Source organism: Romboutsia weinsteinii (genome assembly GCF_002250835.2).
In the GTDB taxonomy this organism is placed as follows: domain Bacteria; phylum Bacillota; class Clostridia; order Peptostreptococcales; family Peptostreptococcaceae; genus Romboutsia_A; species Romboutsia_A weinsteinii.
The window spans coordinates 1-57,671 of record NZ_NOJY02000012.1 but is presented as its reverse complement, the minus strand read 5'-3'; the positions used below and the strand labels follow the sequence as shown (position 1 = coordinate 57,671).

The following is a 57,671-nucleotide window of genomic DNA, read 5'->3' as shown; positions in this document are numbered from 1 at the left end:
GATGCTTTTGCTGAATTGAAAACTAGACAAATAAACGATTTACTGTCAATGTCTGATGATACTAAGCATGTTCAAATAAAAGACGCAACACATCAAGTACATACAGATAAACCAGAGGAAACATTGGCTCATATAACAGAATTTATAAATTATTGTGTAGGAAAAAATTAAATTAATTAATAAATAAAAAATAGAGGTTTAGTATTATCAATTCTAAACCTCTATTTTAATATTAAGGGGAAATAGAGTAATAAAATTAAACTTATTATTTTTTATATTCTAAATTGGAAAATGAATATTACAAAAACTGCGATAAGAAGAATAAAATTGTTTAACTAAAAATAAAATTATGCTAAAATATGAATAGTCAGTTACAATATATCATATATTTGTAGCTAACAACTTCATTATAAATAAGGCTATTAAGCCATAAAATCTAGATAGAAATTAGATATGCACATGTGATAGGAGTTATAATGTATCTCAAAACATTACTAAACATAATTATCACACAACTATCTAGTACTTGTTCGAGAACCTCCAAGTATAAAAAACTAAGGTATTTATATAGTGGCAGTATATAAGATATACCCTTAGCTATGACTTTTCATAGTGAAAAGTTGTAAGGTTCTCCTTATTGATAATTTTTAAGGAGGCATTTGTTATGCAAAAAAAGAAAGTAATAATTGATTGTGATCCAGGGATAGACGACTCTCTGGCGATTCTTCTAGCATTAAACTCACCAGAGCTAGAAGTAATAGGGATTACTACATGTAGTGGTAATGTACCTGCAAAATTAGGAGCAATAAACGCTCTAAAAGCACTTCAAATGTGTTCTTCACTTAACGTACCAGTGTACTATGGGGAAGAAGAACCACTAAAAAGAGAACTTGTAACAGCACAAGATACCCACGGAGAAGACGGTATTGGAGAAAACTTCTATGAAGAAGTAAGTGAAGCTAAAGTACTTAGTGGTGGAGTAGATTTTATAATTGATACTTTAAGAAATAATGATAATGTATCTATAATTGCTCTAGGACCATTAACAAACATAGCAAAATCACTTATGAAAGACAAAGAAGCTTTCGAAAACGTAGATGAATTTATATCTATGGGAGGAGCATTTAGAATCCATGGAAACTGCTCACCAGTAGCCGAATTTAATTATTGGGTAGATCCACATGCAGCAGATTATGTTTACAAGAACTTATCTAAAAAAATTCACATGGTAGGACTTGATGTAACAAGAAAAATTGTACTTACGCCAAATATAATCGAGTTTATTAATAGACTTGACACTAAGCTTGCTAAGTATATAACTGAAATAACAAGATTTTATATTGATTTCCATTGGGAACAAGAGGGTATAATAGGTTGTGTAATCAATGATCCTCTAGCTGTAGCATACTTTATTGACAGAAGTATATGCACGGGATTTGATTCATATGTTGAGGTAGTAGAAGATGGAGTCGCTATGGGGCAATCTGTTGTTGATTCATTTAATTTCTACAAAAATAACCCAAATGCACATGTACTAACTGATACAGATGAAAAGAAGTTTATGTATATGTTCTTAAAGAGGTTATTTAAGGGATATGAAGACATTATAGACTCTGTAGAAGGAGTGATATAATGGAGAAAAAGATTTCAGTAAGAGTGCTTACTTTATTAGGTTTTGGGGTAGCATTAAATATAGTTGGAGCGTTTATTGCTCTTAGTTTAAGACTTCCAATATACATTGACTCAGTAGGTACAATATTAATAGCTTGTTTATTAGGACCCAAATATGCAGTAATTACAGGAGTATGTGGAAGTTTAGTAAGTGGTATGACATTTGATGTTTACTCACTTTATTTTGCACCAGTACAGATTTCAACAGGATTACTAGCAGGGCTTATGTATCAAAAAGGATTTTTAAGTGGAGTAAAAACACCAATTGGTGTACTAATATTTGCACTTCCAACATCTATAATTAGTTCAGTAATTGCGGCTATGGTATTTGGAGGAGTAACATCTTCAGGCTCATCTTACATTGTACAAATTTTAAAAGTACTAGGAGTAGGGGATGTAGCTAGTGTATTTATTACTCAATTCTTTACTGATTATGCAGATAAATTTGTAGCTGTAGCCTTAGTAGGTCTTGGAGTCAATGCTATACCAAAGAGTGTTAGATTAAGCATGACAGCTAATAAATAAGGAGGCATCATGGATAGATATAGTTGTATAGAAAATAAAAATCAAAGAGAAATAGTATTGCTTAAAGGATTCCCTTGTGTATGGGGGAAATGCTCTTTCTGTGATTATATAGATGATAATTCAACTTTAGAGGATGAAATGAATAAATTAAACTTTGAAGTTTTAGATAATATAAGTGGTAAATACAAAGTATTAGAAGTTATAAACTCTGGAAGTTGTTTTGAACTTCCAAAAGCAACATTAGAAAAAATTAGACAAATAGTAATAGAAAAAGATATAAAAAAGTTGTTTTTAGAAAGTCATTGGTGCTATAGAAATAGAATAAAAGAAATGAGAGATTACTTTGGTATTCCTATAGTATTTAAAATAGGAGTAGAAAGTTTTGATTATGACTTTAGAAATATATTCTTAAATAAAAATGCTAAATTTAAAACTGTAGAAGAGTTGAAAGAGCATTTTGATTCACCTTGTATGATGGTAGGTATAAAAGGTCAGACTAAAGAAATCATTGATAGAGATATGGAGATTATTCAAAATGATTTTGAACATGCAACTGTAAATGTATTTGTAAATAATACTACTGAACTAAAAAGAGATGAAAAGTTAGTAAAATGGTTTGAAGAGAAATATTCTTTCCTAGATGATAATCCTAAAATTGAAGTATTGCATAACAATACTGATTTTGGAGTAGGAGATTAGTTTATAGCATATAGAAGCGATTAGTAGATAATTTACTAGTCGCTTTTTTTTATATAAGAAGATTATAGATAAATTATTTAATAAAATAACAATTTATACTGTAAATAGTAGTTTTTTCTGCCAAAATTTATGATACAATATAAAAAAGAAGAAAGTAAATAAACAATTTCTTGCAAAATACTCAAAAATGCAAGGAAAAACGTTTACATGGGTCAAGATGGTATAAATTTATCAGAATAATACTTTACAAAGTAGATTAGAATTTAGTAGAGTAGTAAAGTGACAATTTAAAAAGAAAAGGAAAAATTGACGGAGGACTATAAATAAATGCAAGCAAATGAAAGAATAGAAAAATTTTTAGCACTACAAAATAAGAATATTAAATTTGATGATATTTCAAAGGAATTAGGAGTTGCTTCAAAAACCCTAAGATCTTTTTTAAATAAAAAAGGTTACAAAATGGAAGAAGGAGTATACAAGCTTAAAGAGGAAGCAAAAGATGCTAACCAAATAGCTTTTACTGAAATAAAAGAAAAATCTCCTAAGAGCGCGGCTAAGAAGGCTAAAACTACAGAAACTATTAAAAGCACAAATAAAGAAGTAGCAAAAGAAACAAAACCTAAAGTAAAATCAAAAGCTACTACAAAATCAGTTAGCAAGGAAAAGGAAACAACTATAGCTAGTAAAGCAAAATCGAATACAAGTACAACAAGCAAAGCAAAAGCTACTACTAATGCAGTAAGTAAAGTAAAGCCTAAAAAAGATAGAAAAATAAATATCATACAAGAAGACTTAGATAAGTTATGTGAAGTGTATGATTGGTATCTAGAAGTAAAAGACAATAAGACATTTAAGCCTAAGAAAGCTTCTAACAAGAAAGATATAGTATTAGATGAAGCAAAGATTGATGAATTAAAATCTACGACAATAAGGTTAGAGAAGTCGACATGGGAAGATTTTGAGAGACTTTGCAGCAATTCTGAGTACAGTAAGCAAGAAATAATAACACAAGCATTAAAAGATTTTATGAAGGAATATAAATATCTATTATAAAATTAGGAAGAATAAGTAGACAATATAAATGATGAATTTATTATCTCTTATTGGTAATAAATATATGAGGAGTTTATATATGAATAAAGCATTAAAAAAATCAAGCATAATAATTATCTTAATAGCTATTAATATAATAGTTATTACAGGCTGTTCTATGAAAAAAACAGACAATTTTAATGGAGAAATAATAGAATCACCAAAAGTAGTACTTAAAAAAGAAAATGCCAATGCACTTAACATAGAAAATAGAGAAATTGTTAATATATCTAATAGTGAAAATCTACAACCGATTAAAATAAAGAACGTTGAGTCTTTTGATATATATAAAATTAGCTTAAAATATGAGGAACTTGATGAAAATAAAAATGTTATTGTAGAATCAAAAACAGTTTTAGACATGACTTTAAGCCCTGGAGAGACTGCATACGTTTGGTATGAACACCAAAAATATACAGACAATATAAGAGTAGTTGGTTATAGATATGAAACTGATGGACAATTTGCAAGTATCAATTTCGAAAAGGATACAGTAAATATAAAAGAAAGCAAAGATAAATTAGAAGATAGTAATAAATATGAGATACTAGCTATTTCTGATATGAATAGAGTCAATGAATCAAAAGAAGGGGATACTTATAAAGTTAAAGTGAGAAATTCTTCACCTAAAGACCTGGGGAATATTATATTAAAGATTGGTGAACTAAATGAAGATGGAGAATATATAAATGTAAGTTCTGTAGCATCTAATAGAGTATTAAGGTCTGAAGAAGAAATAGAAATAGATACCATAGTATCTAATAAGGCAACAGCTTCAAAGGTTATAGGATATACTTATGATGATCCACAAGACAAAATGAATGTAGTAATAGATCTTAAATCACACAAGGCTAAAGTTAAGTCCTAGGTATAATTAATGTACATTTGAGAATACTATTTATACCTAAGGAGTGATGACAATGGATAATAATTATAGTGGTATGGATTATGAGCAGATGAATGCTACTCTAGCAAACCCAGAGTTTGCAAACTGGTATTATAGCAAAATGTCAGAAGATAACGATGGAGAAACTGTAGATATAGACCATTTCGTAAAAATGATCCAAGAATATTCACAAACTCAGCTTAAATAGTTAAAAATTAAAACAATATCTCAAAACGTTATGTTATCTAATAGATAGCATGACGTTTTTTTATTATTAAATAAATATAGTAAATAAAAATATAATTATGGCAGATAAATTATTTCTTCATGAAAAAAGTCACATTTTATCTATTTTTGAATAATATTATATTAGAAGAGAAGAAATTCTCTAAATATAAAAGAAGGGTGATACTTTATGAGTTCTTTAAATAGAAGAAGATTAAATAGAGGGAATGGATTCTGTGGTGGATCCAAAAAATCTTGTGGAAATAAAATGAACAAATGTCACTGCAACAACAACGATAATAACAATTGTGATAGATTTAAAGAAATTGCTAGAGAAAAATGCGATAAAGCTACAGCTCTAAGTAATAAAGCAGAAAGAGTAGCTCAACAAGCTAAAAGAGCAGAAGAAAGAGCAGAAGCACTAAGAGCAGAAGCTATAGAAGAATGTAAGAGAGCAAATTGTTTATGGGATGATTTTGAAGATCTTAATAATCAAAGTTTAGAATTAATGGAAGAAGCTCAAGAGTGTTTAGAAGCAGCTGCAAAATGTCTTCAAGAGAGATTCTCAGATGACTTTGGATGCGACATAAATGATTTTGGCGCTGACGCAGTTGACGATGATGATAATGGATGTAATTGCCACCATAAGAACAATGGTTGTGGCTGCGGGTGTGGATGCCGTTAATTAATAAATAAAATAACTATAAAAGTAAAAAATGAGCTATACATTGCTCATTTTTTACCTTACATAAGAAATATATTTTATGTAATATCACATAAATTTTAAGATTAAAGCTTTTGAACATTTATTGCAGATGGACCTCTATCAGCTTGAGTTATATCAAAAGTAACCTCTTGACCTTCGTGTAAGTCTTTGTTATGACCTTCTTCTTTAACGCTTGTATGATGAACAAAAACGTCATTTCCATCGTTAGCTGATATAAAACCATATCCTCTTTCATTATCAAACCATTTAACAACACCAGTAAAATTAGCCACTATAAATACCTTCTTTCAAATTATATTAATAAATTTATTTTTATAGATAGTATTTGTATAAAGTTGAATTTTTATAATTGGAAAATAAAAGAGTATCTAAAGCTATGCTCTCGATACTCTTTTTATAAAAAATTTAATTATTATGAGACTGAGATTTAGAAGCAATCTCCCATAGAACATAGTATTAATAGGATAATTAAGAAAGGTATCCAAGCCATAATATCTATGTTGCACCAAGTATCACCAAAAGCTAGGAACAAGAAGAATAATATTATTATCCACCAAGCTCCACCACCAAAGAATCCATTGTCACCAAAAAATCTGTCTAGCATTATTTGCTACCCCCTTGTTGATAGTTAAATTATATTGAGTTGTCTCTCTCCATATATACTATGCAAGACATGTACATATAGGTTACCTATTTGAATAAATTTTTAAAAATAAAATTATGCAACTAGCCTGTATAATTGTTTAGAAATAGAAGCTAATATATTTATTTTAAGGAAAATAAAGTAAATTTACATTTTCGACAAATAGTAACAAAATATTTGAAAACGATATGATATATTATATATATAATTATCTGTGGGAGGATAATTCTAGGGAAAAGGAAAACATTTGGAGAGTAATCGTATTAAGAATTAGTGGGACAGAAGCAAAAAAGAATCGGAGAAATTATTTCAATAGTGCTGTATATAAATCTAATTAGGGAAGATTTATATACAGCTTTTTTCTTTAAATAAGTTACATTGATTCAATAATTAATACAGCATAAAAGTATTATTTTTTATTTTGCCACAAATCAACGTATCTATCTAAAATTCTTCTAAGTGCAATACCTATCTCAGCATATGCCTCATCATAAAGATTAGCTAAAGAAATTCTAATAGACCACTCAGGTCCTGCAAAACCACCTCCGCCAAGTAATACAATTGATGATTCCTGTGCTAAATCAAATAAAATATCTACAGGCTTGTAATTGTTTTGAAGGTAATTTGCAAACTCACTTCCATGATTTTCACTAGCCCATTCAAGTAAGTCAAATTGAGTATAATAAGCTGCATCATAAGGTATATTAGGAAGCTTAAGATCTAGACTTTCAAATAATAATTTCTTTCGTTTATGGCATATATCTATAGTAGCATTTTTGTAGTTGTTTTCCTTATCAATAAGGGCAAATGCTGAGAAAAATGCCATTTGAACTTGTTGAGGAGTAGATAGACCAGCTGTATGATTTAAGGCTACTTGTCTACTGTCAGCAACTATTCGATTAATAAAAGGAACCTTACTCGGACTAGTGTCCATATCAGCATATCTTTTATTTGTTCTTTTCTTAATAGAATAAGGTAGTTGTTCTATTAAGGTATCAAATACATTGTTCTCATGTAAAGCAAGTGTTCCAAGTCTCCAACCTGTCACACCAAAATATTTTGAATATGAATAAGATCCAAGTGTATTATAAGGAAGTTCTGCCATTAATGACTTAAATCCATGTACAAATGTACCATACACATCATCTGAAATAATCATAAGATTAGGGTTATGATTGTTTACAATATCAACTAATTTACTAGTACACTCAGGAGATATAGCAACTGATGGTGGATTACTAGGATTAACTACAAATAAAGCTTTAATATCCTTATCAGATAGTTTCTCAAGCTCATTATCAGAACACTGCCAAGTATGTTTACCATTTGAGTTCTTTTTATTAGAATTAATATACACAACTTCAAATTCGTATCTAGGAAGATGAGGTATTTCTAAATAAGGTGTAAAAATAGGCGTAATTATTGCTATTTTATCTCCTTTTAACAATAAGTTATTTGCAATTAAAGAGTCAAAAACGTAGCACATGGCAGCAGTTGCACCTTCTACTGCAAATACATTAAAATCTCCACCTTTATCAATATCATACTTCATTTCTTGTTTTAAATATTCTTTTACTATTTTTTCTATATGCACAAGCATTCTGTCAGGGAAAGGGTAGTTGTCACCAAGTATTGCATCGGTTAACTCATAAACAAAGCTGTCAGGATCAAAATTAAGTATATTTATTCCATAGTCAATTATATTTTTTAGAAGGTCAATACAAGGCAAATTAGGATTATCATTTATATATTTATATAGTCTTTTAGAAATATCTGATTTTCTAGGCATTCCTGTCAACTCTCCATTATCCCAAGATGCACGACTCTCAGTAATTGCAAAGTGGCCAAATGTAAAAAAAGCTTCACGTGGGGAAGCAGCAAGCCAGTTTGGATTTCCTCTTCCGGCATCTAAAAGTGTTCTTGTACTTTTTTTGTTAGAAGTAGTAGCAAGTTCTATAAGTTTATTTTTAAATTCAAAAGGACTAATACTTCCATAAATATTTTCAAGTTCTTGTCTCTTTATATTAATTGTATCCATTAGAGATTTCTCCTTATTAATTTGTCTATTTAAATCTATATTATGTTTCTACTGTTAAAATATGCAGTTGAGATAATAAAAAAACTACCTTGAAAAATATTTTTATTATTTTCAAGGTAGTTATATATTTTAATTATTTGATTTTATTTACTATGCTTTCTAAAGTAGAGTCTAGCTCATCGCTTATCTCAGTTACACCATGATGAGTTATATTTACTATTTCCTTAGTCATAGGAAGCTCTCCTAGTAAGCTTAAGTTCATATCTGACAAGAACTTTTCAGTTTCATCACCATCGAATAATTTTATTTTCTTGTCGCAGTCAGGACATTGTATGTAGCTCATATTTTCCACAACACCTAGTACATCAATATTAAGCATATTAGCCATCTTAACAGCTTTAGAAACTATCATTGATACTAAATCTTGAGGAATAGATACCATAACGATTCCATTTATAGGAATATTTTGCATTACTGTTAAAGCAACATCTCCAGTGCCTGGAGGCATATCTATTAATAAGTAATCTAACTCGCCCCAAAGTACATCAGTGTAGAATTGCTTTACAGCATTTGAAACTATTGGACCTTTCCAAACTATAGGCTCACTTTCACTAGCAACCATCAGATTAATAGACATTACTTTTATATTTTGAGGGTTACATATAGGCACTATACCTTTTCCATTAGAAAAAGCTTTTGCATCTTTAACACCCATAAGTCTAGGTATACTAGGACCTGTTATATCGGCATCAAGTATTCCGACTGTATAACCCATTGAATTTAATTTTTTAGCAAGAAGAGAAGTTACAGTAGATTTTCCAACTCCACCCTTACCACTCATTACTCCGATTATGTTTTTTATTTTATTATTAGGATTGTTTATTATATTACATCCTGTATCTTTAGTTGAACATTTATTTTTTGATGGACATGAATTACAATTTGACATTTTCCACCCTCCAATTTTGAAAAATTTCTTATAGCAACGAGCTAGATAAGATAATCTAAAATGATTTATTAATTATATACCCTATACACTACAATAGAATCAGAAAAATTTATAGGGGGATGTCAAAATTTACTTTTAAAGCAAATCTTTTAATTCTAGTAAATTGTTTATTTCATAATTTGGAACAAAATCTGAATCGTTAATCTTTTTACCTAAGTTAAACCAACATGTGTCTATGCCTGCATTTATTCCACCCTTTATATCTGAGTTTAGGCTATCTCCTATCATTAAAACAGAAGACTTATCTGTATGATTTAAATTACTAAGAGCATGTTCAAAAATCTTAGGGTCTGGCTTTGCAATTTTTATCTCATCTGAAATAACTACATCATCGAAGAAGTTTGAAACAGTAGACTTCTTTATTCTTCTGTTTTGAACATCTGCAAGTCCATTTGTAATTATGCTTATTTTATACTTATCACTTAGATAAGAAAGTATTTCATAAGTTTCTTCGTACAAGAAAGAACCATCACCTAAAAAATCTACATACATAGAACTAAGCTCATTAGCATCATAAGTTATACCTAGGTTATAAGCAAATCTTCTGAAGCGCTCAACCTTTAGATCTGATGAAGAGATTAAACCTTGTTCAAACTCTTCCCATATTTTTGTATTTACTTTTTTATATTCTGTTATACAATAATCCTTATCGAACTCAGTTTCGATACTATCCATTAATTTATCTAAAGCAAAATCCTGTGTCTTCTTAAAATCAAATAGAGTATCATCTGCATCGAAAAAAATAACCTTATATTTCATATCCTATCTCCCTCTTGTTTATAATATAAAATGATTTGATAATTAATTTATTATATCATAAAATTTAGTAATGAAAGTTGTGTGTTATAATAATAGGCACTAAGTATCTATAAAAAGGGGAGAAAAATGAAATTAAATAAAATACACCATGTAGCAATAATTTGTTCAGACTATGAAAAATCAAAAGACTTTTACGTAAATATATTAAATTTAAAAGTTATAAATGAGTGCTATAGAGAAGATAGAGAATCTTATAAATTAGATTTACAGATAGGAGATAGTCAAATTGAATTATTTTCTTTTAAAAATCCTCCAAAACGAAGTAGCTATCCAGAAGCTTGCGGACTGAGACATTTATGTTTCGAAGTAGATAATATCAATGAAATTGTGAAAGAATTAAACTTTAGAGGAATAGAAGTTGAAAATATAAGAATAGATGATTTAACAGGAAGAAAATTCACTTTTTTTAATGACCCAGATGATTTACCTATAGAATTATATGAAAGATAGTTAATTAATCTAAAGATATATACTCAAGAGCAAATAACAATCATATTATTTAAAATATACTTATGAATAAATATAAAAAACAATAAAAAAGTAGTATGAACATAAATTATATATTCATACTACTTTTTTATTTATCCGATTATTTCATCAACATTTTCATTATTATTAGCTACAGAAACTGATTTATTAGTAAATTTTATACGGTTATGAATTACTAATAAAGAAGTAACAATAGCAGCTAATCCTATCACAAGTTGTATAATCATATAAGTACTATATGATCCAGTTATCATATTTCCCACATGGTAAACTATAAATGCAGCAGCCCATGCAAGTGCAAACTGATAAGTAAATGATCCTAACATCATCTTAGTCCCATATTCCTTTTTCATTGTAGCAAGTACTGCAACGCAAGGAGTGTATAGTGAGCAGAATACTAAAAATGCAAATGCGCTAACTCCAGTGAATAGAGTAGGTAGTACTATATTTAAATCACCATAAAGTATTTCCATAGTTGCTATAACTACTTCTTTTGCTCCAAGACCTGTAATTATAGAAACACCAGCTCTCCAATCACCAAATCCTAAAGGTGCAAATATAGGAGCTATAAAGCCACCAAGAGTTGCAAGGAAGCTATTATCGATATCTGGTGTATATCCACTAAAACTAAATGAAGATAAAGACCATATTATAACTGACATTGCAAACATTATAGTAGTAACTCTTATTAAAAATCCTTTAGATTTACCCCAAGTATTTTTTAATAATCCACCTAATGTAGGTAGGTTATACTTAGGCAACTCTAAGATAAATGGATCTTGGCTTGAATTTATTTTAGTATTTTTTAAGAATAAAGCTACAAGTATTGCCATAACAATTCCTATTAAATAAAGTGAAGTAGTTACAATCGCTTGATTTTTAGGGAAGAATATTGCAACAAATAGCGCATATATAGGAAGCTTAGCACCACACGTCATAAGTGGAGCAATAAGAGCTGTTACTTTTCTATCTGATTCATTATCTAGGGTTCTAGTGGCCATTATAGCAGGAGAAGAACAACCTAATCCCATAACCATTGGTATAAATGCTTTACCAGAAAGACCAACTTTCTTCATAAGATTATCCATTAAAAAAGCAACTCTAGACATATATCCACTATCTTCAAATAGTGAAAGACCAAAGAATAAAACAAATATCAGAGGGAAGAAAGATAAAGCACCCCCTAAGCTATTTATAATACCATCAGATATTAATGAACTAAACCAAGGACTAGAGTTTATAAGCATCTCACTTACAGGAGAAGCAACATAACCATCTATAAATTCCTCAACAAAACCTTGAAGTGGACCACCTACCCAGTCAAAAGTAAATTTAAATAAAGTAAATAATAGCCCTATAAATACTGGATAAGCTAAGATGGGGTTAAGTGCAATATCATCAATTTTGTCAGATATAGTTTTTTTACTATTTTTTTGATATTTAACAGATTTTGATAGTATCTTTTCTATCTCAAAATATGTCTTCTTTTCGTCTTCAGGAAAATCTATGTAAGTACAAGGTGACTTTTCAAGAGATTCAATGGCTTCTTTAATTTGACTCTTACAAGAATCTTTTTTTGCTACCATCGGAATAATTTTTATGTTAAGATGTGATTCTAGTTTTTTATAATCTATGCTAATACCTTTAGTAGAAGCGATATCTGTCATGTTTAATAAAACAATAATAGGTTTGTTGTATTTCATAAGTTGAGTAGTAAGATATAAATTTCTAGATAGATTAGAAGCATCTACAACGTTTAATATTACATCTACTTTCTCATTTGATAAGTAATTCTTAGAAATCTTTTCTTCATTTGAATATGTATCCATGGCATAGATACCAGGTAAATCTACTATATTAATATCTTCGCCTAAAGTACCTTCCTTTTTTTCTATTGTAACTCCAGGCCAGTTTCCAACATGTTGCTTTAGACCTGTTAAAGCATTAAAAACAGTAGTTTTACCTACGTTTGGATTACCAAGCATTGCTACATTAATCATAATATCCCCCTCGTATACTAATTACTCTTTATAAATATATTTTTTGCATCTTCTTTTCTAATTGCTAAGTCAAAACCTCTAAATCTAATTATCATAGGGTCTTTAAGAGGTGCAATTTTTTTTACCTCTATTTCAGTGCCGTTTATAAGACCTAGAGCAAGTAGTCTTTTAGTTAATTTGTCATTTCCTTTTATATTATCTACAATTCCTTTTTGACCTATTTTTAAATTATAAATAGTCATCATTAATACCTCCTAATGAAAATCATTATCATACTATAAATATATGCCTAATTATAGATTTTGTCAATCAATTGATAAAAATTTTCAAATAATATTTAATATGAATTGTAAAATTCTTATAATTAGAAAAACCACAAACAGAGTAAATTGTTTGTGGCTTTCATTTAAACTTGTGCAAAGCAAATTTTATTTTTTAGGAGAGTATTGTCTTAATAATTCCTCTTCGCCCATTTTTACTAGATTCCTAGTTGCAAGTCCTCCAACATAAGGCGCAGAGAATTCATCACTAGAGAAGTTGTTTAATTCACTTGCAATTTCAAGTTTGTATTGGCTAAGAGCCTGTTTTGCGTTAGATTCTATATTTTTATTGTTCATTATATTTTTCTCAGTATTATAATCCATAAATAACCTCCATATATATATCAATACTTAATATCATCAGTATTATTCTTGACATAATAAATAAGTTTATTCAATTTCAAGTAGTAATAACAAGATTTTCATAATAAATGAAGGTGATGAAGCATGGAAAGCAATGTATCAATATGTATTTGCTATATCTCATGGTAGTGAAAGGTTTTACTATGGAGATTGGATAGATAAATAAATATTTAATATAAATGTAGTTAAAATATAAAGGCAAGCAAGATGCTTGAACTCAGTAACTTACTTGCCTTTTATTCATCTTAATACAAAAGTCTCACAACTTTCATTTTCATAGTTAATATCTACATGGATTGCATTGCAAGCACCACTTATATTGTAAGTACAATTAGCTGCACTACAAGATATATTTTGTGTATTAGTTACATCTGTTGATTCTGAATAATTTGAAAGATTAAAAGAAGTACTATTTCTAAAACTATCACAGTATGTTTCAGGAGTTATTTGAGCTTCAAATCCTTCTACTTTTATATGAGAAGCATAACACACATTTGATTTATTAAAGGCACAATTATTAGCCATACAGTTCAGATTACTTTGCATAAATTTCCTCCTAATTTATATTATATTAATATTATGTTGCACTTTATAAAAATTAATTCTTAAACTAGCAAAAAATATAATAAAGGTTAGCTAGCTGAGTAAATTAATAAATAAAATTATACATGGCATAGTGAAAAGGTCTAATAAAAAGGCTCCAACTAAAGGCACGACTAAGAAGGCTTTTTCTGAATAACCATATTTTTGACTTACAGAGCTCATATTTGCTAAGGCATTAGGAGTAGCACCAAGTCCATGTCCAATAAGACCACTTATCATTATAGCAGCATCGAAGTCTTTACCAAGCGCTTTAAAACAAATTAACAAAGCAAATGTAACAATAAATAAAACCTGGCAAAGAACTAATACAATAATCGGTCCAAATAAGCTAGATAGTTTATATAAATCAATGCTCATCAATGCCATGGTTAAAAACATACCAAGAGACACTTCATTTAAAAAGTCTAGTAATTTAAAGTCAAGTTTGACAAATTGTACTTTTTCATTTAAATTTCTAAAAATTACAGCTACAAACATACAACAAACAACAGAAGGTAAAATTATATTAGTACTTTTATAAATCAGATTTGTTAAAAAATCGCCTAAGCTCATAGCAAGTAAAATTATCAATATTTGTTCAAAGAAACTTAATGCTGATAAGTTAAATGAAGATGTAGATCGATTTTTGTTGGCTGTATTTGATGATAGACTAGTATTAGTATGACTTGGTTTTAGCTTATATTTCTCAATTAAAAATTTAGCTATAGGACCTCCTATAACACCACCTAAAATAAGCCCAAAGGTTGCAGAAGCTATCCCAACACTACATGCACCGGAAACACCAAGACTCTCTATTGTAGCACCAAAAGCTGCCGCACATCCATGTCCACCTTCCATAGAGATTGTTCCGCACATTAGACCTAAAAGGGGATTGATATGTAAAGATTTTGAAAGAATTATAGTAAGTGTATTTTGACAATAGGCTAGTATGCCGCAAAGTATCCAATATGTAAATAAAAGCTTGCCACCTTTTTTTACTAAAGAAAGGCTAACTCCAAGACCTATTATAGTAAAAAAGAAAGTCATAAAATAAGGCATTAAAGTAGTATCCATACTTACACTACATATATTAAATATATTTAAAAATAATGTCAGGATACAAAACATTAATCCGCCGATTACAGGAGATGGTATACAAAATTTATTAAATAATGAAAACCTATTTTTAATTACACCTCCTAGTAAATAAAGAACTATTGCTAGTATTAGGGTTTGCATAATATCAAGCTGTATAGAAAACAATTAACCTCCTCCTTATAAAAAAATAAATATTAATATTAAATATATTAACAAGAAGGTATAAATATACTTGTACAAAAGTAAAATATATTTGAAAAAATTAAGAATAATCATTGACAATAGTTAGGAAAATAGATAGAATAATAGAAATATATTTTTCGTATAAACTAATAATAAGGATTAGTGTATCTACCAGAAACCGTAAATTTCTGATTACGAAGAAGGTCTATTTATTGCGCCTTCTTTGTGGTCAGAAATTTTTTTATACAAAAATAAGCATATGAATAAGAAGATAAATTGAAAAATTTAAATATACTAATAGATAATAAAAGGAGATGTTGTCATGTTAAGAAAATTGCCTAAAATAGAATTACATTGCCATTTAGACGGAAGCGTAAGGTTAAATACAATAATTGAGGTTGCAAAGCAAGAAAATATTGAGTTACCAAGTTTTGAAGTTGAAACTTTAGACTCACTTATTAAAGTACCTGAAGATTGTACATCTCTTGAAGAATATTTGAAAAGATTTGATTTACCTAATAAAATAATGCAATCAAAGTCTAGTTTAAAAAGGATTGCTTTTGAGTTGTTAGAAGATTGTGCTAGGGAAAATGTAAAATATATAGAGGTAAGATTTGCGCCATCTTTGCATAGACAAAAGGGGTTAAGTTTAGAAGAAATAATAGAAAGCGTATTAGAAGGTATGCATGAAGCTGAGAAAATATATGATATTAAATCTAACTTAATAATAGGATGTATGAGATCTATGAGCGTTGAAGAAGCTTTTTCAGTAGTAAATGCAGGGGAAAAATATTTAAATAGAGGAGTAGTAGCAGTAGATTTATGTGGAATAGAGTTAGAAGGGTTTGCAAGTATATATAAAGAGCCAATAGATTTAGCAAGAAGCTTAGGCTATAGGGTTACTATACATGCAGGTGAAGGAGCAAGTGGGAAAAACGTGCTAGATGCAATAAACTTACTAGGGGCAGAAAGAATAGGTCATGGAATAAGAACTAAAGATACTAACGAAGCCTATGATCTAGCTAAGGCAAAAAAAATTGTATTTGAGATGTGTCCAACGAGTAATGTACAGACTAAAGCAATAAATAATTTTTCTAAGCATCCGTTTTATAATTTTTACAAAGATGATATGTTGGTAACTATAAGCACGGATAATAGAACTGTATCAGATATTGATTTAACTAATGAATTAAACATAATATTTGATGAATTTAATATGGGAATAGAAGAATATAGTAAAATATATCTAAATGCAGTAGACGCTTGTTTTGCAGATAGTAATACTAAAGATTGGTTAAGAAGCTTAATATAAAAAAAGTATCTCTTAAGGTTTATACTTAAGGGATACTTTTTTGTAATTTAAATTACTTAAACTTGAGATGTTTAGCCAACAGAGTAACTCAAGCTAAGTTAACTTTAATTATCTTATTATTTCTAAAAAATCAGAAGCACTGTCTAAAAGGTATTTACCTTTATAGTAATCAAGCTTTATATCCTCAAAGTTTTCAATAGCACGTACAGATTTTGGTCTTTCTTCAAATTGACCAAGGATATTTAAATCCTTATCCAAAGCAACAACTGTAGGTCCTTTAAAGCTTTCCTTATCTCTACCTAATATACTTGAAAGATACTTCTTACCTCTAGCCATTGTTATTACAGATATATCAAAGTTAGGGTTAAGTTCACAGAACCTATGTAAAACAGTTGCATTTAGTTGGAAATCTGGACACCATATTTCACCAGAAACTAAAAAAGTAATTTTTTTATCAATATTTATTATTTCATTTATCGTATCATCAGATAAGTTTATACGAGAATAGTTTTTTGGGATTCTAGCTCTTTCGCTTTTAGTTCCCATACCTACTGATGCTTCAAAATTAACGCCTATTTCAAGTAGTTCTTCAAGAGTCATTGTTTCCATATAATACCTCCAAATATTATTCTATACTTTATACTAACATGAATTAATTTCTTTATCTATAAAAAACAAATGTAAGTTTAGGAATTATACATAAAAAAAACTGTATGTGAAAATATAGATATATAGTGCAGAGGAGAGATGATTATGAATTTAGAAGAGGAATATAGCAGTCTAAAATATTTATTAGAAAAGAGAAAATTAACATACTCAGAATTCAACGAAATAATAGGCAATTACTATATAAAAGATTATGAAGAAATAGATGAAAATTATTATATTCTAAAAGTTTTGTGTTCTCCTAGCTTTGTAGATAACAAAAGGTATGATTATTACACAGACTATGTAGAAGTCATCATGTAAGCCGTATTTAACAACTATCAAAGGTAATTAGACTATTTTACATATTTTATTAAGATAGAAATGAAAAAAATGAGGAAACAAAATTAAAATCAAGTTATAATGAATCGGTTATTAAAGGATCAAAATTATATAAAAACAAAGAAAAAAGAAGCATATACATGCTTCTTTTTCTTAACTATATATTAAAATATAATTATATTCTGTTTACGTTTTCAGCTTGAGGACCTCTAGCTCCTTCAGTTATGTCGAAAGATACTTTTTCCCCTTCTTCTAAAGTCTTGTATCCATCACCTTGTATAGCTGAGAAATGTACGAATACGTCATCTCCACCTTCTACAGATATGAATCCAAATCCTTTTTCACTGTTAAACCATTTTACTATTCCGTTTTTCATAAGAAAAAACCTCCATGTTATTAAAAATCCAAACTTTTAAAGCCTGTTTCATAAGTATAACAACAATTTTAAAAAAAAGCAAGGTATAATTTGAAAAAAAAATAAAATTTTTAAAAAAGAATATTTTGTTGAAAATAAAACTTGATTTTAAATCTATATATAGAAGTCAAAATCTATTAATAATAAAAGAAAATACTACATATAGTGTTAAAAAAAAAATACAGGGAATTAATAAAGTATTAAAAAAATAACAAAATATAAAGTTTGGAGAACTTAAGATGAAAAATATTATAAAAAGAGATGGAAGTAAAGAAGTATTTGATAAAAACAAAATAACTCATGCAGTATATAAGTCTACTATCAACAGTAAATTAGGTATAGATAAAGAAATAGGAAAGTTAATATCAGACAAAGTAGAGGATATGATAAATTCTCAGGAGGAAGAAATAACTGTAGAGGATATACAAGACCAAGTAGAGTTTTTACTTATGGAGTCTAATAGAAAAGATATAGCCAAGAAATATATCTTATATAGGGAAAAAAGGTCAGAGTTTAGAAATGCAAAATGGAAGAGTGATGAACTTCAAAAATCTATTTGGGCTAATAAGTACCAATATGAAAATGAGTCATTTGATGAATGGATAGAAAGGATATCAGGTGGAAATAAAAAAATTGCTAAACTGATAAGAGATCGTAAGTTTTTATTTGCAGGAAGAATATTAGCAAATAGAGGTCTTCCGAGTGATGGAATAAAAGTAACCTATTCTAATTGTTATGTCTTAGAACCACCTAAAGACAGTATTGAGGGGATATTTGATACGGCAAAAAAGTTAGCCAGAACATTTAGTTATGGGGGTGGAGTTGGTTTTGATATTTCTAATCTCAGACCCAATGGAGCATTGGTGCATAATTCTGCAAAGACTACTACTGGTGCAGTATCATTTATGGACCTTTACTCAATGACTACAGGTTTAATTGGTCAAAGAGGAAGACGTGGGGCACTTATGATTTCTATGGATATTAATCACCCTGATATTGAAGACTTTATTGATATAAAGACCGATTTAGATAGAGTTACCAAGGCTAATATATCAGTAAGAATAAATGATAAATTTATGGAAGCTGTAGAATCGAGATCTAAGTTTGAATGTAAGTTTAAAGTAGAATCGACTAATGAAACTATTACTAAAGAAGTCGATGCATATGAGTTATTTATGAAGCTAATAGCTAACAACTGGGATTTTGCTGAACCTGGAATCTTATTTTGGGACAATATAGAAAATAATCATTTGTTGAGTGAAGATAAAAAATTTAAGTATGCAGGAGTAAATCCTTGTGCAGAAGAACCTCTTCCAGCTGGTGGAAGTTGCTTATTGGGTTCTATAAATTTGGCTGAATTTGTTGTTGAGCCATTTACTGAACATGCAATATTTGATATTAATAAATTTAAAGACTGTGTAACAAACGGTGTTATAGGATTAAACGAAGTATTGGAAGAAGGGTTAGAGCTTCATCCACTTGAGGAGCAAAGAAATGCTGTAAGAGAGTATAGACAAATTGGATTAGGAGTAATGGGAATAGCGGATATGCTCATAAAGTTAGGTATTAGATATGGATCAAAAGAATCTATAGAGCTTTGTGAAGAAGTAGCAAGGACTATGTTAAACAGTGCTGTAAAGCAATCTGCACTACTGGCTAAAGATCTTGGAGCCTATGAAAACTATAACAAAGAAGCGATACTAAAATCTAGATTCTTCAAGAATAGGATAGATGAAAATGTAAAAGAGCTTGTAGAACTATATGGATTAAGAAATTCTCAAATACTTACTATACCTCCTACTGGTTCTATATCCACTATGCTAGGTATAAGTGGAGGCATTGAGCCTATATTTAATGTATCTTATATAAGAAAGACTGAAACTCTCCATGATGAAGATGTATATTACAAAGTGTATACACCTATAGTTAAAGAATATATGGATGCACATGATATATTAGACGAAAAAAATCTACCTGATATATTTGTAACAGCAATGACATTAAAACCTGAGGAGAGAATAAGGATGCAAAGAGCTTGGCAAAGTTACATTGATGCATCTATTTCATCAACAATAAACTTGCCATATGAGGCTACTGTAGAGGATGTATACGATATATATATTAATGCTTGGAAAAATGATTTAAAAGGAATTACTATCTATAGAGATGGATGTAAAAGAAGCGGGGTACTTTTAAACAATAAGCCTAAAAAAGAGAAAAAAATAAAAGATGGTAATTTAGCTAATGATAAAATAGCTATTACTGAAGAGTCGCAAGAAAAATTTGTATGTCCAGAGTGTGGTAATGAAAGTATTATACCTACAGGTGGATGTGCAATTTGCTTACAGTGTGGATATAGTAAATGTAATTAAGAGATTGTCTTAACAATTTCGAAATAAATTCATAAATTATTTATATAAGTTTATTTCGGAGGGATTGCATTGATTAAGGCAAAATATGGTGATGTTATATGTGTAAATCATGGAATATATAATCACTTTGGAATATATGTAGATGATAATCATGTCATACATTATGATGGAAAAGAAGATGATAAGTTTCTAAGACATATGTATATAGCTGAGACAAGTATAGAAAGATTTTTAGGAGGAGCAAATAATTATTATGTATATAGATTTTCTAAGAAAAGGTCTATTAAACCTAAAAGAATTAAAATACAGAAGTTATCAAGAGAGTATGATGATATAGCATTTACAATGTATATGCTATTAAAGCTTAAGAGAAATAGTGATTACAGAATATATTCACCAGAAGAAACTGTAAAAAGGGCTAGAAGTAGAATTGGTGAGAGAAAATTTAATCTTGCTTCAAACAACTGCGAGTACTTTGCAATATGGTGCAAAACAGGTGTACAAGAGTCATATCAAGTGAATTTAATAATACAGGCACTTTTTGCAATAAAAAAACTGAAGATTTAATTTACAAAAAAACTTACAGATGATTATTTCGTCTGTAAGTTTTTTTTGTTTTAAAATAAATTGATTACTCTATCTATACCTCTATTTGTAAGTAGCTCTCTCATTTTCTCTCTATGAAATAAAAACTTAGTATAAAGCTCTTCTGACGGCTTTGGGTCACCATAGACTCTCCAATACTTTGTATTATAGCAAGCATTTTTACCATATCCCATAAATCCTACGACATCTTTGATAGGATATCCTAAAAATACGCCTATCTCATCAGGGAAAGTATCCCCTTCTAGTTTTTTCACTAAATGCTTAATATATGAATCTGCACTTACTTTCTCAGGATAGCCTAAAAACTTTAGGAAATTTTGAGACTTTTTACACTTAAGATGTTTCTCTAGGCTGTATTTATTGATAAATAGTATCTTTAAACCCTTATTATTCTTATCTATTGATATAAAATCTATCTTTTTACATTTACTAAAATATTTATTTATTTCTTCGAATTTATTATCCTTATTAACATCATGGGCAGGTATACTTATAATTTCAGATGGTTTTGAACCAATTAACACTGGACCTAACAGTTCTATAAGCCACTTTATATATGATGAATTTATTTTATTTTTACAGTAATATGAGTTACAACAAGTCATTTTAAACACTCCTTAATGAAAATTAGTATCACTTAAAATTATTATAACGCAAATGATAATTAATATCAATAAAAATAAATAAGGAATATAAATAAAAAAGGAAAATTTAGAGATAATAATTTATAGGTTTATAGATATTATTATAAACATAATTTTAAGGAGGATACTATGAATAAAAATAAAGTAATAACATTAGGATTAGCAATAGCATTATCTATAGGAGCAGTAGCTTGTACTAAAAAAACTGAAACACCAAAAACTGAGCCGAAACAAGAACAAAGTACTACAACAAATGATAATACATACTCAGAGTATTATACTAAGCATTATAATGAATATCTTTCAGGCTTAAATAACTATATGGGATATGAGACAGTAGAAAGTAGAAATAAAATGTTTGAAGGAAAAGAATACCCAGGTAATGAAACTTATTTAACAGATGTAAAAAAAGCTTATACAGACAGTAAAGACAAAATACAATCATTTGTAGATGCTCTTAAGAAAAATACAGATATAACTGATGAAAAGGATAAAAAAGATAACGAAGCATTAATAGCAGAAGGTGAAAAGTTAATAGCTGAACTAGATACAAGAATAAAAAAATTAGGTGAAGTACCAAAAGATGCATATACAAAAACTAAAGATGAGTTTATGAATATGGTAAATGATGCTACAACAGCAACAAAAGACTTCAAAAATGATTTCAACGTAAGACTAAAAGAAATGAACACTAGATTTGATATAAATACAAAAGATAAAAAATAATTAGAAAATTCTATTGACATAGATTCGAAATTGTTATAATATTAAAACATATCAGAAAACAAAAACAAAACTAAATACTTCTTATCCAGAGTGGTGGAGGGACTGGCCCTATGAAACCCGGCAACCAGTATATATTTGATATACATTGGTGCTAAATCCAGCAACTTATTAAAGTTGAAAGATGAGTATAATTCGCTTTCTAAAGCCTGAGTTTATACTCAGGCTTTTATTATTATATTTAGTAAAATTTAATCAAGGGGGAATTGACATGATATGTATAAAGAAAGTAAATAAATACTATGGTAAGACCAAAGTATTAAAAGGTGTAGATATGGAGATACGAGATGGTGAGATTTTTGGGATTATAGGTCATAGTGGAGCTGGGAAATCTACACTACTTAGATGTATAAATGGCTTGGAGGATTACAAAGAAGGCAGTATTTTAGTAAACAATAAAGAGATAAGAACATTAAATGAAAAACAGTTAAGAGAAATGAGAAAAGAGTTAGGTATGATTTTTCAGCACTTTTCATTATTAGAAAGAAAGACAGTATTTGAAAATATTGCTTTACCTCTAGAGTGTTTTAAATATTCTAAAGAAGATATAAATAAACGAGTTTTAGAACTTTTAGACCTAGTAGGAATAAAGGATAAGAAAGATATAAAACCTAGAAACTTAAGTGGAGGTCAAAAACAAAGAGTAGCAATAGCAAGAGCACTAGCATTAAATCCAAAAGTACTTCTTTGTGACGAAGCAACTTCTGCACTTGATCCAAATACAACAAAGTCAATACTAGCTTTACTTAAAGATATTAATAAAAAATTAGGAATAACGATAGTAATGGTAACTCACCAGATGGAAGTAATAAAGCAAATCTGTACTAAGGTAGCGATAATGGAAGGTGGAGAGGTATTAGAAATTGGAGAAACAGAAGAGATATTTTTACATAATACAAAAGCATTAAGAAAATTAATTGGGGAAGACAATATAGTATTACCACAAGGAACAAATATAAAAATACTATTCCCTAAGGGTACTTCAAACGAAAGTCTTATTACTAAGATGGCTAGAGATTTGGATATAGATTTCTCTATAGTTTTTGGAAAATTAGAAAAATTCAGAGATGATATATTAGGCTCGCTTATTATAAATGTAAGTAATAAGAGTGGAGAATCGGTAAAAAGATACCTAGACAACAAAGGCATAATATGGGAGGAAATAGTAAATGATTAATTTTGAGACATTAAGTGAATTTTTAAGTGATATATTACCAGAAGCATTATCACAAACATTATATATGACAATAGTACCAGCAATACTAGCGACAATTCTAGGATTTATACTAGCAATTATATTAGTAGTAACAAAGCCAAGTGGATTAAGTCCAAATCATACTATAAATAAATCTTTAGGTTTTGTAGTAAATATTTTTAGAAGTTTTCCATTTATCATACTTATAGTAGCACTTATGCCTTTAACAAAATTAATAGTAGGTACAAGAATAGGGGAAACTGCTGCTTTAGTGCCTATAACAATAGGTGCAGCTCCATTTATAGCTAGAATAATTGAAGGTGCTTTAAATGAGGTAGATGAGGGCTTAATAGAAGCAGCAAAATCGTTTGGAGCTACGAAGTGGCAAATTATTTTTAAAGTCATGATAAAAGAAGCTATGCCTTCTGTAGTGTCTGGAGTAACTATTTCAGTAATATCAATACTTGGGTACACAGCAATGGCAGGTGCAGTAGGAGCTGGAGGAATAGGAAGTGTAGCTCTTACTTATGGTCATCAGAGAAACGATACGGCAATAATACTTTATACAGTAGCAGTACTTATAATATTAGTTCAAATAATCCAAGGCCTAGGAGACCTGGCATACAAAAAACTAAAATAATGTAACTTGGATCAATATAAAAAATTAACATAGGGGGAAATAATTATGAAATTAAAAAAAATAGTAACATTGGCATTAACTTCAGTAGTGGCATTATCAATAGTAGGATGTTCATCATCAGCAGCAGATGAAGATAAGACGATAAAAGTAGGAGCATCATCTACTCCACATGCAGAAATATTAGAAACAATAAAACCTAAATTAGAAGAAGAAGGATACAAATTAGAAATCAAAGTAATGGATGATTATGTTCTTCCAAACACAGGAGTTGCGGATGGGTCACTAGATGCAAACTTCTTCCAACATGTGCCTTTCTTAGAACAAACTATAGAAGAGAGAAAATTAGATTTAACATATACTGCAAAGGTTCATTTAGAGCCAATCGGATTTTACTCTGAAAAAGTAAAATCAATTGAAGAAATAAAAGATGGAGCTAAGATTGCTATACCAAATGATGTAACAAACGGAGCAAGAGCTTTAAAATTACTTGCAGATAATGGATTAATTGAAATTAAGGATGGAGAAAATATAACAGTTAAAGATATAACTTCAAATCCTAAGAATATAGAAATAATTGAAATGAATGCAGAGATGATAGCATCAACACTATCAGATGTTGATGGAGCAGTAATAAACACTAACTATGCTTTAAGTGCAAAGCTAAATCCTAAAAAAGATGCTTTAGTTTTAGAGTCAACAGATTCACCTTATTCGAACATATTAGCATGTAGAGAAGATAATAAGGATAGTGATAAAATAAAAGCTTTGACAAAAGCACTTACTAGTGATGAGGTAAGAACATTTATTGAAGAAAAGTATGAAGGTAGTATATTACCATCATTTTAATAGATAATAAAAACTTAATATTTTACAATAGGAAAAATAAGGGTTAATATATTATATATTAGCCTTTTTAATTTTTATTTTGATTAGTTATAATATCTAGTCAAAATGAATCTTTTATAAGATAAAGTGATAAAATTTATAGTAATGAAATATATACGAAAAATAGAAAGGGGCAAAATGATGAATCAATCAAGAATAAAAAATATCAGCCCATTAGCTGAAACTAAGTTTGTAGGGCTTTACGATGTTGAATACAAAAATAAAGTAAATGAAGATAAACACTGGATGGTAGCTACAAGAAAAAGCAAAGAAGAATTAGAAGCTATATATAGTGGAGAAAAAGAAGATGAAATAGATGCTGTTGTAATAGCAGCTCTACATAAAAGCACAAATAAAATTGTCATGATAAAACAGTTTAGAGTTCCTATAAATAATTATATATATGAACTACCAGCAGGTCTTGTTGATAACCATGAAGATATGGAACATGCTGTATCAAGAGAGCTTAAGGAGGAAACCGGATTAGACCTTATAAGTATAAATAAGATAAATAGTATGGATAAGCTATACTTATCTCCGGGAATGACTGACGAATCAGTAGCTTTTGTATATTGTACTTGCGATGGGGAAGTATCTAAAGAGTTTTTAGAAGATGATGAAGAAATAGAAACATATTTATTATCCCAAGAGGATGCAAAGAAAATAATAAATAGAAATGAAAAGATAGATATAAAAGCATTTTTAATTTTACAGATGTTTGCTAATCTAGGTCATAAGCTATTTTAAACTAAATAAAGTATAAAAATAAAAGCCATAGCATAATGATATAAATGTCATTAGTTTTATGGCTTTTATCTTTATAATTGATTAATTAAAATGATAATGTAACATAAAGTTTATTTTATAAATATAAAAAATACTTTATGTTACATTATCATTTTGATAGTAATATAATGAATATATGATTATCAAAATGATAATGAAAAGGAGTGGAAAATATGATTTATGAAAATGCACTTGAATTAATAGGTAATACACCAATATTAAAATTAAATAATTTAGGATACCCAAATGTATATGTAAAGCTAGAAAAAACTAACCCAGCCGGTAGTATAAAAGATAGAGCAGTATACTGTATGATAGAGGGTATGGAACTAAGAAATGAATTGAAAAAAGGCGATGTATTAGTAGAGGCAACAAGTGGAAATACAGGTATTGCACTAGCTATGGTAGGACAATTAAAAGGATATAAAGTCATAATAATTATGCCTGAAACCATGAGCGCTGAGAGAAGACAATTAGTTAAGGCATATGGAGCAGAGCTTATATTAACAGACGGTAAAAATGGAATGCAAGGAGCTATAAATAAAGCAGAAGAGCTCCTAAAAGAAAACTATAATTATAAAAGTTTAAAGCAATTTGAAAATAAAGATAATCCTTATAGTCATTATAAAACTACTGCTAAGGAGATTTATAATGATATTAAAGATATAGATATATTCGTATGCGGTGTAGGGACAGGTGGTACTTTAAGTGGGATTGCTAAATACCTAAAATCACAAAATACTGGTATAAAAATAATAGCTGTTGAACCATCAAATTCACCTATTATATCACAGAATAAGTCAGGTACACATAAAATACAGGGTATAGGAGCAGGGTTTGTACCTGATAACTATGACGCAAGCTTAGTCGATGAAGTAATGACAGTAACTGATGAAGATGCGCTTAATATGGTTCAAGAAGTCGCTATAAGAGAAGGAATATTGGTAGGGATATCTTCTGGAGCAAATATTTCTGCTGCTACCAAAATATCTCAAAAAAATAAAAATAAAAAAATAGTAACGGTAGCTCCAGATGGCGTAGATAAGTATATGTCTATGGGTATATTTAATTAAAGACAACAATAAGGGAAGTGATCAAGATGTTTAAAAAAATTAATAAAGATATTGAGTATATAATGGAAAATGATCCTGCTGCAAGATCAAAAATAGAAGTATTTCTATTGTATCCATCTATTCACGCCTTGATTTCATATAGAATTTCTCATTTTTTTTATAACAGAAGTATGTTCTTTATTGCAAGACTCGTATCACAACTCTCCCGATTTATCACAGGAATAGAGATACATCCTGGGGCAAAAATTGGAGAAGGTATTTTGATAGATCATGGAATGGGAGTAGTAATTGGTGAGACAACTGAAATTGGCAATAGAATTACAATATATCAAGGTACAACACTTGGAGGAACTGGTAAGGATGTAGGCAAGAGACATCCAACTATAGGAGACGACGTTATGATAGGTTCTGGTGCTAAGATTTTAGGTCCAATAAAAATAGGAAATGATGTTAAAATTGGAGCTAATACTGTTGTTCTAAGAGATATACCCGATGGCTCAACAGTAGTTGGAATACCTGGAAGAATAGTTAGAAATAATAACTTAGAGTTGATATCATCCTATGACAATATAGATAAAAATAGCAATATTCCTTTTAAGGATATTTAATAAAATATAAGAAAGAGTCAATGATATTTGATATAATTAGTACTATGACTTACAAATACCTGTAGGTTAATTTATTAATTTTATGAGGTTGACGATGTATTTTACTTATATAATAAGATGTAAAGATGATTCTTTATATACAGGATATACTAGTGATATAAACAGAAGAATGAAGGAACATGAAACAGGAATAAATTCAAAATATACTAAAGCAAAAGGATTTGACAAGTTAGAGGTGTATTTTGAGACGGATACAAAGAGTAAGGCTATGAAGTTAGAGAGTAGGATAAAAAAACTTACTAGAAAGAAAAAAATTGATGTTATTGAAAATCCTAATTTTTATATAAATGAGATAGGAGAACGAGGAAATTATTTTATAGGTTCTTATTGACAATAAATTCCAAATAACTATAATTAAAGTATAAAAAAGATTAGCTAGGGGGGCCAATTTGGCTGAGAGGTATCTACCGACCCTTATACCTGATCTGGGTAATGCCAGCGTAGGAAAGCTTATAGGGATAAATTATATATTTATTTTTAATATATATTTAGATACTATTAGTTTATTTAGCTGTACCCAGAGAACTGGGTGCAGCTTTTTTATTTGGCAATGGATATAGTATGTAGGTTATTGGACACATGAAATAACTCGTTGACACGTTGCTTGATCGAAGCGGATTTTGAATAATAAAAAGGGAGATTAAGAGGTATGAGAAACTACAAAATAGCAACACTTACAATTGCTGGGTCTGATTCTTCAGGGGGAGCTGGTATTCAGGCGGATTTAAAGACATTTAGCTCCATTGGAACATATGGAATGAGCGTAATAACAGCTATCACTGCTCAAAATACTCAAGGCGTATTTGGTGTTGAGGAATTAAGTCAAGAAATAATTAAGAATCAGATAGAGGTAGTATTTGATGATATACCTCCAAAAGCTGTTAAAATAGGGATGGTTTCAAGTCCTGAAATTATTTTAGAAATAGTAAAAGGGCTAAATAAATATAATCCAGAGTTTGTTGTTGTTGATCCAGTAATGATTTCAAAGAGTGGGTACTCGCTTTTAAGACCTGAGGCAAAAGAAAATTTAATAAAATACTTAATACCAAAAGCTTACATAGTAACTCCAAATATTCCAGAAGCTGAGGAAATTGTAGAAAAAGAAATAAAGACATTAGAAGATATGAAAGTAGCAGGCAATAAAATACTAAGCATGGGGCCAAAGTATGTTCTTATGAAAGGTGGCCATTTAGAGGGAGATGCAATAGACGTATTAATAGGTAAAGATGTTTTTGAAATATATAAAAGTGAGAGAATTAATAGAAAAAATACACATGGCACAGGATGCACACTTTCTTCAGCGATTACATCTTATTTAGCTTTAGGTAATGGAATAAAAGAATCAGTAAGACTAAGTAAAGAGTATATTACTGAGGCAATCAAATACAGCTTTGATATAGGCTATGGAGTAGGTCCAGTACATCATTTTTATAATTTTGAAAAACAGGAGGAAGCAGTATGTACTCACTAATAGAAAAGGTAAAGGAAATAAACCCATTAGTACTTCATTACACTAATAATGTAACTATAACAGACTGTGCAAATATAACACTAGCTATTGGTGCAAGCCCTCTTATGAGTTTTTCATATGAAGAAGTTGAGGAAATAGTAAGTGTAGCTAGTTCAGTTGTTATAAATATAGGTACAATGAACTCTAATTTATTAGACTTATATTTACTAGCAGGAAAGGCTGCAAATAAATATAACAAACCTATTATTTTAGATCCAGTAGGGGTATTTGCAACTAAAGCTAGAAGAGATATTACAAATAGGCTTTTAAATGAAGTTAAGTTTGATGTAGTGAAGGGAAATATTTCAGAGATAAAATATATTGGGGGATTTGATGTTAGGGGAAAAGGTGTAGACTCTTTTGATGATGGAGAAGATATAAGCGATATAGCAATGAGGGTAGCTAGGAAATTAGAGTGTGTCGTAGTTGCAACTGGCAAAGTAGATATTATAACTGACGGACAAGAAATATTTAAGATAAATAATGGATCTATAAAGTTAAAGAGAGTGACAGGAACAGGTTGTATGACAACAAGCTTAATTGCAAGTTTTATGCCTTGCAGTGAAAGTATTTTACATGCGGCTGCTATAGGAACTTTGGTAATGTCATTGAGTGGTGAATTAGCAGATAGAGATAATCCTAATATAGGAACCTTTAAGGTAAAACTATTTGATGAAGTAAATGATATGAATATTAATAAATTAGAAGAATACGCAAATATAGAAAAAGTTAGTAAAGTATAAGAAATGGGGAGATCATTTATGGAAGGTAATATAAAGAATGATTTAAGTCTTTATTTAGTAACAGATTCAGAGATTTTAGCAAATAGAGATTTTTATAGTTCTATAGAAGATGCAATAAAAAGTGGTGTTACAATGGTACAACTTCGAGAAAAGAATGCTTCAGGAAGAGACTTTTTAGAAAAGGCATTAGAATTAAGAAAAATAACAAAAAAATATGGAGTAAGTTTTATAATAAATGATAGAGTCGATATTGCTATGATATCTGATGCAGATGGAGTACATGTTGGGCAGAGTGATATAGATGCAAAGTCAGTTAGAAAATTAATAGGGAGTGATAAAATAGTAGGAGTATCAGCTAGAACTTTAGAAGAAGCAAAAAAAGCTAAAAGTGATGGTGCTGACTATATAGGTATTGGAGCAGTTTTTTCTACATCAACAAAGTTAGATGCAAAATCAGTAAATATTGAAACTATTGAACAAATAACAAAAGAAGTAGATATACTATCAGTTCTAATAGGGGGAATCAATTTATCAAACATTGATAAATTGAAACACTTGGATGTAGATGGGTATGCTGTTGTATCTGCTATACTTAAATCAGATGATATATCTATGGAAGCTAAAAAGTGGAGCGATAAAATAAATGTGATGAAGAAATAAAGCATCCCAAATAGGATGCTTTATTTTTAAACTATTTTTTATAAGGCACTTTTTTAGGTGGTACATATTTAGTGCTTGGGGCAGCTGTAGTACTTTCGCCCTTAGCACCAGTAGCACCAGTAGATCCTTTAGCGCCACTAGGACCTTGAGGACCCATAGAACCAGCAGGACCTTGAGGTCCAACAGCACCGGCAGAACCTTTAGAACCAGTAGCTCCCTTAGCACCAGGAGCGCCAGCAGGACCTTGAGCACCAGTAGCCCCTTTAGAACCAGGAGCGCCAGCAGGACCTTGAGCACCGGGTGAGCCAGCAGGACCTTGAGCACCGGGTGAGCCAGCAGGGCCTTGAGGGCCAGCAGGTCCCATATTCCCCTGAGCTCCTTGAGTTCCTTTAGCACCAGCAGGCCCCATAGGACCCATAGGACCAGTAGCACCTTTTTGCCCCATAGGACCTTGTGGGCCTTGAGGACCAGCAGGACCAGCAGGACCTTGTTGTCCTACACCAGCTATGATATCTATTTCTCCACCATAACATAATGGATTTACATAGACCTCTTTCCCAAAATCTACGTATTGGATAGATGATAATTTTACATAGATAGGTCCTTTCCCAGAACTAGTTTTCCCCATAACAGCACATTGATTTACTTGACAAACTTTAAGTCTTAAAACACAATCGCTATCTTCTAACTTTAATCCAACAACTCGACCTATAGCACAACATAGTAAATTGTAAATTTGGTAATCTGCGCAGTCCATAGGATATACAAACATAGGTTTCATATCTTTATCAGGACAACATTTTTTATGTTTTACAGGTTCTTCCATACATTTACTTGGCTTACTAGAGCATTTAGGTGTCTTAGGTTGACAAATACCACAATTGCCAACATTGTAATATTTATCCTTATTCATACAGTCTTTATGCATATACAACACTCCATTGTTTATATTGTAGTAGAATAAACTACGTAATATACTTATATGATTAAAACATCAAAAATGAGACAGTATATACTATTTTAAATATATTAACAATTAATATAAAATCTAGGAAATAAAAAATTATGTTTACAAGATAGTGTATTAACTATATAATACACCTAAGAAGAAAGTTTTGTTACAAGTGTATTAACCACATGATACACTATTATAAAATGCAATATGATTGTAGAATACATATATTATTTAAATAAAAATTTGCCTTAAGTGTACTAATCGATTAATACACTTAGGATGGGAGGGAATATGAAATTTGAAATAGATAACAAATCCCCTATATACTTGCAGATAATTAAGCATATTAAAAGAAAAATAGTTATAGGAGATTTAGAACCTGGAGATAGTGTGCCTTCAAGAAGAGAAATGGCACTCAGTTTAAATGTAAACTTAAATACAGTACAAAGAGCATATAAGGAGATGGGAGAAATGGGGATAATTAATACTTATAAGAATTATCAAAGCAATATAACAACTGACGAGAATATTTTAAAAAACATTAAGATGGAGCTTATAAGAGAATCTTTAGATCTATTCTTAGAAGATATGAAGGCTATAAAAGTTAGCAAAGAAGAGGTTATTGAAATTATAAAGGATAAATACTAGGAATAACAGAGGGAGAATTGATTATGATTGAAGTAAAAGATGTAAGTAAAACTTATAAGAAAATGAGTGGATTGAAATGGAAAAAGTTTAAGGCATTAGATAAAATAAATTTCAATATAGAAACTGGAAAGATTACTGCTTTATTAGGAATTAACGGAATGGGGAAGTCAACTGTATTAAAAGCTATTGCTGGCTTGGTCAAAATTGATAGTGGTGAGATCTTAATAGATGGAGAACGTATTAATATAGACACATACAATAAGCTTGCATTTGTACCAGATATAGATATTCATTTTAGAGGATTTACTATTAAAGAAAGTATAGAATTCATGTCAATATTTTATAAAAATTGGAATAGTAATAAGGCTTGTGAGATGCTAGGAATGTTTAAGCTAGATGAAAATGAGATTATTGATAATTTATCAAAAGGAAATATAGCTAGAGTAAAGTTAATGCTAGGATTTTGCCAAGATGCTAAGTACATATTATTAGATGAACCTTTTTCAGGAATTGATATTTTTAAAAGAGAAGAATTCATTAAAACAATAACTAAGCATATGGAAGAAGATCAAGCTGTTGTAATAACAACTCATGAGATAGATGAGATTGAGAGCTTAGTAGATGATGTAATAATAATTGAAGAAGGACAAGTTATAGAGAGTTTTAATGCTGAAGAAGTAAGAGAAATGGAAGGCATGTCTATATTAGAAAAAATGAGGGAGGTATATAGACATGAATAAGCTTATGGCATTAGTTAATACAGACTTAAAAAGAAGTAAGAAGTTTTATTTAACATTTATAGGCCTACTCTTTTCAGCTACAATTTTAGTTAATATTATTCAAATATTAAACTATACAAAGCGTACACACATTATAGAAAAAGCAATAGAAACATTTGGAGGAATATTTTATGGAAATGCTATATTATTTACAAATGGTACGCTATCAAGGATATTTATAATAGGAGTGCTAACCTTAATAGTTTACTCGATTTACTCTTGGATTAGAGAGTATAGCCAAAGTAGCAAGAGTTTTTATACTCTACTTATGCTACCTTCTAATAGATATTATATATTTATTGCAAAAATAATAAGTACTGCAACTATGATTTATGGATATATACTAAGTTTAGTAATTGCTTTATTTATATCGAAGGGGATATTTAACATACTACTTAGTAAATTTACTATAATTAAAACATCATTTGCAAATGATATATTAGCTATTGACCATGGTCACTTTTCATCATGGAATATATCAAATGTTATACCATCAAATTTTATAGATTTTATTATGACGTATGGATTTTTACTTATTGCATTGCTATCAGTATTATTTTGTGGACTGTTAACTATATTGAGCTATAAGGACAGCATAGTAAAGTTATTAGGAGTATTAGTTTTATGTGTGTTTGTATTATATATTATGATGTATAGCGATATTATTGAAAATATGTTTGTAGTAATATCTAGTAAAATAGGGGCTATTGGTTTCTGTATACTATTTTATACTTTAGGTATATGTATAATTAATTTTATATCATATCATTTAATAAATAAAAAACTGTATGTGTAGTCTTGGAGGAGAAATATGAAAATAAATTCAAAAATATCAATAATAGTAATTTTTGTAGTAATAGTGTTGTTTATTGCAATAGGATCTATAAATAATCAATATGAGCCTAAAATAAGCACTATTTCTGGAAATATAAATGAATTAAAAAATATTGATATTCACTATAATGAAAGCAAAAGTATATTTATCAATAGAGAATATATATTAAATGCAGACAAGGTCAGCAGAAATGTTAATTTGATTAAACCATATCCAAATGGTACAAAAAGTTATGTATCATTAATGGATGTAACGAGTGGTGAAGATATGATATCACACGTTGGATATGAAGTAAATAATGAAGATAATAAAAAAATATTAAACTTAGTAATAGATGAAAAGAAATCTAAAGGAGATGTGCTTATTTACCCCAAAGAAGGTAGCGATAAGAAATCTTATGACCCTCAATTTGATAAGAAGGAGATTGACCGTACTAAAATAAGTTTAAACAAGTCTAACTATGGAAAAGAATACAACACCGAAATACTAGCATCAAATAGACATAAAAATAATTTATATATAATATCAAATAATTATCAATATATGAATTCAAATATTAAAAATTCATTAGAGATAATTAATATAAATACAGATAATAAATCAATTAAATCATCAAAAAAAATAGATATAGCTAAGATTATAAGTGAGAAGTATGAAAATATATTAACTAATATAAGTATTGAACGTATAGAAGTAAAAGGTGCAAGTAAATATAAAAATAAATTCTTTGTGATTATGGAAGTGTATAAATATATGGGTGGAAATAAGGATTTAGGTGAAGCTCTATTATTAGAGTATGATCTTGACACGAATAGTTATAAATTAGAAGCGTTAAGTAATTATGATGGATACACTCTTTCTCATATAAAATTAAAAGATAATATACTCGAATGTGTTTATAAAGAAGAGAGTGAAAAAATAGCTATAAAAGTAGTTAAATTTGATATGAATAGTAAAACTGTATTAGATGAATTTAGTTATGTAGTTGAAGAACATGTATCAGGCAGAAGAGGAATTAGAGATATACTAATCGATGATGAAAGAATATATCTACTGACAACTACTTTAGAATCTTTTGTTATGTGGGATGATAATAACACAATTTATGCAATAAATAAATCAGATAGAAGTAAAACTTATGAAGGAAGACTAATGTCTATAAGTCCTAATAGTTGGACTGGATTTACAGAAAGGTAGGTGTCAATATGAATAAACTGATGTACTTATACGAATATGAATTAAAAAGAAATATTAAAGCTTATTTAGCCGTAATTGCTTTAATTTGTGTATCTTTATTTTTATTAATACTTAACAATCTCAATAATTATAACTATGTAATAAAAGAAGTATTTAAGAATAAAAGTATAGAAAATACTATAGGTTTTGCTACCTTCGGAAACATAATACCAAGCTGTGCGGTTGTTATATTTATAATTGGATTATTAATCTGTAATTTATACTCATTTATAATCTGGAGAAAAGATTTTTCTGGTAAGAATAAGAGTATATACACACTACTTATGATTCCAGAAAATAGAATGAAAATATATATTAGCAAGCTACTTAATATAGTAAGCTTTACTTATATGTTTATAATAGCATTTGTGGCTACATTGTTTGTATCTTACTGCTTGTTATCAGAAAAGATGTCAGGAGATACAATAAGCTTCGGATTTGCCCAAGATACTATTTATAAGTTTGGGTCAATAATACCATACAATTTTATAGATTTCATTGTTGGTTACGTACTTTTACTTACAGCAACGATATCATTTATTTTCACATTAATTCTGCTTAATAAATCTATTAAAAAATGCTCTGCTATACTTAAATTAATACTATTTACAGTACTGATTTATTTTTGGATAGGGATAATAGTAACAACGTTTTTCTTTAGTAAGAATGTTATCTTAGGTACTATCTTATATTCTAGTATTACAATAGTTGTATGCTTTTTTATAAGCAAAAACATACTAAACAATAAAATAGAATTTTAGGGGGAGAGTTATGAAAAGTAAAAGATTAAAAAGAGGTTACATAAGCTTAGTAATAATTTCTCTACTTATGATAACGGTGGTTTCTATCCTTAGTTGTTATAATAATAAAAATAAATTGACTGTAAATGATTTGCAGGGAAATAAAAAAAATATAGGAGATATAAAACTAGTATACACTCCTAATACTAGTTACTTTAACTATGAAGAAATAACATTGAATAAATATGGTTTAAACAGTAAACCTAATATGAAGTTTCCAATTAATAGAGATTATATGGATTCAGAAAAAGATTATACACCTTTGCATAATTGGGATGAAGATAGATTAATATATTATAGTAGTAAGGAGTATATTGGAACTGCTAATTTTACATACTATGATGAAGATATAAACAGTAATAAAAGGAATATAAAAATAACTCAAAAAAACTTAAATACTAATAAAGATGAGGATATAGAGATATCTATTAGAGATGATAGATTCAATGGTGAATATGTAGGAGTACACTTCAACGTAATATATAAGGACAAGCTTTATATGATTTTAAATCAAGGTCCAACAGATGATAACGGAAGTGATAGGATTTTGGTTCTTGAAATTAATCTGAAAAATAAAACAGGGAAGATAGTTGCAAGTTATAATCCGAATAAAATTCAAGAAAATAGTTTTTGGATACAAAATATTATTTTTATAAATAAAGGAAAGATATATATATTAGGAATGGATAATATAAAAAATAGTAGTAAATTCATAATATATGATATAGAAAATAATAAATTTACTGAGAGCAACAACTTCCTAGAAAATTCAAAAGAAGAGGGCTATGCAAAAGACAAAGAGATGTTAGAGTGTACAGTAATAGAAGATAGAATAGTATTTATATTACTGAGTAATAATCATACTGGTAGTAAGGTAAGTCAGTACACATATAAAGTAAATTCAGATGAAGTGAAATTAGAATCTATTAAAAATACTAGCCTTCAAATATTAAATAAGTCATATATTAAAAAACTTACTGTGTCAGATGATAAAATATATATGATATCTCAAGGTAAAAATGAAACAACAAAGAAATTAAAAAATGGTAAGAGCTTCAAAATGTATGGAGTAAAGTCTGTAAACTTTACTATATTCGATATAAGTAAAAATAAAGTGGTGTATGAGGCAGAACTTAATAACTCCGATACAAGTTTGGCTTCAAATCTATATTTTCTTAAAGATTAGATTTTAGATTAAATTAGACAACTATATGAAATTGCCTTTTATAGTTATAATATGCTTACTAACAAATATACTAATGAAGCTTATATCCGCTGTAATTGAGTAATCATATTATTAGTTTCAGAATAACTAAAAAGACTTAATAAAAAGAGAGGGAGTTTAAAACTCCCCCTCTTTTTTATAGGAAACTAAAAAAGGCTTTGAAAAATACTAGAAACAAATTGTGTATGCTCATTGAATATATTAATCCCAATAAGTACAAGAATTATACCACCCATTAGCTCTGCATAACTTTTGAATATATCTCCAAACTTCTTACCAATATACGCTCCAACAACACATACTAAAAAAGTAATAATACAAATTGAACTAGACACAGATATAATATCAATATTTAAAAATGCGAAACTTACACCAACTGCCAATGCATCTATGCTAGTAGCTACAGAAAGCATAAGTAGCTCCTTAGTAGAGATGGTATTTTCATCCATACATATGTCAGATTCATTTGAAATAGTAAGGTCACTTTCTTCATAGAGATTACTTCTACATAGCGAAAGATTATTTTGTTTAACTTCTTTTTTATCTTTAATAAATTCATTAATCATATTAAATCCAATAAAACTAAGTAAAATAAGTGCTATCCAGTGATCAATGGATTTTATGTAACCCTCAAAGCTTATACCTAAAACCCAACCTAAAAGAGGCATACCACCTTGAAATAAGCCGAAGAAAAGTGCTATTTTAATAGCTGTACCTTTTGATAGATTCTTCAAGGTCATACCTTTGGTGATTGATACAGCAAAGGCATCCATAGAAAGGGCAAATGCTGTTAATAAAATTGTTGTAATACTCATAAAATACCTCCAATAAATAGTTATAATTACTAAAAGAGCTAGAAAAGTTAATTAAACGCAAAAAACGAGACTTATGCACACTAAAAAGTATGCATGAGTCTCGTTATTTAAGAATAGACCAGACCGAAGTCATTATGTTGATCTATCCACACATTCGTGCTAACTACTCCCTCAGCGGATAATACTAAATAATACATTAATTTTTACTAGAAGTCAATGTAAATAATAATAAAATTTTCCAAAGTTAAATTTATAGTATTATAAAAGAAGGAGATGAATAAAAAATATAGTAGTTACTATAAAAGGGGAGTTTGGGGGGCGTTAAAGTGGAGTCTACTATAAGAGATTATGATAGTTTATTAACTTTATATATAGATTTAATTAGAAAGAGAGAAGATGTAATATATAAAAAACAACCTTATTTAGAATCTAAGTATGTATTACTTTTTTCAGAATTGATGCAAGAAGAATTAGTCTTAACAATAAACATTAAAAAACTAAAAAGAAAAATTCAAGTATACTTATCAGATTTAAAAACTAATGTAGATTTTGAAAATGAAAAAACAATAAATAGAGAAATAAGTATATTAAAAGAGCAAGTTATATATTTAGATGAATTAGTAAGAATAAGTGAAATTAATATGAATATTGAGTCATTAAATATTGAAGAAAAAGAAAATCTAAAAATCTTATTTAAAAATCTAATAAGAATATTACATCCGGATTTAGTAACTAAAAGCAGTGAGAATAAAAGAAAGTTGTGGGAGAAAGCTAGAGATGCATATAATACAAATAATATACAGATTATTAGGATATTATCGGATACCTTAGCTATGAAAGAAAACAAGGGAATAAGAGAATATAATCAAGAAGATTTAGAGCAGAAAATAACAGAAATATCAAATGAAATTAAAGAGGCAAAATTAGGTTTTCCATTTAATATAGAAAAAGATATGGAAGATATGAATTGGATTGAAGAGTCAAGAGAAGAAATAAGGGAGAGAATAGATAAATTAAAAGATGATGAAAAAAAATTAATTAATTTTATGAGTGGATTAAGTTAAAATAATGATCGACTCAAGATTAATTAATAGTATGAATTTTTGAGTAGCATAGAAAATATATCGTGTGTGAAAGTAAAAAGTAACTGATTTATATCAGTTACTTTTTTATGTAAGAAATATATCAAAAACCATATAGATTATAATAGGTTAAGAGTAAATCTACCATTTTTCCATAACTTAAAGTACCTTCTTTAATACCATTTGCTTTTAAGTATGAGTTATTAAAATTATTAGAAACTTGTTCAATCTTTCCTTCATATTTTTGCCAAAATTCACGATTATGTTTTAAGTCTTCTTTAACATCATTAGAAATACCTTGTGAAAGACTAGCATAAGAATCATAATCAGATTTACTAAGAGCAGATGCTGTATGATTAAGTGCTAATATATAGCCTGAATAGTTAAAATCAATGTCTGAATGGTTAGTTGAAACCAAATAAGCTATAAAATTAGCTTCATCTTCACTAGCAAATCCTCGTTGATGAGCCATTTCATGAGCTACAGTAGAAGGTATATAGATATCTGGAATAGTTATATTAATATTTGCTTCTCCTGTAAATGGAAAATATATTCCCGTTATACCTGTATAGCACATAATTTTAGAAGACTTAACAGCTTTAGCATTAGCATAATTACCCGAAGTAGAAGGTAATACATTTGAGATGTTGTTGTATCCAGTATGAGCTCTATCTATAATGCCTTGATAGTCACTGTTAGCTTTCATAATATTATTTTCCATTTGTACTAGGTTTCTTGTATTATTAGCTTTTTCTATTAAATATGAGTAAAGTTTTTTTAAGTCATCTAAGTTATTATCTGTTGAAGCAATATTTGTACTATTTGATGAATTATATTCATTTATTAGTGTTTTTTCAAGTGGACTCCTGTTATAATTTAAGCCCCATAATACTATAAATAAAAAATATGAGACAGATAAAATACAAATTAAGTTTATTAATGATTTTTTCAAAAAGATTATGAGTGTAGATGTATTTTTAATAATTATAAATACTATACATATTGTAAATAATATTATAGAAAATACTATCAAATACATACATATCTCGTACAATGAAAAACTAAATATACCTGTTATTTTACTAAGTATCTGAATGGTATATTTATTAATACCTTGTGAATAATAGGTATCTACTAACTGTGGAAATTTAGAAGCTACAAAGTTAAGTAAGAGTGCTATTGGAAAAAGCGATATTAAAAATATTTTAAGTTTTTTCATATTGTTACCACCTCATAAAACATAATATAAACTTATTATATCAGTAAAATATATATTTAAGTAAATATGTTGTATATGTTATAATTGAATAAAATTTAAATGATTGTATAAAGAAAGGTAAATTATGAATTCTATTATTATTAAAATGACTAGAGATAAATATAATTTCAGATTTAAACAATATGAAGGAATGTTCTTTCATGCAGATATAAATGAAGAAAGTGAAGTAGTAAGATATAAAATAACTAAAGATGAAAAGGGATTAGAACTTAAGGAGTTTGGAAACACTCATGTGAAAGATGATATGTTATATATCCCTCAAATAGAAGTATACATACCTTTAAATTCGTTAAAATAAGTGATTTGAATATAATGTTAATTTGCCACCATACTATTTGTATTGGTGGCAAGTTTTATTTTAGTATTAAATTTTTATCTATTGAATAAATAAACCGCTAAATCTTTATTATTTAAATCAATACCTAAATAATAAACTATATGGTTTTCTAATAAATAATATACATACCTTGAAGTATCTAATTCTACATTACCATCACAAATTGTATATAAATTAGTTCTAAAAATTTGAGTAGGACCAAATTTTCTATAAAGCGTAAAGTTTCTCTTAAACTTATTATCTATTAGAGTGCTAGTATTTTTGAAAGCCTTAATAAAAGGTACTTCATTTATTACTAGATCATCTAAATAAATACATTTTAAATCAAAGTTATCACTTTTACCATTAGATAGTTTTTCCCATAAGTCAATGATACAGCTATCTTTTAATAATGATAGTCCAATAGTAGGAGGTACCACAACTAACTCAGATGGAGCTTCTGAAGATTCGCTACCATCACTCCAACATATATTTGATTCATCTTCTTCTGTAAAAGATATAATACCAAGCTTTTTAGCATCATTTTTATAAGCTACTATATCTCCAACTTCAAATTCTGATTTGTACTCACATCCTTCACTTAATACTAGCTTTCCCTCAACTACAGAAAACTGAGATATAAGGTCTTTCTTTTTAAATTCTTCCTTTGTTATAAAGTTCATATTATTCCTCCTGAAAATTTCCTATATATAAGTATACTACTTTAAGTAAATTAATCCAAACAATAAGTTTATTTATTATGTGTATTTAGAGTAGAAAGTGTTTAAATAATACAAAAATAAATTTTATCTACTATTGAAATCCACAAAAATAGAACTATACTTGATGATTATATAAGAACATTATATAATACCCTATAGGGTAGACATATTTAGTGTCTACTTTATAGGGTACATTTTAAAACTCGCTATAGCTTAATTTGTATCTATATGAACATCTTGTAGAACATCAATAAGATAAGCACTAGTAATGATAATTTAAATATCATACCTGTAACAGCTTTTATTACCTTAAAGGAAATTCCTATTGCTACGATAAAAAGTACTATTTTAAATAATAAGTCTAAATCCATAGAATTGCCTCCGATCTAAGACTCTTCAAACCTGATACTAATTTAAAGAAATCTGTATATTTTGTACATGGGACTATGTCATATTTTACTATATAATATTCAAAAAAACAAATTAAGTCAATATAAAAACTACTATTATCTATTTTGTAACTATTATAAAAACTAAAGATTATAAGTTATATAGATATCACTTAATGAAGATTTTATATGTTGTATATACATAACATTATATAGTATGTTAATAATAAAATATAAAAAGTAATTATATATTAAGGTTTATTACAATTTTCTTACAATTAAAAAAACCTTAATATATATTAGGATAATGTTATATAATTAGTATAATGGAAATTTAAGATTAAATTTATAAGAAATAAGTAGGGAGTTAGTTATGAAAAGTTCAAAGTTTTCTATTCAAAAAATAAAGAATATAACCCACGATCCAAAGATTGTTCATACAAAGGGAGCACTATATGAAAAGATGGGTAAAATAGATCAAGCTATAGAAGTATATAAAAACTCAGCACTTGAAGGAAATGAAAGATCACAGTATGCACTAGGGAATATATTTTTTAGTAAAAGACAATACCATGAAGCTGAAAAGTGGTACAAAATGGCGTACAAGAGTGGATTTGAGGATGCTGCTTTTGATTTAGGAAATATGTATTTCCAATTAGATGGTTTTGAGTATGCACTTTATTGGTTTGAAAAGGTGGCTCTTTTAGGGAATTTAAAAGCTCAAAATAACTTGGGTGTTACTCATTTTAAGTTAAGAGATTATGTGAGAAGTGAAAAATGGTTAAAAGAATGTTCAGATTCTAATTTTCCTAGAGCATGTTTTAATTTAGGGGTATTGTACAGTACTTTAGGAAGAAGTGAAGAGGCTTATGAGTATTATAAAAAAGGTTCTGTATTAGGGGATGAAGATGCTAAATACAATTTAGCTATATTAAATACCAGAGAAGATGATGAAAAGGGCGCAATCAGTATTTATAAGCATCTACATAAGTGTGGTCACATAAAAGGTTGCTTTAATATGGGAATGCTCATGGAAGTTAAAGAGGATCTAGAAGAAGCTAAAAGATATTATAAAAAAAGCGCTGATAAGGGAGATATCAAATCACAATATAGGTTAGCGTACATATTTGATAGACAAAATGAACTAGAAGATGCATGTGAGTACTATGAAAAAGCAATTGATGAAAATCATGCTAGATCTAAGTATAAACTTGCGAATCTTTATAATAGAGAAAATGAAATAGATAATGCGAAAATTTATTACCAAATGGCTTGTAATGATAATATTGTAGAGGCTAAGAATAATTTAGCAGGCCTTTACTTTGAAGAAAAAGATTTTGAAAATGCAATAAAGTATTATGAAGAAGCTATATTAGATGGATGTAAGGTATCTATTGAAAATATAGGTGATTTATACTATCAAAATAAAGACATAGAGAAGGCTATTTCTTATTATCTGAGAAATTCTACCGAGTTATCATGTCAAATAAAATTAGGGAATATATATGAAGAAATTGATAATACTGAAGAAGCAATAAATTGGTACAAAAAAGCTTCAGATAATGGAGATATAAAATCTTGCTATAGACTAGGATATATTTATGAGAACTTAGGTCAAATAGAGGATGCTAAGGAGTATTTTAATTTATCAGCAGAGAAGGGACATATTAATTCTCGTATACATATGGGTAGAATATACTTCAATGAAGGCAATTTTGAGGAAGCTAAAAAAATGTTTGATACACCTGCAAATGAAAATAATATTTATTCACAACATATGGTTGCAGTAATATATGATATTTTTTACAAAGATTATGTGAATTCTAAATATTGGTATGAAAAGGCTAGAGCATGTGGATGTGTAGAGTCAATACATAACCTAGGACAGTTAAGTTTAAAATTAAATGAAGAGCTAGAAGCGGAAAAATACTATAAAGAGGGTATGAAGCTAGGCAATAAGAGATGTGAATATATGCTTGCTTGTCTTTACCATAAGAAGAGTTTAGATATGTATAGAAATCTTTCTGAAGAAAACTATGATGGATGTAGAGAAATACTTGAAAGCATGCCAACGCTAAATATTGATTTTGATGAAGTATTAATATCAGATTTTGGGGTACAAGAAATTGACAAAGATAGAGAAGACTATGTTCCAAAATATGTATTAGAGATTCATGAAAATTTAAATGAGATGTTTGAAGACTTAGAAACAGAAATGATACTAGAAACAGAAAAAAAGATATAATATTATATAAATAAAAAGGATACTTAAGGATGCAATCTTACATCTTTAAGTATCCCTTTTTATATATATTCTTATATATCTTTTAATGATATAATTACTATTTATTTAAAATGCACACTACATAGTAAATATTAAGTAAGCAGTATACAATCCATAAAGCGAAATTAAAACTATACTTTCAAAAGTATTAATATCTTTTTCCTTAGTAGCAAAAACATAAGTAAGTGCTGTAGCAAATATCATAAATAATCCATCAATGAATAACTTAGGATCTATCGAAATTGGAGAAATAAATGAAGATATACCTAATACAAATAATATATTAAATACATTTGACCCTATAACATTACCTAAAGGCCAACTTGTGTTTTTTCCGAAAAAATGCGTCACAAGTACCTCAACCTAAGCAATACCAATAGACCAAGAATTATAACTCTTGGTCTTTGATTTCTAGGTCTCTTAAGCCATCTTTTGTTGATATAGTAGTATCTTCTAATATATATCTTCCTAAAAAATTCACATGAGAAGTACCTAAAGGGCTTACCCTTTTAAATTCTTCTTCATTAAACCAAGGTTCATTTTTAACCAAATCATATATCTTTTCTAAATACCTAGAATTCCAAATAATTAAAACACTCAGAAGTATATTTAAACAACTAACTTTCTCTAGTTGTCGCTCTATTTTACTTACATTAAGCCTTCCTTGTTTTCCGAAGAATATAATTCTAGCAACAGAATTTATAGACTCTCCTTTATTTAATATTTTTTGAACTTCTTTTCTTAAATCTCCATCAGAATAATAATCTATTATATATTTTGTTTTTATAATTCTTCCAATTTCTTTAAGTCCTTTAGCAACACCATTATCACGATTGTAAGAGTTTATTTTTTGAAGTATCAAAGATGCTTTAACCTTACCGCATCTAATTGATTCAACTAATCTCATTACCTCTGAATAATTATCTAATATTGTTTTTTCATTTATTTTTTTAATCTTTATTTCTTTTGTTTGGAAACTCTCAAATGCATATAATTGCTGTTGTGTTAAATTCTTTATTCGAGGCTTAAACTTAAATCCTAAAAGATATGTTAGTGCAAACATCTGCTCAGTATATCCAGCGGTATCGGTTGAATGTTCATATATATCAAGGTCAGTATCATGATACAGTAAACCATCTAATACATGGTTACTATCTCTACCTTCTAATATTTGTACATAATAAGGCGTATATTGGTCGCTAACGTGCCTATATATACCTCCACCTCTATTTCCATAATGGGTGTTATAATCTGCATATATTGTCTTTGAATTTATTGGAACTCTCATTCCATCGGACGATGATGCTTTACCATCTCCCCAGTTTTTTACAATATCAAGAGAATAGTGATAATTGACTAATGTTTTCTGTGCTCTAGATATATTTTCATAATTTAAATAGTAATCACTGGCTCTTCTTAATATAAATTCATCAATACCACTAGCAATAGATATTTTAGGAAATCCTATATTGTGACCATCTGCAAGTAATGATGCTATTAATGATTTTTGTTTCTCTAATTTATTAGAATGATATCCTTTAAAATCTTCTAAAAAATTATTCCAACTATGTACTTCATATATCATCTCAGGCATTGAAATATTAGGCATGTAGCTATATATTTTATCACTAAAATTACTTTTTTCGTCTTGCTCTATTTCTCTATCAAGTTCAAATTTCCTCGGAATATCAAAGCTCTGCTTAAGATTATTTAAGAAATTAAATGCTTGATTACTATTTACAGTATCTGTACTTTCAATTAAATAATGGTCTAGGCTATTATATTTTTTACTTTCTCTAACAAATAAATCACCTGACCTTACACTATCTCTTATAGCACTTGCTACCGTAATACCAACTATATTTTTACTATACTCATATTTTTTAATGTTTTTTTGCCACTTAGAATCGAAGCAAGAGATATCTATCTTAATATTTTTTCTTGTTTTGCTGTTCCTAAAATTACGTATAAACTCGATTAATTCAGGCTTTGTATTGCTATCAAACTCAATAATATCTAATAACTCTGATAGATAGTCTATGCTTTTATACGATTTAACTAAAAAATCAACTTCATCTAGTTCATTTATTGAATTTTCTAATTCATCTTTGAAGTCTTTTATAAATTCATCCTGATACTGTTTAAAGGCTTCTAATGTGTCTATATTAAGTAGTTTAGATAACATCTCTCTAGTCTTTTCACGTTCAAGTTTATATATTGACTGAGACTTAGCATTATGTTCCTGAGCCTTTCTTTTACTTCGTTTTTTTATTTGATGAATATGCTCAGATACAACCTCTATTGCCATATCCATGAACTCTTTTTTCTTAAAATATAAAAACATTGATAAGTAACTGTATTTTTTATATTCATCAGTAAATCTATTAATTCTTGCCATGTGAGATTTCTGTATTTCTGAATTAAAATATAGAATTTTACTATCATTCAAAAAACTTAAATCCACAATTTCTCCATATTCATTAATCTCTTTTATTAATTTTAGTAATGTTTTTACTCCATTAGAGCTTACATTAACAGACGCTCCTTTTATTCTAGAAAATGTTGAGATTCCATTACTTTCTGCTAAAAAAAGTTTATCTAATTGAGATTTATCTTTTATCTGAGAATATATTTGTTTATATATAAACTCATCACATTCAATTATTTTTCGTGAAATCATTTCTTCAATAGTTGATATATTTGGTAGAATAAGTTTTCTTGAGATTAATGCATCTATGAATCCTTTAGCCATTTCATATTTACTCGAAGTAGATATTACTATGCTAAATAACTCAGATTCAATATCTTCATTAAAATCAAATTTACTGTATCCAAGTAGCTCACAGATTTCCTTTAAATTTCTATAGGTAGACGTTCTGTTTATCCAATATTTATCTAGTCTTTGTGGATTTTTATTTAATTGCTCCGCAACATAATCAATAACCTTTGATGATATTAACTCTTGATGGTTTAAAATTGAAATACCTCTATTTTTTAAGAATAGATATTGCAATGCGTATCCTATTGAATTATAAGGCTTTCTAAAAGTATTTATTCTTTCTATTTCTTCAGTTGTTAATGAAAAATCATATATTATATTTTCATCTGAGAAAAATGTGTTTACTATCCTATCTCGTTCATTCTTTGAAAGTAGTACATATCTATAGTTCATTATTAATATTATTTAACCTTTCAATGTAGTTGTAATAGGATTGCTTACTTATATTCAACTCTTTTTGAATATCCTTTGCTTTCATTTCACGCATTAGAAACTTATCATAATAAACTTTAAATTCTTCAAGAGAGAGCTTTGAATTCCTACCAAACTTACGCCCTTCTAGAACAGCTCTTTTTCTACCTTCTGAGGTTCTATCAACTATTCGCTTTCTTTCTTGTTGTGCTACTTCTAGAATTACATCTAAAAGTGCGTTAGCCATTATCTCAAGGAAACCTTCACTTTCCTTTATTTTGTCGATTATAAACTCTTTTAAATAGGGCATATCTAAACAAATTAATTCAATATCATTTTTGATAAAATAAATTATTAATTCTTTAGTTTCTTTACGATTTCTACCAAGTCTATCGATTTCTTTTATTACAATTTTATCTCCAGGTTTTATTATAGATGTAAGCTCATTAAGTCCAGCTCTATCTAATGTTTTTCCACTATACTTATCTGAAAATATAAATCTTTCATTAATTCCGTATTTAATTAATGCACTTATCTGCCTTTGAAGGCTCTGATGCTTTGTACTAACTCTACAATATCCATATGTCATATTACCTCTCCTCCATAGTCAATATTTTAAACTTTAAAGAAATAATAGTACATAATAATTTAAAATAAATTATACTAAGGTCTAAAATATAAAAATCTAGGTATTTTTAGACCTATAAAATATAGAATTATCGAAGGTCTAAAATATCTTAACTTTATTGACCTTTTTATTTTTTAAATACACATAAAATATTCCCAATCCAAAATTTGGTTTGGATTACTATTGTAGTTAAAGCGAATACTACAAATGTGGTTAAATAGGAGGTATATATTATGTGCAGAGAAACTAAAGTCACGGAATCAGAGTTAGAAATATTAAAAGTAGTATGGAGATTAAATAAAGCAACAACTAGTGAAATTGTATCTGAATTAATAAAAAAAACATCTTGGAGTCCGAGAACAATACAAACATTGATATCCAGATTATCGAATAAGGGTGTTTTAGGAATAGAAAAATTGAATAGAAAAACATATATATACTATTCTCTAGTAACAGAGGAAGAATATAAAAATTTTGCAAATGAATCACTATTAAATAAACTTTATAATGGGTCTTTAAACTTAATGATGACCACATTTATAAAAAATACAAAGCTAACAGAAACAGATATCAATTATTTAAAAAATCTATTAGATGAAAGGTAATCTATTATGGACAAGTTATTTAATACGGTGTTAAGTTCAACTGTATGTGCTACTATTGCAGGATTAATAATTCTAACGATTAAGCTATTTTTAAGAGATAAGCTGACTCCTAAATGGACCTATGTATTATGGGTAGTTTTTATTTTGAAGTTAGCTATTCCATTTAGCCCAGAAAGTAGTATAAACATATTTAATAAAATAAATAATAAATATGTAAATGTAGCAAGGGATTATTTACATGAAAGTAATGCAAATGTCTTATTAAATAGGCTTAATACAGTTGATAAATTTAATCTAGAAACATTTAATTCAATTGAGAATATCAATTTAAATACTAGTAATGAATTGTATAACTATATATATCATAATACCATGAAATGCGCCCCTTGCATTTGGTTATTAACGTTTATAGTTTTACTATTAATGCTGATTCTATCTTATTGTAAATTACTAGATGAACTTAAAACAAGCTCTATTTTATCAAAAAGAATTAGATATATATTTTTAAATAGTAAGAAAAAATGTAATGTTGCTAGAAATATAGAATTAATAATTACCGATAAAGTAGATGCTCCTGCTATATTTGGAATAATAAAGCCCAAAATATTATTTCCATCATATTTATCTAACTTAAGTGATTCAGAAATAGAGTTTATATTTATCCATGAGATATGCCATTATGAGCGAAAGGATAACTATATAAGTGTTATATTGTTGATATTACAGTGTATACATTGGTTTAACCCTTTTATAAATTATATATTTAAAAGAATAAGGCAAGACATTGAAATTGCTACAGACTATAAAGTATCAAATATATTAGAACCTAATGATTTAGTCTTATATGGTATGACGATATTAACCGTATTATCTAGTATGAATAATAAAAAATCTACACCTATTTTAACGAATATGATTAATGATAAAAAGAATGTAGAGGAGAGAATCATGAATATAAAAAACACAAAAAATTTAAAAGAAAAAAAGTTGATATTAACACTTGTTGGTGTGTTAACAATAGGTACTATATCTCCATTAATTTTGATGAATTCTAAACAAAATATAATCTACGCTAATACATCTTATAAAACTTTGTCCGATGTTAAAAAGCTTAATACCGTACAAAATAAATTCTTTGAAATATCTAAATTATTAGAGGAAAGTTCAAATCTTACGATTAGTATTGTTGATGAGATACTTAAGGAAACTAATTATTTAAGAAAAGTAAATAGATACGCTACATTTATAGTATACGAATATGAAAATGAAGAAATCGTATTAACTAAAAATGATAAAAATGAATCTAAGGTAGATGTAGTTACTTATAATTTATTTGATGAAAATAAGTATTTAAAAGAAATTAGTCTTAGTAGTGCAAATTTCAATAATTTAGAATTGAAAAGTTCAATTGAAATATCTAGTGTATCTATTGATATAATTGATAAATTTGCTAAAAAATTAGGTACTAATGTGGTTAATTCTAATTTGTATGATGATTATAAAAATATAATACTTAAATCTGAAAAGGGAAAATTGGATAATAGTGAATTTTTAAAAGTTAATCCAAATCTTAAAGTACAAGATGCTGAAAGTCCTGGAGCATCTTACTATACTACAAACTTAAGTGATTATACACTTACTCTTTGTAGTATAGATAAAACGAAAGAACTAAATAATATATTCCTTGTTAAAGAAGGTAACAATGGAGAGTTTTTTGAGTTGCTAAATACGAATAATTTAATTTGTGTAGATGATGAAACTAAAGAAGAGTATAACATACCTAAAAACATTGATTTTATTCATTCATTATCAATAAATAGTAAAGATTTAAATGTAATAAAAAACTTATTATTGAAATCAATTTAATAGCACATTATAAAATAGCCAGTTTAAAATAATTAAGTTGGCTATTTTAATATAACTAGGTTTAAAGTACATAATGGCAGGACAGATTGAAATTGCTTTACTTGAGGTACTTATGACGCAAATTTTCGGAAAAAACACAAGTTGGCCTAAAGCTATATCACTTTCGCCTTTAGTAGCTGCAACTATTGAAGTTACAAGCTCAGGTAGGGAAGTACCAATAGCAACGATTGTAAGACCTATAAGTTGATCACTAACACCAAACTGTGTAGCAATTGTAGATGCACATTTAACTACCAATTGACCACCGGCCACAATTGCAATAATACCTAATATAGAAAATAGTATTGATTTTACAAGCGAATCAGACTCTTGAGTACTTTCAACTAAAATATCTCCAGAACATTCATATGTAGAAGATACTTCTTCAAGAGATGTATTTCTAGACTTTAAAGCTGAACCTATTAAAGAGTATATGAAAATTGAGAAAAACATTAGTAAAACTAAACCATCACTCCTACTAAGCATACTACTAGTTGTCCCTTGTAAAAATACATCTCCCATTAATACAAACATAAGTACTGATGCTAATAGTAAGAATGGAAACTCTTTTCTTATAATTGCTTTTTCAACATGTAAATTTTTAATTACTCCTGTCATACCTACTACCATAAGTAGATTGAATAAGTTTGACCCTATAACATTCCCCATAGCCATACCATTTTGACCATCTAGTGCAGCAGATATACTAACAGCTGCTTCGGGAGCACTAGTACCAAAAGCCACAATAGTAAGACCTATAATAAGTGGTGGAATTTTTAATACCTTTGCAATATTTGAAGCACCATCTACAAAATAGTCAGCACCTTTAACCAATAAAGCAAATCCCAATAAAAGTAAAATATAATTCATAAAAACCTCCAAAATTAAAATATAAATGTATTCTTTCTATTCTTTACATGGTATTAAAATCAAAAAAGACCTTCAAAACAAATAGACAAACTATCTGTTTCGAAGGTCTTGCTTTCAAGTATAATAACTTGCTAACCAACCGAGTGAAATACATCACTGAAATGACGACTGGCTATCCACGTAAAGTGTAAGCTACTCCCCTTCAAGGGATATCTTATATTATTAATTATAGAATATGCTGTAGAAAAATGCAACCAATATTTTACAATTAATTAAAGAAGCTTACTTCTAGACATGATAAATGTAATAATTAAACAAAGTATAGTTGTAATTAACATAACAAGCCAAAATCCATTGGGGTCAGTAGAATAAGGTATGCCCCCAACGTTCATTCCAAAGAATCCAGAGATTATCGTTGGTATTGAGAAGATTAGTGTAACAGACGCTAAAAATTGCATTACATTATTTTGATTATTACTTATTATTGCACTAAAAGCATCCATGATTCGGCTTAATATATCTCCATAAATTGTAGCCATTTCAAGGGCCTGTCTATTTTCGACTATTACATCTTCTAGTAAGTCTTCATCTTCAGAATACTTTTTTATTCCATTTGTTCTTACCATTTTATTTAATACAAGTTCATTAGCTTTTAAGGATGTAGAAAAATATACTAGAGATTTTTCAAGTTCTAAGAGCTGAAGAAGCTCTTTATTTTTCATAGACTTAGAAACTTCACGTTCTATAATAGTAGTCATTTTATTTATTCTTCTTAGATAATGCAAGTAGTATGTAGCATTTTTGTGAAGAATTTGAAGAATAAAGCGAGTTCTTTTATAAGTATAAAAATCCTTAATATGTCCAACTATAAAGTCATTTAAAATCTTAGTTTGTGCAGTACAAACTGTCAAAATAGTATTTCCTGTAATAATTATGCCTAAAGGTATAGTAGAGTAATGAGATGATTTTTCATCACTCTCATCTACAGGGATATCTATTAGTATAAGTGTATGGTTATCTTCAACATCTATTCTTGAACGTTCCTCTTCATCTAGGGCAGAAGTAATACTTTCAACTTCTACATCTAGTAGATTAGAAATTTCGTTAATTTCACTTTGATTTGGCTCAACAAGATTTATCCAACAGCCAGTCTCAAAAGAACTAAGCTTTTCCAACTTGGAATCTATAGTCTTATAATATCTTATCATGGCAACACATCCTTCTATTCAGTTTTATATAAATCTCATCACTTAATATTATCTATTAAATAACTAATTTATATAATTGAATAAAGAAATTAGTTTTTGTTAGATAATAAAAGTGATGGTATCAAGTATTTTAGCCGCAACGGACTATGGTCCATTTTTCCATCACTCTCCTATTTTTTATATTCATTAAAAATACTATCTTATTTAATTTAGCATTTTTAGTGAATAGTTTCAATAGATTTTTTAAATATATTAATTTATAATTAAATAGATAACTAAGTGGAGGGGATAGTATGTTATATAGAAAAATGGGAAAGACAAATGAAGAGGTATCTATACTTGGATTTGGATGTATGAGATTTCCGACAAAAGATGGTAAAATTGATGAAGTAAAAGCGACAGAGATGGTTAGATATGCTATAGATAATGGGGTGAATTATATAGATACAGCATACCCATATCATAATGGAGAAAGTGAACCAGTAGTAGGGGAGATATTGAAAGGTGGATATCGAGAAAAAGTAAAGTTAGCAACTAAGCTACCAACTTGGCTAATAACAAGCAGAGAAGATATGGATAAGTATTTTAATGAGCAACTTGAGAGATTACAGACTAACTATATTGATTTTTACCTAATTCATAATCTAAATAAAGAAAGCTATAGAAATGCAAAAGAAAATGGATTGTTTGAATTTATAGATAAAATAAAAGAAGAGAAGAAGGCAAGGTATGTAGGTTTTTCCTTCCATGATACGATAGATGTATATAAAGAGATAATAGATGATTACGACTGGGATTTTACTCAAATACAATATAATTATATTGATGAAGAGTATCAAGCTGGAACAGAAGGGCTTTTATATGCAGCAAGCAAAGATTTAGGTATTATTATAATGGAGCCTCTTCGTGGAGGAGCATTAGTAAATAATGTATCTAAAAAAATTAAAGATATTATAGAAAAGTCTAATGTACAAAAAAATGCTGCGGGATGGGCTTTTAAATTCTTATATAATAGAGAAGAGATAAGTGTTGTTTTGAGTGGAATGTCTACCATAGAGCAAATAATAGATAATTTAAAGATTGCTGATAGTGAAGGGATAAAAAACTCAATGACTGAGGAAGAAGAAACAGTTATTAATCAATTGAAGGATGAGTTTAAATCAAAAATCAAAGTAAATTGTACCGGATGTAAATACTGTGTACCTTGTCCATTAGGTGTTAGTATACCCACATGTTTTGAATTACTAAATAATTCTTCTATGTTTGGAAATGTAGATACTATAAAGGAGAATTACTATTCTTATCTGGAGTCAGAAAAATCTCATGCATCTATTTGTGTAGAATGTGGGGCGTGTGAAGAAAAATGTCCTCAACATATTGATATAAGGAATAAGTTAAAAGAAGTGTGTTCAGTATTTGAAGCATAGAAACTAAAAAAGGGCTATATTTAACTACTAATTGATTAGTGATTAAATATAGCCTCTATTTATTTTCAGTAAACTATAGAGCTATAAAATGTATAGCGGGTAGGAGTTTTGAAAAATAATTATTCAAATATAATATACTGAAAATAATATAATCTATAACATAGATGTCAATTCTTTAATAACCTCGTCTACAGAGTATAGTCTATCAACTTTATATGCATCATTTCCGCAGAATAAAAGTGCATTATCGATATCTCCCTTGGCTGCATTTATTAATGCTTTAGAAATGCAGTAAGGTGTATCTTTTGGGTTACATGGAATTAGACAATTATAGCATTTTGTTATTTTAGGTCTAGAAATACTTACTTCATCTAAAAACTTATTTTTAATAGCGCGTCCTGGAAGACCTACAGGACTTTTTACTATCTGAATATCATCTTCAGTAGCATTTACATATTTCATTTTAAAGTTTTCATGAGCATCACACTCGTGTGTAGCTACAAATCTAGTACCAACTTGGACACCAGAAGCACCTAAGTCTATGTATTTTTTTACATCTGAAGGTGAAGAAATTCCACCGGCAGCTACTACTGGTATTTCTTTGTTGTATTTTTCGCCATAAGTTTTAGCAACTTCTAATATTTTGATAAACTCTTCATCATAATTAATATCATCAATATTATCAAGTTCATCATTGCTATAGCCTAGATGACCACCAGCTTTTGGTCCTTCTACAACTATTAAATCTGCAGTAGCATTTTCTTTTCTATCCCACATCTTTAATATTACACTTGCAGCTTTTGAAGTTGATACTATAGGTGCTATTTTTACAGTAGTATTTTTTACAAAGCTAGGAAGCTTAGTTGGAAGTCCAGCTCCTGAGATTATAAGATCTACACCGGCAGAGATTGCTTCTTTAACATGATCTTCATAATTATTCATAGCTACCATTAGGTTTAGGCCTATAACACCTCCTAAAGAATCCTGTTTTGCTTTATGTATATGTTTTCTTAAAGCCCTTAAGTTTGCGGCCAAAGTATTGCTTTCGAAATCATCTTCATCATATCCAACTTGAGCACCAGAGATTATTCCGATACCTCCAGCTTTTGCTACAGCACTAGCAAGCGATGATCTAGATATTCCAACTCCCATACCGCCCTGGATTATAGGAATTTTTGCAACTAAATCTCCAATTATTAATGATTTTATAATAATCCCCTCCTAAAATGAAAAGTTGCCAGGTTGTTATATTAAGTATTAATACCTGGTACTAAAAACATTATACTACAAATAAAGTGAAATGGATATAAAAAATTTAATAATTAATTAAAAAATATGAAATTAAGAGTATGACGAAATTTATAATATAAAATATAACTTTTAGAAATTAAATATTTAGATTATAGAGAATAAGATATATGGTTAAGTATATTATTTAAAATAAGGTATATAATTAATATGTATGTATAACAATAAAGATAGAAAAATAGATGTGATTACTTTAAAATATTTAAAAGGTTACAAAATTATAACTATATTTTATTGGTAAAAATTTATATAATGTATTATATAATTATAATCAAAAAAGAAATTAATAAATATTCAAGTTAAATTCACAAAAATTTCACATAAGGGTTATATAATATAAACAAAGGAGATGAATAGAGATGGCGATAGTACTTATTACAGGAGTTGCAGTAGCGCTTATGTACGGTTTAACATTAATATCATATATATCTGAAAATATAAATGCCGAAGAATTAATAAGCGAAAATTAATAAAAAGTTATTTTAGATAACTATTTATATAATATAAAATGGTATCAAGATTAGAAGTTAAATTCTAAATATGATACCATTTTTTTATTTTTTATTCTGTAAAAAAGCCAGTTATCTAAAAAGATAACTGGCTTATATATGTTTATTTGCTTGCTTGTCTTGACTTATTGTATCTTAATCTTTCGTTTTCGTTTAAGAATCTCTTTCTAAGTCTTATAGCATCAGGAGTTATTTCAACTAATTCATCATCTTCTATGAATTCTAAAGCTTCTTCTAGAGTGAATATTCTAGCAGCTTGTAATTTTACTGCATCATCAGTACCAGAAGAACGAACGTTAGTTAACTTCTTGTTTTTACATGGGTTAACAACCATATCATCTTTTCTAGAGTTCATACCGATTATCATACCTTCGTAAACATTAGTAGCTGGTTCAACGAACATACTTGCTCTTTCACTTAAAGCTGCAAGAGAGTAAGCCATAGTTGTTCCAGGTCCTTGAGCTACTAAAACTCCATTAGTTCTTCCTGGTATTGAACCTTTGTGATCTTCGAATCTTTCGAATGAACGAACTAAAGTACCTTCACCACGAGTATCATTTATAAATTCACTTCTGTAACCTAAAAGTCCACGAGTAGGAGCGATAAATTCTATTTTAACGTAATCTCCTTCTATAGACATAGATTCCATAAGAGCTTTTCTAAGGTTTAATTTATTTATTACTGTTCCTGAGAAAACTTCTGGACAGTTAACTATAACTCTTTCCATAGGTTCCATTAATTTTCCATTTTCTCTGTGCATTAAAACTTCTGGCTTAGAAACACCTATTTCGAAACCTTCACGTCTCATGTTTTCAAGAAGTATAGATAAGTGAAGCTCTCCACGACCAGATACTCTGTATCCATCTGTAGTATCCATTGATTCAACTTTAAGTCCTACGTTTACTTCTAATTCTTTATCTAATCTATCTTTTAAGTGTCTTGTAGTAACGAATTTACCACTCTTACCACAGAATGGAGAATCATTTACTAAGAAGTTCATAGATAAAGTAGGTTCTTCTATGTGTATCATTTCCATTGGAAGTGGGTTATCAGTGTTACATATTGTTTCACCTATAGATATATCAGGTATACCTGCTATAACTACTATATCACCAGAATAAGCTTCTGATTTTTCTACTTGGTTTAATCCTTCGTAAGCTGTAAGCTTAGATATTTTACCTCTAGCTACAGATCCATCTGCTTTGCATATAGAAACTGTTTCACCATTTTTAACAGTACCTTTGTAAACTCTACCTATACCTAATCTTCCTACATAATCATCATATGCAAGAGCAGATACTTGAAGTTGTAAAGATTCACTATCAAAATCAGGATAAGCTTCAACGTGGTTTATAACTGTTTCGAATAATGGTGATAAGTCTGTACTTTCATCATCCATTTCTAATTTAGCTATACCTTGCTTAGCGATACCGTATATTATTGGGAATTCACATTGCTCATCAGTAGCGTTTAAGTCTACGAATAAGTCAAATACTTCATTAACTACTTCTTCAGCTCTTTGGTCTTGCTTATCTATTTTATTTATAAATAATATAGGTCTAAGTCCAGCTTCTAAAGATTTTTGTAAAACGAATCTAGTTTGAGGCATTGGCCCTTCACTAGCATCTACTAATAATATAACTGTATCAACTGTTTTTATAACACGTTCTACTTCTGATGAGAAGTCACTATGTCCAGGAGTATCTACTATATTTATTTTATAGTCCTTATAGTTTATAGAACAGTTTTTAGAGTATATTGTTATACCTCTTTCTGCTTCAAGGTCGTTACTATCCATTACACAATCCTTAACAACTTCGTTGTCTCTGAAAGTTCCTGATTGGTGTAAGAATGCATCAACTAAAGTTGATTTTCCAGCATCGACATGGGCGATAACTGCTATGTTTACGATTTTATGTTTTAATGACATTATCATATTCCTCCGTTTCAATTTAAAAATAACTTATTAAGTATAGCACAGTATATCTGCTGTCTCTTATACACATCT

61 protein-coding genes and 4 riboswitches (1 of these 65 running past the window's edge) are annotated in these 57,671 nt (G+C 28.5%); of the genes, 36 read left to right on the top strand and 25 right to left on the bottom strand.

Annotation, left to right across the window (positions count from 1 at the left end; genetic code table 11):
- The 8 genes from CHL78_RS08890 to CHL78_RS08860 all read left to right on the top strand — a co-directional run.
- On the top strand, window positions 1-171 hold the final stretch of the coding sequence (locus CHL78_RS08890; protein ID WP_094367453.1) for an alpha/beta fold hydrolase. Its footprint begins 801 nt before the window's first position; the window shows 171 of its 972 coding nt (coding positions 802-972); its start codon lies beyond the left edge, outside the window; the stop codon is at window positions 169-171.
- Between the two features lie 348 nt (window positions 172-519).
- A riboswitch (PreQ1 riboswitch) is annotated at window positions 520-564 on the top strand.
- A gap of 100 nt (window positions 565-664) precedes the next feature.
- On the top strand, window positions 665-1,633 hold the full coding sequence (locus CHL78_RS08885; RefSeq protein ID WP_094367454.1) for a nucleoside hydrolase: 969 nt from the start codon (window positions 665-667) through the stop codon (window positions 1,631-1,633).
- Window positions 1,633-2,196: an ECF transporter S component gene (locus CHL78_RS08880; RefSeq protein ID WP_094367455.1), complete on the top strand. Its 564-nt coding sequence runs from the start codon at window positions 1,633-1,635 to the stop codon at window positions 2,194-2,196. The genes CHL78_RS08885 and CHL78_RS08880 overlap by 1 nt, the downstream gene beginning before the upstream one ends.
- A 9-nt stretch (window positions 2,197-2,205) precedes the next feature.
- The gene (locus CHL78_RS08875; protein WP_094367456.1) at window positions 2,206-2,895 is read left to right on the top strand and encodes a radical SAM protein; all 690 of its coding nucleotides are present in this window, start codon (window positions 2,206-2,208) and stop codon (window positions 2,893-2,895) included.
- 327 nt (window positions 2,896-3,222) lie between these two features.
- Entirely contained in the window at window positions 3,223-3,948 is a 726-nt protein-coding gene (locus CHL78_RS08870; RefSeq protein WP_094367457.1) for a hypothetical protein, read from the top strand.
- Between the two features lie 79 nt (window positions 3,949-4,027).
- Window positions 4,028-4,855 carry a hypothetical protein gene (locus CHL78_RS08865; protein WP_094367458.1) on the top strand — a complete coding sequence of 276 codons (828 nt, stop codon included), beginning with the start codon at window positions 4,028-4,030 and terminating at the stop codon, window positions 4,853-4,855.
- A gap of 52 nt (window positions 4,856-4,907) precedes the next feature.
- Window positions 4,908-5,081 carry a hypothetical protein gene (locus tag CHL78_RS20730; RefSeq protein ID WP_158540668.1) on the top strand — a complete coding sequence of 58 codons (174 nt, stop codon included), beginning with the start codon at window positions 4,908-4,910 and terminating at the stop codon, window positions 5,079-5,081.
- Window positions 5,082-5,288: 207 nt separating this feature from the next.
- Window positions 5,289-5,783 (top strand): hypothetical protein, encoded by a 495-nt coding sequence (locus CHL78_RS08860; protein ID WP_094367459.1) that lies wholly within the window; start codon window positions 5,289-5,291, stop codon window positions 5,781-5,783.
- A gap of 104 nt (window positions 5,784-5,887) precedes the next feature.
- Here the strand turns inward: CHL78_RS08860 and CHL78_RS08855 are convergent, their stop codons facing one another.
- From CHL78_RS08855 to CHL78_RS08835, 5 genes are all read right to left on the bottom strand, one after another.
- Window positions 5,888-6,097 (bottom strand): cold-shock protein, encoded by a 210-nt coding sequence (locus CHL78_RS08855; protein ID WP_094367460.1) that lies wholly within the window; start codon window positions 6,095-6,097, stop codon window positions 5,888-5,890.
- A gap of 155 nt (window positions 6,098-6,252) precedes the next feature.
- Window positions 6,253-6,429 carry a hypothetical protein gene (locus tag CHL78_RS08850; RefSeq protein ID WP_094367461.1) on the bottom strand — a complete coding sequence of 59 codons (177 nt, stop codon included), beginning with the start codon at window positions 6,427-6,429 and terminating at the stop codon, window positions 6,253-6,255.
- A gap of 448 nt (window positions 6,430-6,877) precedes the next feature.
- Window positions 6,878-8,506, bottom strand: a complete 1,629-nt coding sequence (gene aspD / locus CHL78_RS08845; protein WP_116041399.1) for an aspartate 4-decarboxylase — start codon at window positions 8,504-8,506, stop codon at window positions 6,878-6,880.
- A 133-nt stretch (window positions 8,507-8,639) separates the two neighbouring features.
- Window positions 8,640-9,455, bottom strand: a complete 816-nt coding sequence (locus tag CHL78_RS08840; RefSeq protein WP_116041397.1) for an Mrp/NBP35 family ATP-binding protein — start codon at window positions 9,453-9,455, stop codon at window positions 8,640-8,642.
- Window positions 9,456-9,590: 135 nt separating this feature from the next.
- Window positions 9,591-10,274 carry a YjjG family noncanonical pyrimidine nucleotidase gene (locus CHL78_RS08835; protein ID WP_116041395.1) on the bottom strand — a complete coding sequence of 228 codons (684 nt, stop codon included), beginning with the start codon at window positions 10,272-10,274 and terminating at the stop codon, window positions 9,591-9,593.
- A 126-nt stretch (window positions 10,275-10,400) separates the two neighbouring features.
- Here CHL78_RS08835 and gloA2 point away from each other — a divergent pair, with 126 nt between their 5' ends.
- Window positions 10,401-10,784: an SMU1112c/YaeR family gloxylase I-like metalloprotein gene (gene gloA2 / locus CHL78_RS08830; protein WP_116041393.1), complete on the top strand. Its 384-nt coding sequence runs from the start codon at window positions 10,401-10,403 to the stop codon at window positions 10,782-10,784.
- Between the two features lie 131 nt (window positions 10,785-10,915).
- Here gloA2 and feoB read toward each other — a convergent pair whose 3' ends face one another.
- The 5 genes from feoB to gltS form a co-directional block, all read right to left on the bottom strand.
- Complete coding sequence (gene feoB / locus CHL78_RS08825) at window positions 10,916-12,823, bottom strand: ferrous iron transport protein B (RefSeq protein WP_116041391.1); 1,908 nt, start codon at window positions 12,821-12,823, stop codon at window positions 10,916-10,918.
- Between the two features lie 17 nt (window positions 12,824-12,840).
- Window positions 12,841-13,065 carry a FeoA family protein gene (locus tag CHL78_RS08820; RefSeq protein ID WP_094365929.1) on the bottom strand — a complete coding sequence of 75 codons (225 nt, stop codon included), beginning with the start codon at window positions 13,063-13,065 and terminating at the stop codon, window positions 12,841-12,843.
- 186 nt (window positions 13,066-13,251) lie between these two features.
- On the bottom strand, window positions 13,252-13,467 hold the full coding sequence (locus CHL78_RS08815) for a small, acid-soluble spore protein, alpha/beta type (RefSeq protein WP_094365930.1): 216 nt from the start codon (window positions 13,465-13,467) through the stop codon (window positions 13,252-13,254).
- A gap of 279 nt (window positions 13,468-13,746) precedes the next feature.
- On the bottom strand, window positions 13,747-14,052 hold the full coding sequence (locus CHL78_RS08805) for a DUF1540 domain-containing protein (RefSeq protein WP_094365931.1): 306 nt from the start codon (window positions 14,050-14,052) through the stop codon (window positions 13,747-13,749).
- A 90-nt stretch (window positions 14,053-14,142) separates the two neighbouring features.
- Complete coding sequence (gene gltS / locus CHL78_RS08800; RefSeq protein ID WP_094365932.1) at window positions 14,143-15,351, bottom strand: sodium/glutamate symporter; 1,209 nt, start codon at window positions 15,349-15,351, stop codon at window positions 14,143-14,145.
- A 135-nt stretch (window positions 15,352-15,486) separates the two neighbouring features.
- Window positions 15,487-15,584, top strand: a riboswitch (purine riboswitch).
- Window positions 15,585-15,691: 107 nt separating this feature from the next.
- Between gltS and add the strand changes: the two genes are divergently transcribed.
- Window positions 15,692-16,681 carry an adenosine deaminase gene (gene add, locus CHL78_RS08795; RefSeq protein WP_094365933.1) on the top strand — a complete coding sequence of 330 codons (990 nt, stop codon included), beginning with the start codon at window positions 15,692-15,694 and terminating at the stop codon, window positions 16,679-16,681.
- A 108-nt stretch (window positions 16,682-16,789) separates the two neighbouring features.
- Here add and CHL78_RS08790 read toward each other — a convergent pair whose 3' ends face one another.
- Window positions 16,790-17,290, bottom strand: a complete 501-nt coding sequence (locus CHL78_RS08790; RefSeq protein WP_094365934.1) for a thioredoxin family protein — start codon at window positions 17,288-17,290, stop codon at window positions 16,790-16,792.
- Window positions 17,291-17,434: 144 nt separating this feature from the next.
- On the opposite strand from CHL78_RS08790, the gene CHL78_RS08785 reads away from it, so the two are divergent.
- On the top strand, window positions 17,435-17,650 hold the full coding sequence (locus tag CHL78_RS08785) for a hypothetical protein (RefSeq protein WP_094365935.1): 216 nt from the start codon (window positions 17,435-17,437) through the stop codon (window positions 17,648-17,650).
- A 193-nt stretch (window positions 17,651-17,843) separates the two neighbouring features.
- Here the strand turns inward: CHL78_RS08785 and CHL78_RS08780 are convergent, their stop codons facing one another.
- The gene (locus tag CHL78_RS08780) at window positions 17,844-18,044 is read right to left on the bottom strand and encodes a cold-shock protein (RefSeq protein WP_094365936.1); all 201 of its coding nucleotides are present in this window, start codon (window positions 18,042-18,044) and stop codon (window positions 17,844-17,846) included.
- A gap of 278 nt (window positions 18,045-18,322) precedes the next feature.
- Here CHL78_RS08780 and CHL78_RS08775 point away from each other — a divergent pair, with 278 nt between their 5' ends.
- Window positions 18,323-20,455 (top strand): adenosylcobalamin-dependent ribonucleoside-diphosphate reductase, encoded by a 2,133-nt coding sequence (locus tag CHL78_RS08775; RefSeq protein WP_094365937.1) that lies wholly within the window; start codon window positions 18,323-18,325, stop codon window positions 20,453-20,455.
- Between the two features lie 69 nt (window positions 20,456-20,524).
- A complete protein-coding gene (locus CHL78_RS08770; RefSeq protein WP_158540667.1) occupies window positions 20,525-21,022 on the top strand; it encodes a lecithin retinol acyltransferase family protein in 498 nt (165 codons plus the stop codon).
- Window positions 21,023-21,072: 50 nt separating this feature from the next.
- Here CHL78_RS08770 and CHL78_RS08765 read toward each other — a convergent pair whose 3' ends face one another.
- Complete coding sequence (locus CHL78_RS08765) at window positions 21,073-21,666, bottom strand: DUF3793 family protein (protein ID WP_094365939.1); 594 nt, start codon at window positions 21,664-21,666, stop codon at window positions 21,073-21,075.
- A gap of 168 nt (window positions 21,667-21,834) precedes the next feature.
- On the opposite strand from CHL78_RS08765, the gene CHL78_RS08760 reads away from it, so the two are divergent.
- The 11 genes from CHL78_RS08760 (at window position 21,835) to thiE (ending at window position 30,648) form a co-directional block, all read left to right on the top strand.
- Window positions 21,835-22,431: a hypothetical protein gene (locus CHL78_RS08760; RefSeq protein ID WP_094365940.1), complete on the top strand. Its 597-nt coding sequence runs from the start codon at window positions 21,835-21,837 to the stop codon at window positions 22,429-22,431.
- A 78-nt stretch (window positions 22,432-22,509) separates the two neighbouring features.
- Window positions 22,510-22,619, top strand: a riboswitch (SAM riboswitch).
- Window positions 22,620-22,699: 80 nt separating this feature from the next.
- The gene (locus tag CHL78_RS08755) at window positions 22,700-23,665 is read left to right on the top strand and encodes a methionine ABC transporter ATP-binding protein (protein ID WP_094365941.1); all 966 of its coding nucleotides are present in this window, start codon (window positions 22,700-22,702) and stop codon (window positions 23,663-23,665) included.
- Window positions 23,658-24,323, top strand: a complete 666-nt coding sequence (locus tag CHL78_RS08750) for a methionine ABC transporter permease (RefSeq protein WP_094365942.1) — start codon at window positions 23,658-23,660, stop codon at window positions 24,321-24,323. The genes CHL78_RS08755 and CHL78_RS08750 overlap by 8 nt, the downstream gene beginning before the upstream one ends.
- Before the next feature lie 45 nt (window positions 24,324-24,368).
- The gene (locus CHL78_RS08745; protein WP_094365943.1) at window positions 24,369-25,169 is read left to right on the top strand and encodes a MetQ/NlpA family ABC transporter substrate-binding protein; all 801 of its coding nucleotides are present in this window, start codon (window positions 24,369-24,371) and stop codon (window positions 25,167-25,169) included.
- Between the two features lie 180 nt (window positions 25,170-25,349).
- Entirely contained in the window at window positions 25,350-25,955 is a 606-nt protein-coding gene (locus CHL78_RS08740) for an NUDIX hydrolase (protein WP_094365944.1), read from the top strand.
- A gap of 212 nt (window positions 25,956-26,167) precedes the next feature.
- Entirely contained in the window at window positions 26,168-27,067 is a 900-nt protein-coding gene (gene cysK / locus CHL78_RS08735) for a cysteine synthase A (RefSeq protein WP_094365945.1), read from the top strand.
- Window positions 27,068-27,093: 26 nt separating this feature from the next.
- Entirely contained in the window at window positions 27,094-27,675 is a 582-nt protein-coding gene (gene epsC / locus CHL78_RS08730; protein ID WP_094365946.1) for a serine O-acetyltransferase EpsC, read from the top strand.
- 94 nt (window positions 27,676-27,769) lie between these two features.
- Window positions 27,770-28,066, top strand: coding sequence for a GIY-YIG nuclease family protein (locus tag CHL78_RS08725; RefSeq protein WP_094365947.1), 297 nt, complete (start codon window positions 27,770-27,772; stop codon window positions 28,064-28,066).
- A 36-nt stretch (window positions 28,067-28,102) separates the two neighbouring features.
- Window positions 28,103-28,199, top strand: a riboswitch (TPP riboswitch).
- A gap of 185 nt (window positions 28,200-28,384) precedes the next feature.
- Window positions 28,385-29,206, top strand: a complete 822-nt coding sequence (gene thiD, locus CHL78_RS08720; RefSeq protein WP_094365948.1) for a bifunctional hydroxymethylpyrimidine kinase/phosphomethylpyrimidine kinase — start codon at window positions 28,385-28,387, stop codon at window positions 29,204-29,206.
- Window positions 29,194-29,988, top strand: coding sequence for a hydroxyethylthiazole kinase (thiM, locus tag CHL78_RS08715; protein WP_094365949.1), 795 nt, complete (start codon window positions 29,194-29,196; stop codon window positions 29,986-29,988). The genes thiD and thiM overlap by 13 nt, the downstream gene beginning before the upstream one ends.
- A gap of 18 nt (window positions 29,989-30,006) precedes the next feature.
- Complete coding sequence (thiE, locus tag CHL78_RS08710; protein ID WP_094365950.1) at window positions 30,007-30,648, top strand: thiamine phosphate synthase; 642 nt, start codon at window positions 30,007-30,009, stop codon at window positions 30,646-30,648.
- A gap of 31 nt (window positions 30,649-30,679) precedes the next feature.
- On the opposite strand, the gene CHL78_RS08705 is transcribed toward thiE, so the two are convergent.
- Window positions 30,680-31,576, bottom strand: coding sequence for a collagen-like domain-containing protein (locus tag CHL78_RS08705; RefSeq protein ID WP_116041389.1), 897 nt, complete (start codon window positions 31,574-31,576; stop codon window positions 30,680-30,682).
- A 318-nt stretch (window positions 31,577-31,894) separates the two neighbouring features.
- On the opposite strand from CHL78_RS08705, the gene CHL78_RS08700 reads away from it, so the two are divergent.
- Genes CHL78_RS08700 through CHL78_RS08675 form a run of 6 tightly spaced genes read left to right on the top strand, consistent with a single transcriptional unit; the run spans window position 31,895 to window position 37,087 of the window.
- Window positions 31,895-32,251 (top strand): GntR family transcriptional regulator, encoded by a 357-nt coding sequence (locus CHL78_RS08700; RefSeq protein ID WP_094367695.1) that lies wholly within the window; start codon window positions 31,895-31,897, stop codon window positions 32,249-32,251.
- Window positions 32,252-32,274: 23 nt separating this feature from the next.
- Window positions 32,275-32,991, top strand: a complete 717-nt coding sequence (locus CHL78_RS08695) for an ABC transporter ATP-binding protein (protein ID WP_094367696.1) — start codon at window positions 32,275-32,277, stop codon at window positions 32,989-32,991.
- Window positions 32,984-33,826 carry a hypothetical protein gene (locus tag CHL78_RS08690; RefSeq protein ID WP_094367697.1) on the top strand — a complete coding sequence of 281 codons (843 nt, stop codon included), beginning with the start codon at window positions 32,984-32,986 and terminating at the stop codon, window positions 33,824-33,826. The genes CHL78_RS08695 and CHL78_RS08690 overlap by 8 nt, the downstream gene beginning before the upstream one ends.
- A gap of 15 nt (window positions 33,827-33,841) precedes the next feature.
- Complete coding sequence (locus tag CHL78_RS08685; protein ID WP_094367698.1) at window positions 33,842-35,062, top strand: hypothetical protein; 1,221 nt, start codon at window positions 33,842-33,844, stop codon at window positions 35,060-35,062.
- An 8-nt stretch (window positions 35,063-35,070) separates the two neighbouring features.
- A complete protein-coding gene (locus CHL78_RS08680; RefSeq protein WP_094367699.1) occupies window positions 35,071-35,862 on the top strand; it encodes a hypothetical protein in 792 nt (263 codons plus the stop codon).
- Between the two features lie 10 nt (window positions 35,863-35,872).
- Window positions 35,873-37,087: a hypothetical protein gene (locus CHL78_RS08675; protein WP_094367700.1), complete on the top strand. Its 1,215-nt coding sequence runs from the start codon at window positions 35,873-35,875 to the stop codon at window positions 37,085-37,087.
- Window positions 37,088-37,272: 185 nt separating this feature from the next.
- Here CHL78_RS08675 and CHL78_RS08670 read toward each other — a convergent pair whose 3' ends face one another.
- Window positions 37,273-37,941: a manganese efflux pump MntP gene (locus tag CHL78_RS08670; protein WP_094367701.1), complete on the bottom strand. Its 669-nt coding sequence runs from the start codon at window positions 37,939-37,941 to the stop codon at window positions 37,273-37,275.
- Window positions 37,942-38,267: 326 nt separating this feature from the next.
- Here CHL78_RS08670 and CHL78_RS08665 point away from each other — a divergent pair, with 326 nt between their 5' ends.
- Window positions 38,268-39,005, top strand: a complete 738-nt coding sequence (locus CHL78_RS08665; RefSeq protein ID WP_094367702.1) for a hypothetical protein — start codon at window positions 38,268-38,270, stop codon at window positions 39,003-39,005.
- A gap of 121 nt (window positions 39,006-39,126) precedes the next feature.
- Here CHL78_RS08665 and CHL78_RS08660 read toward each other — a convergent pair whose 3' ends face one another.
- Window positions 39,127-40,242, bottom strand: coding sequence for a DUF3810 domain-containing protein (locus tag CHL78_RS08660; RefSeq protein WP_116041387.1), 1,116 nt, complete (start codon window positions 40,240-40,242; stop codon window positions 39,127-39,129).
- Window positions 40,243-40,366: 124 nt separating this feature from the next.
- Between CHL78_RS08660 and CHL78_RS08655 the strand changes: the two genes are divergently transcribed.
- Entirely contained in the window at window positions 40,367-40,600 is a 234-nt protein-coding gene (locus CHL78_RS08655; RefSeq protein WP_243446405.1) for a hypothetical protein, read from the top strand.
- A gap of 74 nt (window positions 40,601-40,674) precedes the next feature.
- Here CHL78_RS08655 and CHL78_RS08650 read toward each other — a convergent pair whose 3' ends face one another.
- A complete protein-coding gene (locus CHL78_RS08650; RefSeq protein WP_116041385.1) occupies window positions 40,675-41,301 on the bottom strand; it encodes a hypothetical protein in 627 nt (208 codons plus the stop codon).
- A 263-nt stretch (window positions 41,302-41,564) separates the two neighbouring features.
- A complete protein-coding gene (locus CHL78_RS20985; RefSeq protein ID WP_199534017.1) occupies window positions 41,565-41,711 on the bottom strand; it encodes a hypothetical protein in 147 nt (48 codons plus the stop codon).
- A 391-nt stretch (window positions 41,712-42,102) separates the two neighbouring features.
- Here CHL78_RS20985 and CHL78_RS08645 point away from each other — a divergent pair, with 391 nt between their 5' ends.
- Entirely contained in the window at window positions 42,103-43,974 is a 1,872-nt protein-coding gene (locus tag CHL78_RS08645) for a tetratricopeptide repeat protein (RefSeq protein ID WP_116041383.1), read from the top strand.
- A gap of 117 nt (window positions 43,975-44,091) precedes the next feature.
- Here CHL78_RS08645 and CHL78_RS08640 read toward each other — a convergent pair whose 3' ends face one another.
- The 3 genes from CHL78_RS08640 to CHL78_RS08630 are packed head-to-tail and all read right to left on the bottom strand — an operon-like array spanning window position 44,092 to window position 47,792.
- The gene (locus CHL78_RS08640; protein ID WP_094369108.1) at window positions 44,092-44,364 is read right to left on the bottom strand and encodes a hypothetical protein; all 273 of its coding nucleotides are present in this window, start codon (window positions 44,362-44,364) and stop codon (window positions 44,092-44,094) included.
- Between the two features lie 37 nt (window positions 44,365-44,401).
- Entirely contained in the window at window positions 44,402-47,185 is a 2,784-nt protein-coding gene (locus CHL78_RS08635) for a Tn3 family transposase (RefSeq protein ID WP_094369107.1), read from the bottom strand.
- Window positions 47,175-47,792 (bottom strand): recombinase family protein, encoded by a 618-nt coding sequence (locus tag CHL78_RS08630; protein WP_094369106.1) that lies wholly within the window; start codon window positions 47,790-47,792, stop codon window positions 47,175-47,177. The genes CHL78_RS08635 and CHL78_RS08630 overlap by 11 nt, the downstream gene beginning before the upstream one ends.
- A 272-nt stretch (window positions 47,793-48,064) precedes the next feature.
- On the opposite strand from CHL78_RS08630, the gene CHL78_RS08625 reads away from it, so the two are divergent.
- Together CHL78_RS08625 and CHL78_RS08620 are read left to right on the top strand one after the other, a co-directional pair.
- Window positions 48,065-48,436: a BlaI/MecI/CopY family transcriptional regulator gene (locus CHL78_RS08625; protein ID WP_094369105.1), complete on the top strand. Its 372-nt coding sequence runs from the start codon at window positions 48,065-48,067 to the stop codon at window positions 48,434-48,436.
- A 6-nt stretch (window positions 48,437-48,442) separates the two neighbouring features.
- Window positions 48,443-50,302: a M56 family metallopeptidase gene (locus CHL78_RS08620; RefSeq protein ID WP_094369104.1), complete on the top strand. Its 1,860-nt coding sequence runs from the start codon at window positions 48,443-48,445 to the stop codon at window positions 50,300-50,302.
- Here CHL78_RS08620 and CHL78_RS08615 read toward each other — a convergent pair.
- Together CHL78_RS08615 and CHL78_RS08610 are read right to left on the bottom strand one after the other, a co-directional pair.
- A complete protein-coding gene (locus CHL78_RS08615; RefSeq protein WP_094369103.1) occupies window positions 50,294-51,211 on the bottom strand; it encodes a calcium/sodium antiporter in 918 nt (305 codons plus the stop codon). The genes CHL78_RS08620 and CHL78_RS08615 overlap by 9 nt on opposite strands.
- A 272-nt stretch (window positions 51,212-51,483) precedes the next feature.
- Window positions 51,484-52,419: a magnesium transporter CorA family protein gene (locus CHL78_RS08610; RefSeq protein ID WP_094369102.1), complete on the bottom strand. Its 936-nt coding sequence runs from the start codon at window positions 52,417-52,419 to the stop codon at window positions 51,484-51,486.
- 293 nt (window positions 52,420-52,712) lie between these two features.
- Here CHL78_RS08610 and CHL78_RS08605 point away from each other — a divergent pair, with 293 nt between their 5' ends.
- A complete protein-coding gene (locus CHL78_RS08605) occupies window positions 52,713-53,846 on the top strand; it encodes an aldo/keto reductase (RefSeq protein WP_094369101.1) in 1,134 nt (377 codons plus the stop codon).
- A 153-nt stretch (window positions 53,847-53,999) separates the two neighbouring features.
- Here CHL78_RS08605 and CHL78_RS08600 read toward each other — a convergent pair whose 3' ends face one another.
- Window positions 54,000-55,058 (bottom strand): NAD(P)H-dependent flavin oxidoreductase, encoded by a 1,059-nt coding sequence (locus CHL78_RS08600; RefSeq protein ID WP_094369100.1) that lies wholly within the window; start codon window positions 55,056-55,058, stop codon window positions 54,000-54,002.
- Between the two features lie 708 nt (window positions 55,059-55,766).
- Window positions 55,767-57,593, bottom strand: a complete 1,827-nt coding sequence (gene typA / locus CHL78_RS08595; protein ID WP_116041381.1) for a translational GTPase TypA — start codon at window positions 57,591-57,593, stop codon at window positions 55,767-55,769.
- Window positions 57,594-57,671: the final 78 nt, after the last annotated feature.

Coding starts and splice junctions, on each gene's coding strand:
- CHL78_RS08835 (WP_116041395.1), bottom strand. CDS start 10,274: ATGAAATATAAGGTTATTTTTTTCGATGCAGATGATACTCTATTTGAT.
- CHL78_RS08840 (WP_116041397.1), bottom strand. CDS start 9,455: ATGTCAAATTGTAATTCATGTCCATCAAAAAATAAATGTTCAACTAAA.
- CHL78_RS08885 (WP_094367454.1), top strand. CDS start 665: ATGCAAAAAAAGAAAGTAATAATTGATTGTGATCCAGGGATAGACGAC.
- CHL78_RS08850 (WP_094367461.1), bottom strand. CDS start 6,429: ATGCTAGACAGATTTTTTGGTGACAATGGATTCTTTGGTGGTGGAGCT.
- CHL78_RS08820 (WP_094365929.1), bottom strand. CDS start 13,065: ATGACTATTTATAATTTAAAAATAGGTCAAAAAGGAATTGTAGATAAT.
- CHL78_RS08805 (WP_094365931.1), bottom strand. CDS start 14,052: ATGCAAAGTAATCTGAACTGTATGGCTAATAATTGTGCCTTTAATAAA.
- CHL78_RS08625 (WP_094369105.1), top strand. CDS start 48,065: ATGTGCAGAGAAACTAAAGTCACGGAATCAGAGTTAGAAATATTAAAA.
- CHL78_RS08865 (WP_094367458.1), top strand. CDS start 4,028: ATGAATAAAGCATTAAAAAAATCAAGCATAATAATTATCTTAATAGCT.
- CHL78_RS20730 (WP_158540668.1), top strand. CDS start 4,908: ATGGATAATAATTATAGTGGTATGGATTATGAGCAGATGAATGCTACT.
- CHL78_RS08700 (WP_094367695.1), top strand. CDS start 31,895: ATGAAATTTGAAATAGATAACAAATCCCCTATATACTTGCAGATAATT.
- CHL78_RS08785 (WP_094365935.1), top strand. CDS start 17,435: ATGAATTTAGAAGAGGAATATAGCAGTCTAAAATATTTATTAGAAAAG.
- CHL78_RS08705 (WP_116041389.1), bottom strand. CDS start 31,576: ATGCATAAAGACTGTATGAATAAGGATAAATATTACAATGTTGGCAAT.
- gloA2 (WP_116041393.1), top strand. CDS start 10,401: ATGAAATTAAATAAAATACACCATGTAGCAATAATTTGTTCAGACTAT.
- CHL78_RS08695 (WP_094367696.1), top strand. CDS start 32,275: ATGATTGAAGTAAAAGATGTAAGTAAAACTTATAAGAAAATGAGTGGA.
- CHL78_RS08875 (WP_094367456.1), top strand. CDS start 2,206: ATGGATAGATATAGTTGTATAGAAAATAAAAATCAAAGAGAAATAGTA.
- thiM (WP_094365949.1), top strand. CDS start 29,194: ATGTACTCACTAATAGAAAAGGTAAAGGAAATAAACCCATTAGTACTT.
- typA (WP_116041381.1), bottom strand. CDS start 57,593: ATGTCATTAAAACATAAAATCGTAAACATAGCAGTTATCGCCCATGTC.
- CHL78_RS08775 (WP_094365937.1), top strand. CDS start 18,323: ATGAAAAATATTATAAAAAGAGATGGAAGTAAAGAAGTATTTGATAAA.
- CHL78_RS08610 (WP_094369102.1), bottom strand. CDS start 52,419: ATGATAAGATATTATAAGACTATAGATTCCAAGTTGGAAAAGCTTAGT.
- CHL78_RS08750 (WP_094365942.1), top strand. CDS start 23,658: ATGATTAATTTTGAGACATTAAGTGAATTTTTAAGTGATATATTACCA.
- CHL78_RS08675 (WP_094367700.1), top strand. CDS start 35,873: ATGAAAAGTAAAAGATTAAAAAGAGGTTACATAAGCTTAGTAATAATT.
- thiE (WP_094365950.1), top strand. CDS start 30,007: ATGGAAGGTAATATAAAGAATGATTTAAGTCTTTATTTAGTAACAGAT.
- CHL78_RS08740 (WP_094365944.1), top strand. CDS start 25,350: ATGAATCAATCAAGAATAAAAAATATCAGCCCATTAGCTGAAACTAAG.
- CHL78_RS08860 (WP_094367459.1), top strand. CDS start 5,289: ATGAGTTCTTTAAATAGAAGAAGATTAAATAGAGGGAATGGATTCTGT.
- CHL78_RS08690 (WP_094367697.1), top strand. CDS start 32,984: ATGAATAAGCTTATGGCATTAGTTAATACAGACTTAAAAAGAAGTAAG.
- epsC (WP_094365946.1), top strand. CDS start 27,094: ATGTTTAAAAAAATTAATAAAGATATTGAGTATATAATGGAAAATGAT.
- CHL78_RS08645 (WP_116041383.1), top strand. CDS start 42,103: ATGAAAAGTTCAAAGTTTTCTATTCAAAAAATAAAGAATATAACCCAC.
- CHL78_RS08650 (WP_116041385.1), bottom strand. CDS start 41,301: ATGAACTTTATAACAAAGGAAGAATTTAAAAAGAAAGACCTTATATCT.
- CHL78_RS08620 (WP_094369104.1), top strand. CDS start 48,443: ATGGACAAGTTATTTAATACGGTGTTAAGTTCAACTGTATGTGCTACT.
- CHL78_RS08615 (WP_094369103.1), bottom strand. CDS start 51,211: ATGAATTATATTTTACTTTTATTGGGATTTGCTTTATTGGTTAAAGGT.
- aspD (WP_116041399.1), bottom strand. CDS start 8,506: ATGGATACAATTAATATAAAGAGACAAGAACTTGAAAATATTTATGGA.
- CHL78_RS08765 (WP_094365939.1), bottom strand. CDS start 21,666: ATGACTTGTTGTAACTCATATTACTGTAAAAATAAAATAAATTCATCA.
- CHL78_RS08815 (WP_094365930.1), bottom strand. CDS start 13,467: ATGGATTATAATACTGAGAAAAATATAATGAACAATAAAAATATAGAA.
- CHL78_RS08745 (WP_094365943.1), top strand. CDS start 24,369: ATGAAATTAAAAAAAATAGTAACATTGGCATTAACTTCAGTAGTGGCA.
- CHL78_RS08880 (WP_094367455.1), top strand. CDS start 1,633: ATGGAGAAAAAGATTTCAGTAAGAGTGCTTACTTTATTAGGTTTTGGG.
- CHL78_RS08655 (WP_243446405.1), top strand. CDS start 40,367: ATGAATTCTATTATTATTAAAATGACTAGAGATAAATATAATTTCAGA.
- add (WP_094365933.1), top strand. CDS start 15,692: ATGTTAAGAAAATTGCCTAAAATAGAATTACATTGCCATTTAGACGGA.
- feoB (WP_116041391.1), bottom strand. CDS start 12,823: ATGATTAATGTAGCAATGCTTGGTAATCCAAACGTAGGTAAAACTACT.
- cysK (WP_094365945.1), top strand. CDS start 26,168: ATGATTTATGAAAATGCACTTGAATTAATAGGTAATACACCAATATTA.
- CHL78_RS08780 (WP_094365936.1), bottom strand. CDS start 18,044: ATGAAAAACGGAATAGTAAAATGGTTTAACAGTGAAAAAGGATTTGGA.
- CHL78_RS08760 (WP_094365940.1), top strand. CDS start 21,835: ATGAATAAAAATAAAGTAATAACATTAGGATTAGCAATAGCATTATCT.
- CHL78_RS08755 (WP_094365941.1), top strand. CDS start 22,700: ATGATATGTATAAAGAAAGTAAATAAATACTATGGTAAGACCAAAGTA.
- CHL78_RS08630 (WP_094369106.1), bottom strand. CDS start 47,792: ATGACATATGGATATTGTAGAGTTAGTACAAAGCATCAGAGCCTTCAA.
- CHL78_RS08660 (WP_116041387.1), bottom strand. CDS start 40,242: ATGAAAAAACTTAAAATATTTTTAATATCGCTTTTTCCAATAGCACTC.
- CHL78_RS08635 (WP_094369107.1), bottom strand. CDS start 47,185: ATGAACTATAGATATGTACTACTTTCAAAGAATGAACGAGATAGGATA.
- CHL78_RS08685 (WP_094367698.1), top strand. CDS start 33,842: ATGAAAATAAATTCAAAAATATCAATAATAGTAATTTTTGTAGTAATA.
- CHL78_RS08725 (WP_094365947.1), top strand. CDS start 27,770: ATGTATTTTACTTATATAATAAGATGTAAAGATGATTCTTTATATACA.
- CHL78_RS08790 (WP_094365934.1), bottom strand. CDS start 17,290: ATGGAAACAATGACTCTTGAAGAACTACTTGAAATAGGCGTTAATTTT.
- CHL78_RS08605 (WP_094369101.1), top strand. CDS start 52,713: ATGTTATATAGAAAAATGGGAAAGACAAATGAAGAGGTATCTATACTT.
- CHL78_RS20985 (WP_199534017.1), bottom strand. CDS start 41,711: ATGGATTTAGACTTATTATTTAAAATAGTACTTTTTATCGTAGCAATA.
- CHL78_RS08670 (WP_094367701.1), bottom strand. CDS start 37,941: ATGAGTATTACAACAATTTTATTAACAGCATTTGCCCTTTCTATGGAT.
- CHL78_RS08680 (WP_094367699.1), top strand. CDS start 35,071: ATGAATAAACTGATGTACTTATACGAATATGAATTAAAAAGAAATATT.
- CHL78_RS08870 (WP_094367457.1), top strand. CDS start 3,223: ATGCAAGCAAATGAAAGAATAGAAAAATTTTTAGCACTACAAAATAAG.
- thiD (WP_094365948.1), top strand. CDS start 28,385: ATGAGAAACTACAAAATAGCAACACTTACAATTGCTGGGTCTGATTCT.